The organism is Ruminiclostridium sufflavum DSM 19573 (genome assembly GCF_003208175.1).
GTDB classification, from domain to species: domain Bacteria; phylum Bacillota; class Clostridia; order Acetivibrionales; family DSM-1351; genus Ruminiclostridium; species Ruminiclostridium sufflavum.
This window is the reverse complement of the sequence record NZ_QKMR01000001.1, coordinates 40,502-98,172: the sequence shown is the minus strand read 5'-3', so window position 1 is coordinate 98,172 and position 57,671 is coordinate 40,502. Positions and strand designations below refer to the sequence as shown.

Sequence of the window (57,671 nt, the reverse complement as noted above, 5' to 3'; positions counted from 1 at the left end):
TAGGAAGACGATATTCAGGAATACCGTATCTCATCATACCGCCGGCGTGAGGCTGACGCTCAAATACAGTAACATCATGTCCGTTTATGGCACTGTAATATGCGGCTGAAAGACCTGACGGGCCTGCGCCTACTATTGCGATTCTCTTGCCTGTGCCGGATTTCTTCTCAGGCAGCCAGGGGTTATCCTCCTTCATATCCAAATCAGCGACAAAACGCTTTACGTAATTGATTGCAACAGGAGAATCAACAAGATTGCGTCTGCATTGCGCTTCGCAGGGATGAGGACATACACGTCCGCATACTACAGGGAACGGATTCCTGTTTTTTATAACCTTCAGAGCTTCTTCAAAGTTGCCTATTCTTGCATGACGAAGATACGCTTGAATGTCTATATTTGCAGGACATGTCATTACACAGGGCGCGACACAGTCTGCATTGTGGTCTGACAGCATCTGCTCCAGGCGTATCTTTCTGTAGTTCTGAAGCTTTGCAGTGTTTGTGTATATAACCATGCCTTCCTTAACAGGTGTCTGGCATGATTTTACCTCTCTTCTGCCATCCTTGTCGTCAATCTCGACCACACATAGACCGCAGTTGCCGTTTGATCTTTCAACACGTATATCGTAGCAGAGATGCGGAATGTGAATGTCTTCCTGAAGCAGTGCCTGCAATATGGTGAGATTGTCATATACTTCTACTTCACGGTCATTCACGGTAACTTTAATTCGTTTGTGATTTGCAAGTGATTTCATTTTTCCTCCATATAGTTTATTTTAGTTTAGATATTATAAGATAAGGTATTTTAAGTACCTTCGTTTAATATTTATCAATGTTCTAAGTATATCAAAAAAATTAAGACTAATAAACTATTTTATATAGTTAAGTATAATTTGGTAAGATAATGGGAGAAGTTTTAAAAAAATCAACCAATATCAATAATTTTCAACAATAATTACGGATAAAATATTACTAAAGCCAATTACAGTTGAAAGCCTCTGGAACAGAATATTTTTTTAAGCCGGAATATATCCTCCATAAATAAAATATATAGAATATGTGTTTAATAAAATGAAATTTGTGGTAAGACTATATATAAATCAGCAACTCAACTTTTTCGGTTGAAATTTTAGGTTTAAAATTTAATTTAAATAGAGAAATAGAAAGTTGAGAAATTAAAATTATAGAAGGAGCGGTTAAAAATGGAAAAAAATTTTTTAGATGCGGTAAAAGAAAGAAGAACTTTTTATGGAATAAGTAAGGAAGCAACAGTATCTGATGAAAGAATCAAGGAGATTATAGAACATGCTGTGCTGCACTCGCCAACAGCCTTTAATTCTCAAAGCTCAAGAGTTGTTTTGCTGCTGAAGAGCCATCATGACAGATTATGGGATATTACAAAAGAAGCTCTGAGAAAGATAGTACCTGCTGATAGCTTCAGTGCCACAGAGGAGAAAATAAATTCATTTCGCAACGGGTACGGAACAGTTTTATTTTTTGAGGACCAAAGTATAATTGAATCCCTGCAAAATCAATTCAGTACCTATAAGGATAATTTCCCTGTATGGTCCCAGCAGGCAAGCGGCATAAACCAATTCGTTATTTGGACTGCCCTTGAAATTGAAGGCTTTGGCGCATCCTTGCAGCATTACGGCGAGCTTATTGAAGAAGCTACAAAAAAGGAATGGGGAATACCGGCTAATTGGAAGCTGATTGCGCAGATGCCTTTTGGAAAACCATCTGTACAGCCTGATGAAAAACAATTTTTACCGGTAGAAGGACGTATTAAAATCTTTGATTAATAAATAATAATTTACTGCTTTCGGTTATCTGTCACAGATATTATTCGCAATTATCACAAAATTTGAAATTTGACATAAAAACGATAATTGATTACGATATATTAAACAGTAATTACAGAAGGTAGTGGTAACAGGTGGACGTAATAAAATCAAAGATAAAATCTGCGCTGAATTATATTATAACTTTTTTCAGGTGGGTTGCCCTCGCAGGAATTACAGGCTGTGTCGGAGGATTTATAGGAGCGGTTTTTCATAAAAGTGTTGAATTTGCTACGGAAATAAGAGCTTTAGATGATTTTATGATTTTTTTGCTGCCTTTAGGCGGACTTTTTATAGCAATGCTTTATAAAAGATATAATATGAGCGAAAATACAGGAACAAATCATATTATTGATTCTATGAGAACGGAAGACAAAGTGCCTGCGGTAATAGCACCTTTAATATTTGTCAGCACCGTAATAACTCATTTGTTCGGCGGCTCGGCAGGAAGGGAAGGTGCGGCACTGCAGCTTGGCGGGGGTATTGGCTCTCAAATCGGACGGATTTTTCATCTGGATGACAAGGATACAAATGTAATTGTAATGTGCGGAATGAGCGGTGTGTTTTCGGCACTGTTCGGCACTCCTTTGACAGCCACAATGTTTGCCATGGGAGTTATAAGTATTGGTATAACGTATTATTCAACATTTGTACCTTGCTTGGTTTCGTCAATTGCGGCATATGTTATTTCGCTGCATTTTGGTATAAAACCTTTCAGGTATGTATTGAGTTCAGTCCCTGAGCTTTCTCTGAATTCAATATTTTACACAGTTTTGCTTTCAGCCCTTTGTGCTCTGCTCAGTATAGTATTCTGTGTGACAATGCGAAGAACCGAAGCCTTATATGAAAAAATTAAAAATCAATATGTTCGGATTCTTACCGGCGGAATAATCGTAGTCGTGCTTACGCTTATTGTGGGTACAAGAGATTATAACGGTATAGGCATGGATGTAATAGAGAAGGCCATGAACGGAGACACAAAGCCGGCGGCCTTCTTATTGAAAATAATATTTACGGCACTTACTATCGGTGCAGGCTATAAGGGCGGAGAAATTGTACCTACATTCTTTATAGGTTCAACCTTCGGATGCCTGTTCGGAGCTGCTGTTGGAATTAATCCGGGCTTTTGTGCCGCCATAGGTCTTGTCTCGCTTTTCTGCGGTGTTGTAAATGCTCCTATAGCTGCTATTATTTTAAGCATAGAGGTATTCGGGTCAGACGGACTGTTGCTGTTTGCCATTGCATCAAGTGTAAGCTATATGCTGTCCGGATATTATGGCTTGTATCGAAGTCAGAAAATAGTATATTCTAAATTAAAAACTGAATTTATTAATATAAATGCAAAATAACTTAAAAAGCTATACCAGCAATAGGAGACTTGCAAAAAATTGCTTCATAAGCTGCCGCAGCTCCAGGAGGTATGTAACAGGTCAGACCTGAGCTGTATACAATTCCTAATAAAGAGGGCGGCCTTTTGCTTTGCAATATAAAAATGAAAAATTTTAGAATTTACCATAAAATAATGAAACAATTGACAGATAATGAAAAAATATGGTATATTATGCATGAACATATAAATTAAAAAGATTTACATTGAGAGGACAGCTTAAATTGGCAATACTTAAAACTTCAGTATATAGTATTTTGCAGCACAGATAAAAGCATTGGTAAAGGTATTTTATATTTTTACCGATGCTTTTATTCTATGTTTAGATAAATGCTGCTTTAAAAGCATGGTTAGACTAAAAAATAGCAGGCTATAATTTAAAATATAGAACTAAATATAGATTAAAAATTTTACTGCTTGAAAAGAACTATGCCGCAAAAGCTGCTCGCAGCTTTTTGATATGCGAAGAGAAAGATGAATGCACGAAATGTAAACTTCGCATTTTTCAAGCTGACCGCCAGATTTGTTAGAATATGATACAATATGCAATGTTTATTGATATTAAGCGAAGTATGTGATATAATTCATACCTAATCGAGAAGATGATTTTGATTTGGAGGAGCATTATGTATACTATTACAAGTGATGAAATCAGAACAATATTTTTGGAGTATTTCCAAAAACATAATCATAAAAAAATAGCAGAGTCTTCTGTAATTCCTGAGAATGATCCCACCTTATTATTCATAAATTCCGGAATGGCTCCGTTGAAAAATTATTTTACCGGGGAAGAGGTTCCTCCTGCAAGCAATCTCTGTAATATTCAGCCATGTATAAGAACAATTGATATTGATGAAATCGGAGACAGGCACCATCTGACAAGCTTCGAAATGCTGGGAAGCTGGTCGTTTAACAACTATTTCAAGGAAGATGCCATTAAGCTTGCGTTTGAATTGCTTACAGAAGGCTTAAAAATACCAAAGGAAAAATTATATGCCACTGTATTTATGGGCTCAAAGGAACTGAATCTTGAGCCTGATACGGAATCAATAGAGATATGGCAAAAGGCAGGAATGGACAGAAGTCATATTGTTCCTCAGCCGTTTGAGGATAATTTTTGGGGGCCTACTGCTGAAACCGGGCCATGCGGGCCATGCACCGAAGTGTTTTATGATACCGGTGAGGAGTACGGTGAAGCGTATACAGAGGGCGGAGAGTTTGACACCAGAAAGCGTTATATAGAAATTTGGAATGCCGGTGTTTTCATGCAGCTGAATAAAATGAGCGACGGAACTTATGAGCCTTTGAAGTTCAAAAGTGTTGATACGGGCGCAGGCTTGGAAAGACTTACCATGACGCTCAATAAGCTTAATTCGGTTTACGAGATTGATTCATTGAGGCCAATTGTAGATATTATCAAAAATCAGTGTACAAGCCTGAGTCCGGAATCGGATATTCCTGAAAGCAAAATAAACATACTGTCCGATCACTTGAGAACGGTTACCATATTGCTGGCTGCAGGAGCAGTTCCGGGCAATGCCGGAAGGGGATATATCCCTCGCAAGCTGATTCGTAAATGCTGTACCATTCTTGCTAAATATAAGGTGGATAACTTTAATTATAAAGAGGTTATAAATAAAATAATCGAGCACTACAATAAATACTACGGACACTTTGAAAAAAACAGGAATCAGATTTTTTCCGTTTTTAATAAAGAGGTTGAGGGTTATTCCGCTGTTTTAGAGGAAGGCACTGCCCGTATAGAAAAAATGTGCGGAGGGTTGACTGCTATTTCGGGAAAGGATGCTTTTGTTTTAGTTACCTCGTACGGCTTGCCCTTTGATTTTATTCAGGAGTATGCAGCCGAGCACGGCATGACTATTGATAAAGAGGAATATGATAATGAAATAAAGCATCATAAGGAAATATCAAAAATAGGTCTGAATGAAGAGGGCGGAAACGGAAGCAGTCTGCCGGCACTTAAAGGTCTGGCTGAAAATTTTGCTAAAACCGGTTTCACCGGATATGAGGAGCTGTCCTGTAAGGCTCATATAATAGGAATTATAAAGGATAATGCCGAGGCAGAGCTTGCCGCGGCAAATGAGCAGGCAATAATAATAACCGACAAGAGCTGTTTTTATGCTGAAAGCGGAGGACAGATTGCTGATACAGGTACGATAAGCGCCGGAAATATGCAGCTTGAAGTAACCGATGTCAAAAAAGCAGAGGAGGTATTCTTCCATTTTGCAAAGGTTATAAGCGGAGAAGTCAGAGTTGACCAAGCTGTTGATATGATAGTCGATTCAGAACGCAGAACAAAAATAGAGGCTAACCACTCAGCGGTACATTTGCTGCAGAAGGCCTTGAGAATATATTTAGGTGAAAGCGTGAAGCAGGCCGGTTCCCTTGTAACGGACGACAGGCTGAGGTTTGACTTCCAGTGTGATAAAAAGCTTGAGGCTGATGTTCTGGACTTAATTGAAGCAACTGTAAATGAATATATCAGAAGGGATTATGTCAGAGAGGTTCAGGAAACATCGTATGAGCAGGCTGTAAAGGAAGGAGCACTGGCCTTTTTCAGCAATAAGTATTCAGATGTGGTCAGAATGGTTTCTTTCGGAGAGGTATCAAAGGAATTATGCGGCGGTACACATATTGCATCAACAGGTAAAATCGGGTTTTGCAAAATTATTTCCGAGGAAAGTGCAGGACGCGGAATCAGAAGAATAGTTGCATTGACAGGAAGTGAAGCTGTGCGGTATGTTCAGGAGGAAATAAAGCTTTTGAATGAAATAGCAGCTAAGCTGAAAACAGGTAAAAAGCAAATTCTTTCCAAGCTGGATACCTTGGGCACAAAAAAGGAACAGCCGGAGGAAGCTGCATTTACCGTTATGACAAAAGAGCAGACAGCCAAAAGTACATTGCAAAGCTCAAAAGGGACAGCATATATCACAAGAGAGTATCCTGCAATGACCGATGAGGTTCGTGATGAGGCAATAAGGGTCGCTGAGCTCATAAGGGGTGTTGTTTGCTTCTACAGTATTGTTGATGATAAGGTGCAAATAACAATTGCAATTGACAAGGAATTATCCAAAAGCTGCAATGCAAACGGAGTGATAAAGAGCGCATTGGCTTATTTGGACGGAAAGGGCGGAGGCTCCGCATATCTGGCACGAGGCAGCGGAAATAACGCCGGCGGTTTGAAGGATATGCTTGAAGGCTTTAAAACATTATTCTGATTTATATATTGATGGTACTGAAATTTTTATATAAAATAGCAATGCCGGCATGCTGCAGAAGGGTAACAGACGGTATGCCTGCTTTTGCTGCGGGGATAGCCAACATGACAAATTGCTCTGGGATATTAAGTCCTAATTTAGTAGGAAAGGAAAAGAAAAAATGTATATCAATGAATTATATAAGGAACAAAAGGCATACATTGACAAGGAAGTAACGCTTAACGGATGGATCAGAAATCATAGAAAGCAGAAAAAGATGGGATTTATCGATTTCTTTGACGGTTCATGCTTTAAATCAATTCAGATTGTTTACGAAGATACTCTTGCTAATTTTGATGATATAAGAGGTATCCACATAGGTGCGGCTGTCACAATAGAAGGGACTGTGGTGACAAGTGCTGTGAATGCTGAGAATATTGAGATTAATGCAAAAAATATTCTTTTATTGGGTGATGCACCTGAGGATTATCCTTTGCAGCCTAAAAAACATACAATTGAGTTCTTGCGTGAAATAGCTTATTTGCGTCCGAGAACCAGAGTTTTTCAAGCGGTATTCAGAATTAGAAGTCTTGCGGCAATGGCTATACATGAATATTTTCAGAATAAAGGCTATGTTTATGTCCACACTCCTATTATTTCCGGCAATGATGCGGAAGGCGCAGGCAATACCTTTACCGTAACATGTCTGGACAACAATAAATACGAGGAGGATTTCTTTGGCAGGAAAACCTCACTGGCAGTTACCGGGCAGTTGGAGGCAGAAACCTTTGCGATGGCGTTTGGCAAGGTATATACATTTGGACCTACCTTCAGAGCGGAGAATTCAAATACAAAAACACATGCGGCTGAATTTTGGATGATTGAGCCTGAAATTGCTTTTTGTGATTTGAACCAATTGATGGATACCGAAGAGGATTTTTTGAAAAGTATAGTTTCATATATACTGGAAAAGGCAAAAGACGAGCTGGAATTCCTTGAAGGATACACAAAGATAAAGCTGTCTGACAGACTTACAAAATTAAAGGACTCCGAGATTGCCAGAGTAACTCATAAAAAGGCAATAGAAATATTAAAGCAGGCTCCGAACCAGTTTGTATTTGAACCTGAGTTTGGTAAGGATTTGGCTCGTGAGCATGAAAAGTATCTTACAGAGGAGTATTTTAACGGTCCTGTATTTGTTTATGATTGGCCAAAAGATATCAAGGCCTTTTATATGTATCAGAATGATGATAATGAAACAGTAGCGGCTGTGGATTTATTGGTGCCCGATGCAGGCGAGCTGATGGGCGGAAGCCAGAGAGAGGTAAGATATGATTTACTCTTTAATAAGATGAATCAATTGGGCGTTTCAACCGAGGAAATGTATTGGTATTTGAATCTGCGCAAATTTGGTTCGTGCAACCATGCCGGATTTGGTATGGGATTTGAAAGGTTCTTGATTTATGTAACAGGAGTAGATAATATACGTGATGTAATTCCTTATCCCAGAACGCCGGGCTATTGTGAGTTCTAGGGTTTTTGCAGAAAATATAATCAAAAAAATTTTACGATAGAGCCAATAAACACAGTTAAATGCGGTTGTTGGCTATTGTTTTCCATTTACTTAGAAAACTGGCAGGGTGTTTTTTGCATCGATGCTTTTATATAGCTTAATGGGAGAGAATTAAAGATGAAATATAATAATGTACAAAAGGCAAAATTTATAGAACGTCCGAATCGGTTTATTGCATATGCAGAGATAAACGGTGCCGTTGAGATATGCCATGTTAAGAACACCGGCCGGTGCAGAGAATTATTGCAGCGGGGTTGTACCGTATATCTGGAAGAAAGCAGTAATCTCAGCAGAAAAACGAGATATGATATCATTGCGGCGGAGAAGGGGAAGCTGCTTATAAACATGGATTCTCAGGCTCCCAATAAGGCAGTAAGGGAATGGCTTGAAGCAGGAGGGCTGTATGATGCTCCTGCCTTGATAAAGCCGGAGATGATGCATGGAGATTCCAGAGTTGATTTTTATATTGAGGACAAGAGCCGTAAAGCTTTTATAGAGGTAAAAGGAGTAACACTGGAAAAAGACGGGGTGGCGGCTTTCCCAGATGCACCTACGGAACGGGGTGTGAAGCATATCCGCCACTTGATTGACGCCATGAAGGAGGGCTATGAGGCTTATCTGCTGTTTGTTATACAGTTTAAGCCTGCTAAATACATCATTCCTAATGATGTGACACATCCGGAATTCGGAAGTGTATTGCGGGAGGCTGCCACAGCAGGAGTCAAGGTTCTGGCCTATGATTGTAAGGTGACACCGGACTCTATGCAGCTTGACAGTGAAGTACCGGTCAAGCTCCAGTAAAATATCCGGTTGACGGCATACTGCTTACATTTCCAGACAGATAAGCCTTAGCAATACGGAATCAATGGCGTCTACAGTATTATCCGCATTTTATGTTGGTTATTAAAGTCATGAAGGGATCGGTTATCTAATGTTAGAACAGATTAACAGCTTTATTGCATGGTTTGACGGAGTTGTATGGGGTCTTCCGCTTATAATCCTTGTTTTGCTTGTGGGGATTCAGTTTACATTGCGAATGGGATTTTTGCAGGTCAGGCATTTGCCAAGAGCGCTTAACTACATGGTAAGAAATGAAGAAGGCGGCAAAGGCGAGGTTTCAAGCTTCGGTGCGCTATGTACCGCACTTTCGGCTACTATCGGTACGGGAAATATTGTGGGTGTTGCAACGGCAATTGTGGCAGGAGGTCCGGGTGCGCTTTTCTGGATGTGGATTGCCGCCTTTTTTGGCATGGCTACAAAATATGCCGAAGGGCTGCTGGCAATAAAATATCGCAATATTAGCGAGGATGGTCATGTCTTGGGAGGACCGTTCTATTATATAGAAAATGGTATGGGCAGGAACTGGAAATGGCTGGCGAAGGCATTTGCGTTTTTTGGAGCATGTGCCGGACTTTTAGGTATAGGAACGATGACTCAGATAAACGGAATATCCGATTCGGTCCGGAATTTCTTTGACACAAATAACGAGTGGACTGTATCCCTGATGGGTAAAAGCTATTCGTGGACTGTTGTAATAACTGCGGTTGTTGTAACTTTATGTGCCGGGCTTGTCATTATCGGCGGCTTGAAAAGAATTGCATCGGTATCTGAAATTGTTGTGCCGTTTATGGCGATATTCTATGTTGTTGCAGCAATTATTGTTGTATGTGTAAATTATAAGGCTATTCCGGATGCCATCGTACAGGTTTTTGAAGGCGCATTTGGGCTGAGAGCAATAGGCGGCGGTGCTTTGGGAGCTATGCTGGTTGCAATGCAAAAAGGTATAGCCAGGGGTATTTTCTCAAATGAATCAGGCCTTGGCAGTGCTCCGATTGCAGCTGCGGCGGCAAAAACGCATGAGCCTGCACGTCAGGGTTTGGTATCAATGACAGGTACTTTTATAGACACAATCATAATATGCACTATGACAGGTCTTTGCATTATTACAACCGGCGCTTGGAATATCGGGCTGGAGGGTGCGGCTGTGACACAGTATGCTTTTAAATCGGGCTTTCCATTTGCTCCGTCACTGGGTGCATTTATTCTGATGCTCAGCCTTGTTTTCTTCGCCTTTACTACTATTATCGGCTGGAATTACTACAGCGAACGCTGTATGGAGTATTTGACCAACGGGAATATGAAGGCTGTTATTGTTTACCGCTGGCTGTATATAATAGCAGTGTTTATGGGACCGTTCTTAACAATAAAAGCTGTTTGGAATATCGCGGATATTTTCAACGGCTTAATGGCATTTCCGAACCTTATAGCTCTGCTGGCCCTTAGTGGAGTAGTGGCGGCAGAAACAAGAAAATATTTTTTAAAGATAAAAGGGAGTTAGGAAACATCGGCAGCACTTCTTAATATATAAATAAAAAAGTCAGGCTTATTTGTTTTCTAAGCCTGACTAAAGTTTTAGCGGCAATATATTGACGATATTTTATCAACAAACTGTAATCGTTGACTATTACAGTTTGTTTAGCTGATAGCAGTTGTTTTTTTTTATTCCTTAGGGAATCAATGACGGGGCAGTGTAAACTCTTGCGCCCAGTTCCTGATTTAGCATGTACAGACCTTTTGAATCGTTTCCGAATAAATCGAATTTACTGATAAGATCCGAAGAATTTTTTTCTTCCTCACCTTGTTCCTTAACAAACCAATCCAGAAACTGCATTGTACGGAAGTCCTTTTCTTTATAGGCTACGGCATAGATATTATTTATTGATGCAGTTACTGTTTTTTCATGCTCCAGAGTTGCCAGCAGGGGCTCTTTAAAATCCGCGTAATCGCTGCTGGGAGCTGCTACTGCTGTTAATACGACCTTTTCGTCATTGTTCAGCAGATAAGTTCTGAACAGCATTGCATGATCTCTTTCCTCCTGAGCCTGTATATAGAACCAATTTTCAAAGCCCTCAAGGCTTTTGTCAGAATAATAGCCTGCCATATCGAGGTAAAGATATGAAGAATAAAGTTCCTTGTTTATTTGTTCATTAATGAGCTTTGTTATTTCCGAATTTAACATATAAAGTCCTCCTTTAATTTATCTTAATTATATTATGGAAGTGTTTAAATATATATACCCTGAATTGCATCAGGTAATCAGCCGATGCCTGAATTTTTAAAATTCAGCCTCAAGCTCAAGCTATCGCCGGATATCAGCTATTCTTTGGCAGATAGTAATTGCCTTTTGAAAAAGACAAGACTGTTATATAGAATTGTACTGATGTATAATATAGAGATTAAGAAAAAAGCTTGAAAAGCTCAAAAACAGAGTTTGTACAAACATGCGCGGGAGGTTAATATGGGTGAATTGGCAAAGCTGCCGAATATCGGGAAGGCTGTGGAAGAGCAGCTGAACGAGGTCGGCATAAATACGGCTGAACAGCTAAGGGAGACAGGAAGCAGGCAGGCCTGGCTGAAAATAAGGGCGATTGACAAATCTGCCTGCATAAACAGGCTTTATGCCTTGGAAGGTGCAATACAGGGAATCAGGTGGCACTATCTTTCAGATGAAATAAAAGCTGAGCTGAAGGGATTTTACAGCTCTAAAAAATGAAGCTGACTAATGTCAAAGGCTTCAAGCCTTTAAGCTGATTTTAATGCAGCTTGGGTTTGAGGCTGATACCAGCTGTTCTTTAGCTGGTTGACTTTTTGAGAAGGGGCGCATAAAAAATGAAAGTAAAAAATCTTATAGGTGAAAGATTCAAGGAACGTCCGGCAGACTGTGTTACAGACAGTCATGCTTTTATGGTTAGGGGCGGATATATAAAAAATGTTTCAAATGGAGTATATTCCTTGTATACTCCTGCAAACAGAATAAAAAGAAAAATAGAAAACATTATACGGGAGGAAATGGAGAATATAGGTGCACAGGAGGTTTTGCTGCCGGAGGTGTCAACAGGGAGCTGTGACAATGCCGATAAACCTTTATCAGAGAATGCAGATTGCAGTGTCAGCCCGGTGACACCGGGCCTGACCAAGGAAGGGACGGCTGTCCATTTGGTGCGTGAATACGGGCAAAGCTACGCAAAATATCCTTTTGTGATATATCAGTTTAAAACAGAATTTTGTGATAAAGCAAGACCGGGAGCAGGACTTCTGGGGGCTCATCAATTTACTTCAAATAATGCCTATTCATTTCATGCATCGCAGCAGGAGCTGGAAGAACATTACGAAAAATGCAGGGAAGCATATGACAGGATTTTTTCAAGATGCGGCATACCTGAGGCGGTTACGGTGGAGTCTTATATAAGGGCAGAGGAGGAGTGTATTTCACATAAATATATGCTGCTGACTCCGGCAGGTGAGGCATCTGTGGCAGTGTGCGGGGAGTGTGGCTATAGAGCGGATATGGATTCTGCGGAAAGTGTGACAGCTAATGCCATCGGTATTCCAATTGGAGACTTGGAGGAAATCTATACACCTGATTTGTCTACAATAGAAGATATTATTAATTTTGTTAAGGTGCCTGCCGAAAATACATGCAAAGCTGTAGTATATCAAAAAAACAGGGATGACAAGTATATAATAGCTTTTTTGAGGGGTGATCTGGAGGTGAATGAATATAAATTGACAAAAGCTGTCGGGGAAGGCATACGTCCTGCGCTGATTACAGAGGAAAGCGGGATTTCTCCGGGATTTATAGGGCCTATAGGCCTGCCGCCAAATACAGAGGTTATATTTGACAGGTCATTAAGAGAAACAGAATATCTTGTGGCAGGAGCCAATAAAGCGGACATGCATATTAAGGGCCTGAATATCCGGCGTGATTATGGCGAAGCAGTTTTCTGCGATATTGCGAAAATTATTGACGGGGGAATTTGTCCGAGGTGCGGTAAAAAAGCAATTTCTGTTTGCAGGGGAATTGAATTGGGAAGGATATCGCAGGCAGGAACAAGTTTTACAAAGGCATTGGAAATGCAATATACAGATGTAAACGGAGAAAGCAGGTATCCTGTTATGGGCTGTTACGGGATAGGTATTGAAAAGCTGGCTGCTTCTGCTTGTGAAGTCTGTCATGATGAATACGGGCCTGTGTGGCCGGCAGCAATTGCTCCTTGGGAGGTACAGCTTTGCTGTATTAGGGCGGATGATGAGGAAACAGGAACATATGGTGAAGCCCTGTACAGGCGGCTTCTTAGGGAAGGAATAGAGGTTTTGTATGATGACAGGAATATCCGTGCGGGTGCTATGTTTGCAGATGCAGATTTGCTGGGGGTTCCCATTAGAATTATTGTAAGCCCGAGAAATATAAAGGAAAATCTTTTTGAAATAAACAGCAGAGATAAAAAAATATCCTTGAAGGTCGGAGAGGAAAAGATAATTGATGAAGTAAAAAGAATAATAAAGGCAATTCCTATCAATTAAAAAACGATAGGAATTGCCTTTATTATTAATTAGCTATATCCCCATATTTTTTTAAATATATAATTTGAATTTTATAACAAAACAACATATAATATGAATAGGATAGAAATAATGGGATAATTGTTTCCGTATTAGTTTTGCTGGAAATTATACCTATATTTAAAGCAGACTTTATGCGTATACGGAAATAAGTAACCGCAAATGAGATAACAGTAAGTTTGGCATGTGCCGGAGGTATGTGAATTAAAAGGAGGTGACATTTAAAAGCCCGGTAAAATTTTATTTATAAAAACGGGAATGCAGTTAAAATTTGATGATATTAATATAATTTGCCTGAAAAACAATAGAAGGATTTCCTGATTATTTTATTGTTCTAAGGCTTGTAACCTTGATTGCCTGCTAAAAATAAAAATGAACTTTTCTTGGCAGGAGTTTTGTTTCTTCGATTGAACGTTTGCCGCATGCTTAAATTCGGGGCGCGGTACGCGAAGCTTATATTTTTTCACTTCAACTTGGTACCAAGCCATATTGTTATCAGAATTTGATATTATTTTAAATTACAAAGGATAAATCATACTAAAAAATTTACACAGAGATAAAGGTATTAATTAATATTAATACACTTAGAGTAACATAGCTAAGCTATGAAAATATCGGGGAGGTAATCTAATGAAAAAAATTACAGTTTTTTTATTATGCTTTTTAATGCTTTTTACAGTAATACAGCCGGTGCAAAATGTAAGTGCGGCTGATTCTTCACTGATTCCGGATATTCAGATACAGCAGATGAATATTCCTGATAATGCTGCAATGAAATTTGTCAACAATTTAAAACTTGGATGGAATCTGGGTAATACTTTTGATGCTTTTAACTGCTACTGGCTCACAAATGAGCTGGATTATGAATCCTCATGGGTTGGTATAAAAACTACAAAAGCAATGATAGATGCAATCAAGCAGAAGGGCTTCAATGCTGTTCGTATTCCGGTTTCATGGCATGACCATGTAAGCGGTGCGGATTACAAAATAAGTGATGCATGGATGAACCGTGTAAAGGAAGTAGTTGATTATTGTATTGATAATAAGATGTACGTGATTATCAATATCCATCATGATAATGACAATACATATCCTGCATATTTTTATCCTAATTCGGCAAATTTGGATACATCCAAAAAGTATATTTCTTCTATCTGGAAGCAGATAGCTACAAAATTTGCCGATTATGATGAGCATCTTATAATGGAGGCTATGAATGAGCCGCGTATGGTAGGCCATACAAATGAATGGTGGATTGATCCGAATAATGCGGACTGTATTGATTCCATAAAGAGTATCAATCAACTGAATCAAGTATTTGTAGACACTGTACGTGCAACGGGCGGCAACAATGCAAGCAGATATCTGATGTGCCCGGGCTATTGCGCGTCTGCCGAGGGAGCAACAAATTCAAACTTTAAGCTGCCGACAGATAAGGACGGTGTTGTAAATAAAATAATTGTTTCAGTACATGCATATACACCGTGGAATTTTGCATTGCAGGCAAATTCAGAGGGCGGTATCAGCACCTGGAGCATAGATGATTCAAACAGTGTTAATCAGACAAAGGGCTTTATGGACACCTTATACAGCAAGTATACAAGTCAGGGGATTCCGGTTGTTATAGGAGAATTCGGAGCAAGAGACAAGAGCAACCTGAAGGCTAGAGTTGAGTTCGCTTCATACTATGTTGCAGCGGCCAGAGCACGCGGAATTAGCTGCTTCTGGTGGGATAACAACGCATTTACAGGTACAGGGGAATTGTTTGGCTTGCTTGACAGAGCTACCTGCCAGTTTAAATACGTTGAGATTGCAGACGGTATGGTAAAATATGTAGGCGACGGCGGACAGACAGGAAATGAAATTGTATACGGTGACTATAATAAAGACGGGAATGTCGATGCGATAGATTTTGCAGGGTTCAAGATGTATCTGCTGGATTCTCAGCATACATACAATGAAGTCTTGGATCTCAACGTTGACAATACGGTGGACGCTGTTGACTTCGCAATTATGAAGCAATACCTGCTTGGAGTCGTAACAGAGCTTCCTCGTAAATAATTAATAAGATGTGACAGCTTAAACAAATAGACGTTGTTTTTAATATAATAAGCCAATTAAGGAGTTTTCCTTAATTGGCTTATCAAATTTTGTGCTTATTCAGGGTTGTTATATTTAATGACAACAGCTGTTCTCCGGTCTGCTACAACGCCGTCTGAACGCAGAAGTCCTTCGTTAAGGGCTTCATCCACAAAACCTCCAAAGCATTTCCATGCACTGTGGAATACAATCTCAAACTGTGAGGTATCCTCCAGCTTATGGATAAAGCTGCTCTGAGAGTGAAAATTGAATATAAAGGTATAATCACCCTTGGTAAATGCCAGAATCTTGCCGGATTCATTAACATATAGCAGCTGAACCGGTTTGTCGTATATGAGATTATCCGCTAAAAAGCCAAGCATTGCAGCATCAAAATTATTGAGATACTCATATTTCAGAAAGGTGTTATCTACAAGGCTCCACTGACGTCTTGCGTATTTATAACTCCACCCGTTGCCCTCACGGGGAAAGTCAATCCATTCAGGATGGCCGAATTCATTGCCCATAAAGTTCAGATAACCATCGCCGCCTATAGTGCAGGTAACAAAGCGCAGCATTTTGTGTAAGGCAATAGCCCTGTTTATTTCTTCGCTATTTGATGCTTTATCCATATGAAAGTACATTTCCTTGTCCGCCAGCCAGAAAATAAGGGTTTTGTCACCTACCAGAGCCTGATCGTGCGACTCTGTATAGGCAATTACTTTTTCCTTTGGACGTCTTGTTGTCAGCTCATACCATAAAGTCCCCATGTTCCAGCAGTCATCACGCATTTTCATCATTTTTATCAATAAATCAGGCAGCCCCATGCCAAGTCTGTAATCAAAGCCTATGCCTCCATCAGCTACAGGAAGGCACATTCCGGGCATTCCGCTCATATCCTCCGCAATAAGTATACAATCGGGATTAACCTCTTTTGCTGTTTCTGCTGCCAGCTGAAGATATGTGATTGCTTCAAGGTCGGTGTCCATAGAAAAGTATTTTTCATATTTGTCAAAAGCTGTTCCTCTGCCATGATGGTGATAAAGCATTGAGGTTACGCCGTCAAAGCGGAAGCCGTCTAAATGATATTCTTCCAGCCAATATTTAATATTTGACAGTAAAAAATGCTGAACCTCAAATTTTCCGTAATTAAACAGACGGGTATTCCAATCGGGGTGATCGCCCTTACCTCCATGATGGCAAAATTGATAATCGGTTCCGTCAAACTCAGATAACCCTTCAACAGTATTTCTTACAGTGTGGGAATGTACTAAATCCATAATAACAGCTATTCCCATACTGTGAGCCGTATCCACAAGAGACTTGAAAGCCTCGGGTGTTCCGAAGCGTGAGGAAACTGCAAAAAAGTTTGAAACCTGATATCCAAAAGAGCCGTAATAGGGGTGCTCCATAATTGCCATAACCTGTATTGCGGTATAGCCCAGTTTTTTTATACGTGGCAATACGTTTTCGGCAAATTCTGAAAACGTAGACACACCTTCTTTTTCGCCGGACATACCTATATGGCATTCGTATATGTACAGAGGCTTGTGAGGCCTGAAGCCTGCATCATGCCATTCGAAGCTTACTGACGGATACCATATCATTCCGTCAAAGTTTTTAGAATGGGTGTCTTGTACTATTCGTCTGCAATAAAGAGGTATGCGATCAAATGCTGTGTTATTGGCTTTCAGTTTCACTCGTACTCTTGAACCGTGAGGAAGCTCTCCCTTTACAAACAGCTCCCAGTTGCCGTCAGGCAGTTTTTTCATCCTGTGTCTGGTTTCGTCCCAATCGTTAAAATCTCCAACCAGAGAGATATTCTGTGCATTTGGAGCCCATTCTCTATATACCCAGCCATCTTCGGCAGGGTGAAAACCATAATAAAGATGCCCGTTAGCAAAGGACGAGAGAGAATTTCTGTCTCCGGCCAGCATATATCTGACTTCCTTGTAGCGATTCATACGCAGTTCAATGTCGTTGGCAAAAGGCCGTAAATATGGGTCGATTTGCATAATTCTGTATTCTTTATTCATCGTGTGCTATCATCCTTACTTATCATATTAACCTCCACGCCGGGTTTTCGGCACAAAAATATTGTAAAGTAACTGTGAAGAACCTTTGCTTTGCAAAGGTATGATGTTTTTCTTTTTATATTACTAATAATATATCAAAAGGAATAAAAATGAAAGTATAGATATATTTAACCGGTTTGAAGGGCTTAAAATGGCTAAGTGCATGTGGTGACAGACTATATTTTTAACACATATTGACTGTAAAAACTATGTATGATATTGTATTTTTTGAATATAAATTAAAAGAAAATATGTATAAAGCTGTAATTTTATTGGTTAAAATAGGTTATCAAAAAATGTTGGCATCACGTCTTTAAAAACTATTTTTCGATTTGTTGGCTGCAAATACAAATTATAACAGGAGGGAATAGGTTATGAAAAGAGAACTGTTTATCAACAGAAGTCCGCTGCTGAGTGGATATTCTTTTTACGGAGGTATTTTTTCAATTTTACCTGACAGTGAAAAGATAATGCCTTGGGTCTACAATAATTTTATTCAGTTAAAGTTTATATTGGAGAATGACCTGGTTTTTTTTGACAGATACAGAAGTCTATTAGACGGATGCCCTTTTTTTAATCATTATGTGTTGATGAAATCAGAGCTGGAGGAGAGGGGGAAGCAGTTTTTGGCAGACATTATCAAGGATAAAATAGATAACGGTGCTTACTGCTTTATATATATAGACAGATATTATATACCCTTCCATAAGATGTGGTTTGAAAGAGGGCATCTTACCCACGAAATGCTGGTATACGGATATGACGATGAGAAAGAGGAATTTCTTTGCGCGGATAACGGAGATAACGGAAATTATGAATATTTTACATGCTCTTACTCACAGTTGCTTGACGGCTACTGGAAAAATGAAAATGATGATCCGTACTATTTCAGCATGCACTATGTTCAGGACATAATTATTCCAGAGGAGCAGTATATGCTTAACTATGGACAGGTAAAAAGAAGCCTGAAAAATTATCTGAATTCCATATCTATGTTAAATGAAAGTGAAGAGGTTATATTCAGTAAGTTTGGATTTAGTGTCCACAATATGGTATTGGAAAATCAAAAGATTCTGATTCAAAAGTATGAGGACAAGTTCTATTTTAATCTGAGACAAATATACATACTGATAGACCATAAGGAATTAATGAGAAGAAGGCTGAATTTCTTGTTTGACAAGGGATATCTGACTGATGACAGCTTTGAGAAAAAATATGAGTATCTGGCTTTCAAGTATAAGATATTATTATCCCTATGTATTAAGTACAATATCAAAAATAAAAAGGAGCTTTTGAATAAGTATTTTGATCTTTTCAGTACATTAATCGAATATGAAAAGAATGCTTTGGAGGATTTGGTAAGTTGCCTGTATCGCTGAATATTAAGCCTTACAGCCGAGGTAGGCTTGTATTAGACAGCTGTATAATAAAATGCAAAAGAAGGGAAACACCCGTCAAATAGACGGGCGTTTCCCTTCTTTTTACATGCCCAATAATTGCTTTTTCAGCAGGGCGAAATCTATTGCATCCACAGAATTGTCACCGTTCATATCGGCAGCTTTAAAGGCATCACCGGTGAGAAGCTTGGAACCCAAAAGGTGCATTTTCAGAGCTGCATAATCCAAGGCATTTACTTCCTTGTCATCGTTCAAATCACCTTTTATTATTTCAGGGACAGTTACAGTTTCAGGCTTGGTTCCATCAGGCTCTATACCGCCTATGAGAACTCCGTCATTATAAACGCAGATATTATCTGCTCTCATAGGAACTCCCGTCCAGTTGTCGTCAGTGGTGTTAAGACCCTGGTGACTCCAGTCGTCATCAGGATTCCAGGAGTTTTGCCAAGCATAGGTACCGAGTGCAACCTGATATTTCTTGTTGGAACCTGCTATAGGGTATCCATTCCAGGTTACTTCGATGTAATAAATTTTATTGTCGCCAAGCTTTGAGCTGCTGTACTTGACAGGGCCGGTAAGAACTCCGTCAACACCTTCTCCGCCCTCCACATATGCCTGGTCATACAGCTCTCTTAACTCAATATTATTAGGATCGAGAGAGGACATTCCGGTGGCATCGAAATAATATCTTACAGAGACCTTTTCGGCAGGCTCGCTTACATTCTTGGATTTTACATAAATAGTTATTTCGGTAGCTTTTGGTCCGTCATCCTGTACAATATCCTTACAGAAGCCTTCAACCCAGTATTCAGGAGTAAGAGGCTGGTCAGGATTGTCTCCTCCTCCCGGAAGTGGCGGGAAGTCAGGTGTGATTTGCATTGAAGGATCGGCAAAGTAGCGGTAAAGGCCGGCGCATGCTCCTACAAATGCAGCGTTGTAGTCTATGGTTACCTCGTTGTATATGTAATCGGAGGTGACATCTACATGATAATCTTTTGCATCAGGCCCTCCTACTAAAGCACCGTACAAAACGTATCTCTGAGGATCGGTATCCTCGCATTTTGAAAGGCCGGAGGAAGCTCTGTGATGAGGATATTTAGCTGAAATATCACTGTATCCGACGATATAACAACGATTCATAGGGTTGTCACCCATCAGGTATTCCATCTGGGACCTTGCCCACTCACCGTATTTTGAAGCCGTATCTCCATGATGCTTGTCATAAACCAGAGCCAGCAGCTGAGTAGCAGTATTATATCTTGCGGAGCCCCATTGGTTGAGGAAGGAATACCCCGCTGGTGTTATTTGAGGGGTTTTGCCGGTCATCCAATTGTCGATAGTTTTTGCAATCTGGCTCCAGAAATCTATCTCTTCATAAGGGCTCTTGTTGGTAGCTTTTCTGTATCTGTCCTCAAATGCCTGACTGTCTTTATCATACAAATCATTTATTTCACCCAGAATACAAGCTGTACCTGCCCAGACATCGTTCCAGCAGTGTGTCCAGCAGGAAGGTGCATAATAATCGTAGTACTTGAAGGCTTCGTCTATATAATGATCCTCCTGTGTAGCTAAATAAAGCCATGATGCAGCCCAGCAGTAATCATCCTGCCATTTGGAGGAGGTATAGTAGCCCTTTGGGCCGTCTGCATTGCATTCCTTGGTCGGGCATCTTTCTGCAAATTCGAATAAGGCCTTTGCATATTTTAGATTTTGTGCGGCATACTCAGGGTCCTCATCCTTGAAGTTCATATAATTAACTGCAAGTGAAGCTGCCGCTGCCGCTACACAGTCGGTTGAAGGCATTGCATCTGTTGCAAACCAGCCTCTTCTGAACATCTTGTCAATTTCAGGAGCCTGCCAGTAAGCATGGTCAACATCACCGTCGCCTACCTGATAGCAGAAAGCGATAGCCTTGCCGGATTCATCCAGATAAGTGCACTTCATAAAATAATCATTAAAATATCTTAAAATTGTTTTTGCATGGGCATCCTGCCGGGTAGCTTCATATTGCTCTCTGAATTCATAGAAGCCCCATCCCAGTGTAGAACCGGAATATGCTTCAGGCATACCGAACTTTACGTGGTCACCGGCATCATGGAATCCGCCTGAAACGTCTATTGTGCCGTCTCCGTCAGGATCAAGAACAGCCTTATTTGCTGTAATGAAGCTCGCTGTCATATTTGTATTAGTACTGTCCAGCTTTAGCTTTGCATCGTAGGTATGGCAATCCTTTCTCCAAACGTACTGATTGTTCTCATTAACACCTGTACCGCACATATTTGCATCATAGAAATACTGTGAGTACTGTAATGCTTTTGCATAGTTAAATTCCAGGTCTGCGGCACTGACCTCGATAGCACCGGCAGGGGCAGCCAGCATACTGAGAATAACAGCACTCATGATCGAAGCTTTTGTAATCTTCGATAAGATTTTTCTCATTTTCATAGCCTTCCATCCTTTCTTAAAATATAATAAATACTTATTTATACATTGTCCGGTGCCGCCATAGGTTCTTGTCAGAGCTTAAAGCCCTGAACGGCAAATAAGCTCCGGCAAGAGCCGGGACAAGCGGCACCGCGACCGGGAAGCATTTTTATGCTGTTTCTTTAGTGCTGCGGATAAATGTGCATGTTATTTTGATAACATATACATTTTCAGCTTTGCGAAATCTATTGCATCCACAGAGCCGTCGGAATTCATGTCGGCAGCTTTATATGCATCGCCCGTAAGAATTTTAGAACCCAGCAGATGCATTTTCATAAGTGCCAGATCCAAGGCATCTATACTTCCGTCGGCATTTAAGTCGCCTGTTTGCACTTGCGGGGTGGTTTCATAATAGCTGGCCTTTACAGGAAGGTTTGTCACAACCTTCATTGAAGAATCACCGAAGTATCTGTAGATGCCTGCGCATGCTCCTACAAATGCGGCATTATAATCAATGGTTACCTCGTTATAGACATAGTCTGCTGTACTGTCTATATGCTGGTCACTTCCGTCAGGACCGCCTACAAGTGCGCCATAGAGGACATATTTCTGAGGGCCTGTTTCTTCGCATCTTGAGAAACCGGAGGCTGCCCTGTGATGAGGATATTTTGCGGAGACTGAATTGTATCCTACGATATAGCAGCGATTTAAAGGATTATTGCCTAAAAGATAATTCATTTGGGATTTTGCCCACTCACTGTATTTGGAAGCCTTATCTCCATGATGCTTGTCATAGACACAAGCTACAAGCTGAGTAGCGGTATTGTATCTTGCAGAACCCCACTTGTTAAGGAATGCATAGCCGCCGGCTGTTTTTGTAACCGTTGAGCTGTTCATCCAGTTATCAACCAGCTTTGCTGCCTGACTCCAGAAATCTATTGTTTCATACTGGCTCTTTCCGGAAGCCTTTTTATATTGATCTTCAAAGGCCTGAGAGTCTTTATCATATAAATCATCTATTTCACCTAAAATGCAGGCAGTACCTGCCCAGACATCATTCCAGCAATGTGTCCAGCAGGAGGGTGCATAATAATCAAAATACTTAAATACCTCTGATAAATAATGCTCATCCTCTGTGGATAAATAAAGCCAGCATGCAGCCCAGCAGTAGTCGTCCTGCCATTTTGAAGAACCGTAATAGCCTTTAGGACCATCATTATTAACAGCCTTGTTTGAGCATCTTTCTGCAAATTCAAATAGAGCTTTTGCATATTTAAGGTTCTTAGCCGCATATGCCGGATCTTCATCCTTGAAGTTCATGTAGTTAACTGCCAGTGAGGCTGCGGCAGCTGATACGCAGTCGGTTGAAGGCAGGGCATCGGTAGCGAACCAGCCTCTTCTGAACATGGTATCAACTTCAGGAGCCTGCCAGTAAGCATGGTCAATATCTCCGTCGCCTACCTGATAGCAGAAGGCTATTGCCTTGCCTGAGCTGTCAAGATATGTACACTTCATAAAGTAATCATTAAAGTATTTTAAAATAGTTTTTGCATGCTTATCCTGACCTGTAGCAACGTACTGGTCTTTAAATTCATAAAAGCCCCATCCTAATGTAGAGCCGGAATATGCTTCAGGCATTCCGAATTTTACATGGTCACCTGCATCATGGAAACCGCCTGAAACATCTACAGTACCATCTCCATCTGGATCAAGCACACTTTTGTTAGAGCTGATAAAGCTGGCTGACATATTTGTGTTTGTACTGTCCAGCTTCAGCTTGGCATCATATGTGTGACAATCTGTTCTCCATTCATAAAGGTTGCTTTCATCGACACCGGTACCGCACATGTTGGCGTCATAGAAAAACTGAGAAAGCTGCAATGCTTTGGCATAGTTATATTCCAGAGTTGCGGCATTAACGTTTATACTGCTTACAGGACTAACTAACATTCCGAGGGTGACAGCGCTTATAATCGAAGCCTTAGTTATCTTCGAAAGGATTTTTCCTGTTTTCATTTTTTTTCTCCTTCTTCATAGTTATAATTAGATATGCCTCTTTAGCCGATTGCATTTGTCGGCAAGCAGTTTTCAGCCCGCAGGGAATTTGGATATATCACCAAGCAAATATCTCTTAAGATATGAGAAGTCCAGAGAATCTATTGAGTCATCGGCATTTAAGTCTGCTGCCTTGCTTGAAACGCTGAATTCTTTTATACTTCCGAGAAGATAGCTTTTCATTAATGCAAAGTCTATGGAATCAATACTTTTATCACCATTCAAGTCACCATACATAATAGTTGATTCAGCATATGGATAGGACTTGAGATCCGGAAGCTCATCAAGAGTTATGCAATAATCGCTTTTGTATATTTCGGTAAGCCAGTCAACAGGATTGTTCTGCTCTCCTGTCAGGTACCAGCCGTACCATGGACAGAAATAAAGCCAGCCGGCTAGTTCATTTGTAAGATTTGAGACTTGGGGAATTGAATCATTTTCACTCATTGTAACAAGCTTATTACCGTCCGTAAGCTTGACAAGACTGTAGAAGGTGGAAGCTATCGCACTTCCGTTAGGCTTGCCGTCCATAGCATTGTATTTATCATAGCCTACAATGTCAACAACATCATCACCGGGATACCATTTTGAAGAGGTATCGTATGCATAGGAAGTCCATACCCAGATGATATTATTCAGCTTGTATTCATTCGTGAACTTTTCATATAGAAGTCTATAAAGCTTTACGCAAGGCTCGGGGCCTTCGGCACCCCACCAGAACCAAGCACCCTCCGCCTCATGAAGAGGCCTGAACAGTACAGGAACTCCTGCATTCTGAAGCTGCTTGAATTTCCCTGCCATGAACTCTATATCATTAAGCAATGCGGTATTTTCCGCAGTACCCGGAGTTAAAGCTTTTGATATGCTGAAGGTAGTGCTTTCAGTATAAAAACTGTTGTCGGCCTTTTTGCCGATATTTGCAGGTGAAAACCAGTGCCAGCAAACTGTCGGGATTCCGTTTTTCTCTTTATACCATTCTATAACACGTTCAGCACAGTAATCATCCCAGAGCAATCCGTTTCCTCTGTAATTCATAAAGTCGAAACCTCTTAATGCAGGCATTTTGCCGGTTTTTTCCTTTATGTAAGTAAATTCGGCTTCAGAGCCTTCATAATTGTGAGAGCCGCAAAGCTCCTGCTGGCCTGAAATTATGTGCTTCCCGTAAACATCAACGAGATAGCTCATTAGCGATTTTGCCTCTTTTGTAGCATTCGGATTGACCAGAGTCTTATCAACCTTAAGGTTTGTAAGACTTTCATCGGCAGGCTTGACAATTAAATAATCGAAGAAGGTATATCCCCAATAGCTGTCAAATTCGATATTGTTTGTACCCTTGTCAAGCTTAACGATGCCGGCTGAAATTTCTTTCCAGCCAAGAGAGTATGCAAAGCTCACTTCTCCCTGGTTTACAGCATTTACATTGAGATACTGCACCTTTTTATTCGGGTCGAATGGCTCGGCATAGCGGACAACCAGCTCATAAAGACCTGCCTTGTCAATTTGAACATTAACAGATGTACTTGTACCCTTTTGCCCAATAAAGCTGCAGGTAGCACCGCTAAGGTCGAAGGCCGTGCCGTCGTCGGTTTCTCCCTTATAGTCTGTGTAGATTTTGGCGCCGTCCTGAATACCATCTTCAAATTCGTACTTGACGCCGTCCTCCGTCTGAGTGACTGCTGCATTAGTGGATGACATTAGGGGCAGTAATGCTGCCAATAATCCTAATGTCAATGTTAAGAAAACTTTTTTAGCTGTTTTCTTGTACAAAAAATCTCCCCCCTTTTCGAAAAATGTGGTATCTATTTTATCATACTCCCCAAAAATGTAATAAAATAGATATACCTATTTATATTTTATGACATTTTGCCACAGGATACAATCGATATATTTGTCATTTGTTGCTATCATTTGAATAAATTTTATGAATAAAGTCAATTGCTATCAGCAGCTAGGCTGATTTATTGGAGAAAAGTGCTTAAAAAGTATAATTAAGTTGCCTGACCCATGGAAAAGCATTGCTTTTATCGTTCAGGAAACTGACACAAGGGTACAGTCAAGCTTTGAATTAAAAAACAGGCTGTCAGCCCGAAAGGGCCAAAGGCAGGATTGCCTGAAAGCAAATTGAATAAATTTTGTTGGTATATAGAATTTAAAAAATAAGTACAAAGCTTTTTTGCAGCTAAAGTCAATTACTATCGGCTTTGGCCGATAGTAATTGACTTTGTCCTTATGTGCTGTGCCGGATACTGCTACTTTACCGGAAGGGTTGATATGGAACCCAGAAGGTATTTCTTCAGATTTGCAAAATCCAATGCATCTATTGAGTTATCTATGTTCAAATCAGCTGCTTTTGTATCAATATTTTGGCTGACACCCAATAAAAACATTTTCAGAGCTGCGATATCCAATGCGTTTATATCTCCGTCACTGTTTACATCGCCGTATTTGACATCATCAATTGAGTTTCCGCCCAATACTACTCCGTTTTTACCCAAGGGTATTTTATGATCCAGGCCTTGGAACTTGCCGTCGGCATTCTTCCAAAGAACCGGCAATAAATAATTGTCATACTTATTGTCATTCCATTTCAGGTCTCTTCCGCCCTCAAAAGGTGTTCCTTCGCCGCGTGTGAACAATCCGCCGGTATCTGCGGAATCAATATTTATACACCATAAGGTGTGATGAAGCTTGTATTTGTTCTCTGAAATATAATTTCTCATAGCTCTCAGATATTTAAGGTTAACATCCAGAAGCTTGTCTCCGCCTTCTGTCAGCCCGCCCCATTCACCGACCAGCAAGGGAGATATTCCGTCTTCCATGATATATGCCCAGTTGTCTCGCCAGCATTGAGTATATAAAATATTTTTGGCTGTTTTATCATCTGCCGTAACGAAGTCTCCTCTGAACCAGGATTGTTCAAATACCAACGGACCATAGTCATGCGGTGAATAAACCAGCTGGCTCTGATATTTTCCTAAATTGATGGGATGATCCTTTACACCTCTGAGATTTCCGCCCCACCAGTTGCCGTAGTACTCGTCATTTCCTGTCCATGCGCTGGTGTTCGTAGTTTCGTCATTCCATAAGCCGTCTTTTGGGTATATTTCAACACCTTCGACAAAAATCAGTGCATTGGGATGTACGGCCATTATTGCAAGCGCAGTCTCCTGAGCCACTCTTTTCCAGTTGGTCGCCTTGTCGGAGTCATCCCAGATAGCACTTTCAGACATTATTTTGACATCTCCCGTATTTGTATGAGGCTCATTTTTAAGGTCAAAGCCTATAATTGTATCATCATTTTTGTAATAGTTGGCTGCCCAAACCCAGGCATCCTTGAATACCTTTTCTGTGACGGCGCCTTTGAACCAGAGAGGGTATGAATGTCCCTGATTATCTGTTTCGGCGCTGTGTACATCCAGTATGACCTTGATTCCTACTTTTTTAAAGTTTTCCAGCATGAAATTGAACAGCTCAAAGCTGTTTAATCCGGCTAAGTCTGCATTATTGTAGCTTGTATCTGTCGATTCGGGATACTGTCCCTTGCTCCATGAGTATAATAGGTCTGTGGCAATAGGCATTCTGACTACGTTTATACCCTTATCCGCCACTATCTGTATATCTGCTACTATATTACTGTGATAGGAATCCAGCAGCATTCTCTCCCGGCAGTTAAAACCGAACCAGTTGGCTCCTGTCAGCCAAACCTTGTTTCCGTATTTATCAACGATGTTTGTACCCTCCACATGCAGCCAGTCATCGTTAGGGTCAGCCTGAACAGCAGAAGTTTCGGCATATATAGCCGTACTTGATGTAAGCGGCATAGAAAAAGCTGTTACAACTGCAAGAGATAAGCCAATAAACTTTTTCATTTTCTTTTTCATTCTCTTCTCCTCCAAAAAATTAAAATATAAAAATGGCATTTGTTTTTTGTGAAATTCATATGAGACTGATTGGTATATTTAAATAAAGTCAATTACGGTTCAAGCCTTCGTGACGATATTTATATCGTCTTTTTAGGTGAATTAAGCTCTTAGGCTAATTTTGAACGCAGTTTGGGTTCGAATTTGTTTTGACCTTAGGGGGCTTCAGCCTCAAAACCAAACTATCGGCCGGTGTAATCGGGTTTTTAGCTGATAGTAATTGACCTTGGTAAGAAAATAAGTCAATGACATTTTTATTTGAGACACATTAATAATTCTATTGCAAGCCAGCTAAATTATATGTAGATTACAGTCACCTCCATAAATTATTATTTTGCCAAAAACAAGCTAATAAAAATTAAGTTAGAAATGAGAGGTACTTGTTTTCAAATATTTTCTAATAATATAATATAACATAATTTGCATAAATACAATAAATTAACAACTAAAATCCCAAATTTTGAAGATTTCTGACTATTTCAAAATAATTTTCTATTATATCATGGCGTGTATCTGAGTTATGAACATCAATAAGATCTCTGTGTGAAAGGCCTTTTGATTTTATGGATTGAAAGGTTCCCTTATAATTTCCCCATACGGCGGAGCTGACAGGAACAAGTCCGTCATTGCAGCCGTCATAATAATTAATAATCTTATAGGATACACTTAAAAAGGGATCATGCAGTACAGATTTCATGTCCGCTCCGTAGCTTTGATAATAGACGGCAGGGATATCAGCGATTTCCTTATTAAATGAGCGGCAGGAGGAACATTTTAAATTGAGGCTCATTTTAAGAAAATTCTCATATGAACCAAAATATCTTGTTGCCAGAATTTCTATGATTTTTTTATATAATATAGTATCATGAAGGGCTTCAATAGTTTTAAGACCGTGATGGGGTGTTGATATTGTTGTGAGAGAAGCCACATAATCTGACATACCCAGCTTGCTTATCATATATCTGCTTTCAAGGCCGCCCATGGAATGGGCTATAATGTTGATTTTGTCGAAAATAAAATTTTCTCTGTAAAAAATGATGTTATTTTTTAAAATTTGAGCATTTTCTTCTATTGGAGCCCATGCCTTTGTATTTCCGAAAAAAACTCTGATTCCCTTGCTTTTCAGATGCCTTGGTATGCTTCCCCAGCTGGCTGGCTTGTCCTCCTTGCAGTAAGTATCCTCAAAGCCCGCCCCATGTACAAGTAAAACAGGATAACGCAAGCTAATGCTGTCCGTTACATATAAAAGGCCGGTTTGAAGGCAGGAGGAAGTGCTGTAAGCCATACCTTCCGGCATATTTGAGGCTTTCCATGGCTTTTTTACGGGGTTTTTGTGCCTGAAGCCGGCGTGGAGGTTTGATTGATGATTTATGTCGCTCTTTTGTTTGAAAATATATGTATCCAAAATTATTACAACCTCCGGCAAAAGAAATTAGGCTGCTGTGCATTTAATACATAAAAAGATATGCTCAATACTCAAATTTATTATAATGCTTAGCAAAAGCTGTCAAGTATTGTTATAATAATATTATTATAGTATAATATTACAGAAATTACAATAAAAATATACAAAATATGGCAAAAAATTATAATTGAAATGAGGAAAAGATTCAAAATGTATATAATATTATTTATTTTAATGCTTATTTCAACAAATGTTTTGATTATTGTAAACGGGATTGGGATTATGCCGGCAACTATCATTTTTAAGTGCTTGTCAAGTATTCTGTTTATAGCTGTTGCAAGGTGCAGCTATAAAAGAAATCCATCAAATACCAAATTCTTTGCATTAATGCTTGCCGGGCTGATATTCTCTTCAGGAGGGGATATGTTTTTGGCTTTTGACAAAAATAACGGAATCTTCTTTGTCGCCGGTGTGGCCAGCTTCAGTATAGCTCATATCATGTACAGCCTTGGATACTGCAGTATGACAGGCTTTTCCCTAAAGGATATATTAATTTTTTCAGGCTTTTTTATTCCCACATGTTTTATTGTTGTATTCGGTAATTTTGAGTTTAACGGCTTAAAGCTGCTGGTTGTCTTTTATTCCGCTATTATAAGCTTTATGGTAAGCAAAGCCGTGTCAATGCTGAAATATTATTCTGACAGCAAGAAGGCTGTTTCATTAATGGTAAGCGGAAGTGTACTGTTTTTTATTTCTGATTGGGTTCTGCTGTTCTTATTTTTTTATCCCAATGCGGCATCAAGCCTGCAAGCGGTAAATTGGATGCTGTATTATACCGGACAGGGACTTTTGGGACTGAGCTTTTCATGTACGTTAGAAAAGGATATGCAGGTTATATTGCCTGAAAAGGATAATAATGGTAAAATTTTCATATAGCTTATTTCAATAATAATTATTCTGTTCTGGGTATAAGCTTTCAAAGGGTTTATATAAAATAAAACAGCAGGTACAAAAAAACAGGAGGGAACGGGATATGATTAAAGGCAGCAGGGCAGAATTTTTAAAGGCATTGAGGACATTAGTTCTGGTTTTAATTTTTTCCTCGGCAGTATTATTACCAAAAGCAGTATTGGCTTCTTCACCGGATTGGAACAGTGTATTTAAAAATTCCGATGACTGGTTTGGAGGTGCGGACGGGATTGCACTTGCAGACAGCATTATCCGGTACCAGCTTTCTGACGGAGGCTGGAGGAAGGACATGACTGAAGCTACAAGCGGGTCATGGGGAAAATCGACAATTGATAATGATTCGACCACATCTCAGCTTGTGGTTCTGGCCAAGACTTACAGAAGGACCGGCGATTTAAAATATCTGACTGCATGTCAGAGGGGCATAGACCTCCTTTTAAACGGTCAGTACGCAAACGGAGGCTGGCCGCAGGTATTCGGAGAACCGGGGACTTATCATGCGCATATAACCTATAATGACAATGCCATGGTTCATGTCATGAATATATTGACAAGTGTTTCAAATAAAACCGGGGATTTCAGCTTTATTGATTCGGCGAGAGCCTCAAAGGCCGCTGCTGCTGTTCAGAAAGGAATTCAATGCTTCCTTGACACCCAGATTGTCGTAAACGGTGCTGAAACAGCATGGTGCCAGCAGCACGATGAATACACCCTGCAGCCTGCAGGTGCAAGAGCCTATGAATTACCGTCAGTATGTTCAAGTGAGAGTGTTGGGATAGTTAATTACCTGAAAGCAATAAAAAATCCAAGTGCCGAGATAGCATATGCGATTGATTCGGCTGTTGCATGGATGGCAAAGGTGCAGCTTAAGGGTATAAAGGTTGTTGATACGGGAGACGACAGAGTTGTGGTCAGTGATCCGGCTGCTGCTCCTGTTTGGGCACGTTTCTATGAAATTGGTACAAACAGGCCGATGTTTGTTGACAGAGACGGCTCTGTCCATTATCAGATGTCAGAAATCAGTCAGGAGAGGAGAACTGGGTACGCATGGTACGGCAGCTGGCCTGCAAAGCTTGTATCTGAGGCTCCGATACAGCTTCCGGTTCAGACAGACTATGACATGGTTGTTGCAAGGGATGGAAGCGGTGATTTTACTACTGTTCAGGCAGCTATAAATAAGGTGCCTTCAAACAGCGGAACTATAACTTCAATATATATAAAAGACGGTACATACAAGGAAAAAATAAATATAGCTTCCTCCAAGAAGAATATTTCCCTTGTCGGTCAAAGCAGAACAGGTACAATTTTAACCTACGGTGATTCCGCAGGTACTGTAACATCTGCGGGTGCTGCCTTGGGTACATCGGGAAGCGCCAGCGTCACAATATCCGGTGACGGCTTCCGCGCAGAGAACATTACCTTCGAAAATTCCTATGATGAGGCGGTAAATGGCAGCAGCCAAGCAGTTGCAGTTCTTGCCAAGGCTGATAAGGCGGTGTTTGAAAATTGTTCCTTCAAGGGAAATCAGGATACGCTGTATGCGGGAGGAAACGGCGGCAGACAGTATTACTGCGATTGCTATATTGAAGGTGATGTGGATTTTATATTTGGCGGAGCAACTGCCGTATTTAATAACTGTGAAATCTTTTCCTTGAACAGAAGCGGCGGCTGTGTTACAGCTCCGAGCACTCCTGCAAATCAAAAAGGATATTTGTTCTATAAATGCAGGCTTACCAGCAGCTGTACTTCAAAGACTATTTCCTTGGGAAGACCGTGGATACCAAGCTCAAGTACAGACAGCATAACGCCGAAGGTTTTATTTCGAGAGTGTGAATTAGGAAATCATATAGCTGCGGCGGGATGGACAAGCATGTCGGGCAATAATCCTGAAAATTATGAAATGTGGGAATACCTCGACACAGGTGCGGGTTCAAATGCATCAAGAAAACAGCTGCCTTCCTCTAAAGCATCAGAATATACAATGGAAAAATTCCTTGCAGGGGCGGATGGCTGGAATCCTGTTGAAACAGGCATAATAGAGCAGCCGGCGGCTGACGGGCTATATATTGGGGCATTATCCGTAAAGGATTCGGCAAACGCTTCTGATTGGTCAATTCAATCAAATTTACAGGCTGGAGATTTTGTATTTGGAGACAGGACGGTTAAGTTCGGCAGGATTCCGGACAGCCTCATCGGAGCCGAATGGATAAAAACCGCATGCGATTCAAAGACCTATGCAGCCGAGCAGGCAGCTTTTACCGCCAAAGCAGCTATAACAGTTTATATAGCTGCTGATACAAGGCTTACAGAAATACCTGCATGGCTGAGCAGCTGGTCGAAAACAGGGGAAACACTGACAAATGATGCTTCGATTATCTTTAATATTTATAAAAAGGATTTTACGGCAAATTCTGTTGTAAGCCTTGGAACAAACGGAGCTTCAAGCGGTGTTGTAAACTATATTGTCATTATCAAGCCGTATTCGGCTGCAGCTGTCAAATATGGCGATGTAAACAATGACGGCAGCATTGATGCTCTGGACTTTGCTTTAATGAAAAAGCATCTGCTGGGAGCGGGACTTTTGACCGGAGATGCACTAAAGGCGGCAGATGCAGACAAAAACGGTTCTGTGGATGCGCTTGATTTTGCGCTTTTAAAAAAATATTTGCTCGGGGCGGTCAGCGGCTTCTGACAGCAGCAGCCTGACAGGCATGTATCAAAACTCTTCAGCGATAATAATTCGTCTGGAGAGTTTTTTATATAAAAAACTCTTGACAAATTAAAATAATAGTATTAAAGTAATATTATCAAAATGATAATAACAATTAAACAATAACGCTGGCAGAACAAAGCAATATCCTTCAAAAATATGCATTAAAGCCCGCTGCCGGTGGATAAGCCTGAAGGAAGGGAAGGCATTATCCGGATAATAATACAATACAGGAGGATGGTATAGTGAACGAAGGAAAGATAACAAATAAAAATGGACTTACGGAAGAACAGTTTTTAGCGGCATATAATGCGGATAAATATGAAAAGCCATCCGTAACGGCGGATATTATTATTTTTACTGTTTCGGATGAAGAGAAGGAAAGCTACAGAAAGCTGCCTCAGAAGGTTTTAAAGGTCTTATTGATTAAAAGAGGAGACCATCCTTATATGGGACAGTGGGCTCTTCCGGGCGGCTTCGCACAAATTGATGAAAGTCTGGAGGAAGCGGCGGCACGAGAGCTGAAGGAGGAGACAAGTATTGATGATCTGTATATGGAGCAGCTTTATACATGGGGAGATGTGGCAAGAGATCCTCGTATGCGTGTAATAAGCGCATCATATTTATCGCTGGCTGACAGTAAGACACTTGATATAAAAGCAAATGATGATGCCGATGATGCAAAATGGTTTACGGTTTCATACAAATTGTTTCAGGAACAGAAAACCGTAACGGAAAAGGGATACATTCTTACGAGGCTGTTTAAATTAGAATTGCAGAATGAGGATGACAGGCTTTCCGCAATAATAAAGACTGTGAAGGCTGTTGAAGGCAAGGTGTCAAAAACGGAAAGGGAAATTTTGGAATCAAAAGGGATTGCCTTTGACCATGCAAAAATCATTGAGTATGGAATTGAAAGGCTCAGGAGCAAGATAGAATACACTGACACAGCCTTCAACCTGATGCCTGAATTATTTACCCTGACCGAGCTTCAGCAGGTTTATGAGGTTATACTGGATACAGAGCTGCTTAAAGCAAATTTCAGAAGAAAGATTGCGGATATGGTAACAGAAACGAATGAGTATACAAAGGATGCGGGCCACAGGCCGTCAAAGCTGTTTAAATTCAATGCAAATTGGAATGATACAAAGTGATTGGAGGGGTTGGAGTGAAAACAATTGATAAAAAGGATTTCCTCAGCAGAAGTACAGGGGCTCTTGATAAAATATTTGATATGCTTGCAGAGCTTCCGGAGCTGAAATTGGAAGAGCTGAAAGGCAATAATACGGCTTTAGTGATTGTAGATATGATAAACGGTTTTGCAAAAGAGGGAGCTTTGAGCAGCGTCAGGGTTTATGAGCTGATTCCCGGGATAGCAGGGCTGTCGGTGCTTTGTGACAGGCTGGAAATCAAGAAGCTGGCATTTGCCGATTGCCACACGGAGGAGTCGCCGGAATTCGGTGCATATCCTAAGCATTGTATTGCAGGCAGCAGCGAAGGTGAAATTGTAGACGAAATTAAGAAAACAGGCGGTTATATTCTTATTTTAAAGAACTCAACCAATGGCTTTCTTGAAGAAAGCTTTCAGAAATGGCTAAAGGAAAATCAGGATACAGATACCTTTATCATTACAGGCGACTGCACAGATATATGCGTTCAGCAGCTTGCAGTTACCTTGAAAGCCTGGTTCAATATGAGAAATAAGGCTTCCAGAATCATAGTTCCCATAGACATGGTCGATACCTATGATTTTGGCCTGCATGACGGTGAGCTTATGAATGCAACGGCACTGTACAATATGATAATTAACGGAATTGAGGTAGTTCGCGGGGTTAAGGGCTAGAGGCTGATTATAAATGGAGGATTTGGATATGGAGAATATAAACTTAACAATGCTGACGGATTTTTATGAGGTAACTATGGCAAACGGGTATTTACAGGAGGGACTGCAAAATAAGGTCGCTTACTTTGATATGTTTTTCAGAAAGGTGCCCGATGACGGAGGCTTTGCAATAATGGCAGGGGTTGAGCAATTAATACTTTACTTGAAGAATATCAGCTTCAATGAGGAGGACATTGAATATTTACGAAGTAAAAATATGTTCTGCGAGGAATTCATGGAATACTTAAAAAGCTTCAGGTTCAGCTGTGATGTCTGGGCTGTGCCCGAAGGAACACCTATATTTCCCAATGAACCGGTTATTACGGTAAGAGGGCCTGTCATTGAAGCGCAGTTTGTTGAAACCATGGTGCTGCTTACAATAAATCATCAGAGTCTCATTGCCACTAAGGCAAACCGTATAGTAAGGGCGGCAGACGGAAGGGCCGTAATGGAGTTCGGCTCAAGGAGGGCTCAGGGCTATGACGGAGCCATATACGGGGCAAGAGCCGCATATATCGGAGGCTGTGTGGGAACTGCCTGTACTATTTCAGATAAGAAATTCGGGGTTCCGGTTATGGGGACAATGGCTCACAGCTGGGTGCAGATGTTCCAAAGCGAGCTGGAGGCTTTTAAGGCATATGCCAGAACATATCCTGACGGCTGCACCTTGCTGGTTGATACTTATAATGTACTTAAATCCGGTGTTCCGAATGCAATTAGGGCCTTCAGGGAGGAGCTGCTTCCGAGAGGCTTCAGGCCAAAGGGCATAAGAATTGACTCGGGAGATATCGCATATCTTTCAAAGGAAGCCAGAAGAATGCTTGATGAAGCCGGTTTTGAGGATTGCAGAATAGTTGCGTCAAATGCCCTTGATGAGTTCATTATAAGAGATATTCTTATTCAGGGTGCAAAGGTGGATATTTTCGGTGTGGGCGAGAGGCTGATAACCTCCAAATCAGAGCCTGTATTCGGAGGGGTGTACAAGCTGGCAGCCGTTGAAGAAAACGGCGAAGTTACTCCTAAGATAAAGCTCAGTGAAAATGTGGGAAAAATTACAAATCCGGGCTTCAAGGCTGTATGGAGATTTTTTGACAAGGTTACGGGGAAAGCCATAGCCGATGTCCTTACAAGGAACGAGGAAATTATTGATGAGAATAAGCCTTATGAGCTGTTTGATCCTGAATATACCTGGAAGAGAAAAACAATAACCGGTTTTCGCGTGCAAAGGCTTTTGATGCAAATATTTGACAAAGGCTGCTGTGTATATGAAAGCCCTGATTTAAACTATATCCGGGAATATTGCAGAGAACAGATTGATACCTTGTGGGATGAGGTTAAAAGGTTCGAAAATCCGCACAACTACTACGTTGATATGTCAAAGCCGCTATGGGATATGAAGGCAGGACTTTTGCAGGAATATAAATAAGCAGGATATTTGAAGCTTAAAAAAGTAGTTGATTAGTGGTATAATTATGATTATTATTAATTCTTCAAGGAGCTTAAATGAAGGAAATTTTAAAAATATCACAGCAGTTCTGGCATCTGTTCTATTCTAAAAACAGGTATATCTATATGGAAGCTTTGATGGCAATATACGACGAATATTTGTACAATGATTACTTTTTGACAAGAGAAACCTGTATACAGCTTATTGCAGAGCGTTTTTCCGACAGGATTATAGATATTACCGCAGATGATGAGGAACAGGAGGCAGATAATCTGGAGCCTATGTCTGCTAAAATTTTAAACAGGCTGCTGCGCTTTGCATGGCTGAAAAAGATAGAGGATTACAGCTCCTTTAAAACAAATATAGTGATACCTGACTATGCATCTGCTTTTATTGAGGTTTTCAGAAGGCTGAGCAATCCTGATTCAGAGGAAACAGATATTTATATCCAGAATATCTATACCAATATTTATTCCTTTTACTATGATAATAAAGCCGGAATTGAGCTGCTGAAAACAGCAAGGATAAATACAAATAGGCTGAACAGGGCTTTACAGGACATGCTTCACAATATGGACGGCTTTTTTGAATCTCTTCTGCAAAAAAATAATTATGAGGAGCTTTTGCAGGAGCATTTGGATGTTTATGTTGAAGCCATAGTTAACAAGAAATACAGTCTTTTAAAAACCAGTGACAATTTTTATATATACAAAAACGATATAAAGAGGCTTCTTCGTTCTATTCAGGAGGATGAGGGAAGACTGTATGCGCTCAAGCATAGAATGATGGCTGAAGGCATAAAGGAAGAGGAGATTGAGAGTGAATTCATGGATATAATCTATGAGATTGAACGGGGAATTATCAACATGGAGAATAGAATTTCCCATATTGATACTGAACACAGCAGGTATGTGAGGGCTACAGTAAGCAGGCTTGAGTATTTGCTGAGCAATGATGACAGTATGCGGGGGAATGTCATAGCGCTGCTCAATCTTATGTCAGGGGACAAAAACAATGAGCTTTTAAATAAGGCTGCGGCTTCTGTCAGAATAAACGACCATACAATTATTTCACCGGATTCTTTATACAAAAAGCGGGGAAAGCACAAGGTGTTTGAAGAAACGGTGGAAGCGGAGGAGAAAACGGAAGGGGAGCTTTCAAAGGAGGAAATTCTCCGTATCAACAGGAATAAAAACCGTTACAGCAAGACACAGATTGAGCAGTTTATACTGGGACGTATGACAGATGGGGTATATTCATCTAAGGAGCAGCCGGTTAAGAATGATGAGGAATTTGAACTGCTTATTCTCGCATATGATTACAGCATACGAAAGAGCAGCCCTTTTCGCACTGTCCCGGGGGCGAAAGGCAATATTGCAAATGGCAGGTATACATATCCCGATATAGTATTTGAGAAAAATTATAATGCCGGTTCAGACTAATGAGATTGAGCCGAGAGGCGGGGTTTAATTTTCAAAAAGAGAGGATGTAAAATGTTTCCATATTACAGAGAGCTTTTAGACGAGGATAGGAATGAGCTTACAGAGGCTGTGAAGGCTCTGCAAAGTCAGACCTATATATTGGAGAGAAAATATGACAAAAGGACGGAACGGTATATCCCCAATAAGTTGTACCGTACCTGTGAAAGGCATCTGGATTTTCTCAAGGAATATTTCAAGATAGCGGATACCGAAATAATAGAAAACAGGCAGTTCAGCATTATGTTTATACGTACACATAGCTTGCAGGGTGACAAGCTGAGCAGGCTGACGACAATATTTATTTTGCTTCTGAAGCTTATCTTTGATGAGCAGATGGCTGCGGTTTCAAATTCAATATATGTATATACCACACTGAATGAGGTTTATGGCAAGATACAGCTTTTTCGCCTGTGGAACGGCAGGTCTATTTCGCCTACCGAGGTGAGAAAAACAATAGCGGCTCTTAAAAGATATCAGGTTATTGAGATGCTTGAAGATATAGGAGAACCGGACGGAGATACAAGGTTTATAATATATCCTACTGTCAATCTGCTGTTTGACGGGCAGTCAATGGAAAGCATCATACAGGAGTATCAGGAGGATGAGGAGGATTCGGATAATGAGCCGGTTTCAAGTACTGACGAAGATGTGTCTGAACAATTGGCACTACATTAATGAAAAGCTGCTGACCTTTAACAAAGAAATAAACTTTTTCACGGGACATTCAGGCAGCGGAAAATCCACTGTTTTAGATGCACTCCAAATAATTCTGTATGCAGACAGCAATGGACGTTCATTTTTCAATAAGGCGGCAAAGGAAGATTCTGACCGTACCCTGATAGAATATCTCAGGGGCATGAAGGTGGTTCAGGAAAATAATAATATAAGCTATCTCAGAAATAAAAACTTTTCCTCTTCGGTGGTTCTGGAATTTCAGGACTCTGAAACCTTGAAATATCAAAGCATAGGAGTTGCCTTTGATGTTGATGTATCGGTAAACAGTGTAAATCATATGTTCTTCCGTCATTTGGGAGAGCTTCTGCCTGATTTATACCGTGACGGGGGCAGGGCTGTTTCAATAAATGAACTTAGGGAAGGCATAAAAGCTGATTTTTCAAAAGAGGATTATTATTTCAGCAGGACAAATGAAAAATTCCGCAGTGAGCTGTACAGCAATTATTTTGGAGGACTGCACCAGAAGCATTTTCCGGCGTTGTTCAAAAAAGCGATTCCCTTCAGAATGGATATGAAGCTGGAGGATTTTGTGAAGAACTATATCTGCACCGAAAATGATATTCATATTGAGGATATGCAGGATAGTGTGGCTCAATATATCAGGCTGAGAAGAAAGCTTGAGGACACCAGAAATGAAATTGAGGCTCTAACGGGTATTCATAATCAGTTCAAAGTATATGACAAGCATTGCAGGGAAAGCATCCAGTATCAATATAACATTGACAAGCTTGATATGCATTCAATCGAAGCAAGGCTTGACAGAATCCAGCTGCAGCGGAAAAGGTATGAGGAGGACATTCTGGACTTAGGCAAAACGGCAGGAGCTCTGGAACAAATGCTGAAGGAGCTGCAAAACAGGAGAGACGAGGTTGTCAGCTCAATAAGGAACAGCGGTTATGAGCATCTGGAAGCGGAACTTGATTCTCTGAACCAAATGCTTGAGCTTCTAAAAAGAAACAAGGCTGAATATGATAAGGCTGCCGAGGGATTAACTGTATGGCTTGCGGCTGGGCTTCTGGAGCCGGAGGTGCATGACGGTATAGAGAGCTTTAAGGAATATCAGGCAGACTGTGGCCGTATTGAAAAAATAAAAGCAGCCATAGCAGGAGTAAGATCCGAGCTGGAAAAGGATAAGGAAGAGCTGGCTTCAAGAATAAATGAGCTGAAAAAAGCCGCTTCCGGGCTTACAAAGCAGACAGCCGCCTTGAAAAATGGCCAGAAGGCGTATCCCTCATATCTGCTGGAAGCCCGGGATTATATAGCAAGAGAGCTTGAGAAGTATTATGAACGCCCTGTACGGGTGGATATTCTGGCGGATATCATAGAGGTAAGGGATGAAGTCTGGCTGGATGCGGCAGAAGGCTATATGGGCAATAATAAGCTTGCTTTGATAGTTCATCCGGATTATGCGAAGCAGGCGATGGAGATATATAAGGGGCTGAGTCCCAAGAAATACTGCAAGGCGGCGGTTATTGACACCGAAGGAGTATTAAGGGATATCAAGCCTGTACTGAAAAATTCTCTTGCCGGGGAAGTGGAAACAGCAGAAGAATATACAAGAGCATATATTGATTTTCTCATGGGTACGGTGATTAAGTGCGGCACTGTTGAAGAGCTCAGGGAGAATAAAAGCGGAATTACTCCTGATTGTGTACTTTATCAGGGATATAAGCTTCAGCATATAAATCCCCGTAATTACACGGAATATGCATACATAGGGCGCAGTGCAATTGAAAGGAGACTTAGACAGCTGGAACAGGATTTATCGGAGGTGCAGGCTGAAAAAGGGCCTTTGGATATCCAGCTGGAAAAGGTTTCGGAAATATTGGGCTATGAGTCTCTTTCAAAGGATGCTGATTTTTATTATAAGCAGGTGCAGGAAATCAGGGAGATTTATGCGAAGGAGGAGCAAAAGCAGGAGTATATACGGAAAATAAATGAATTAAAAGAGAAAAATATTGATGAATGGAAGGCAAAAAAGCTCGAGCTGGAGCAGGAAATTAATGAAAAAGGCAAGCTGAAGGAATCAGTAAATTTGGATTTGAGAACCAAAAGCAGAGAAGTGGAGGATTTCAAAAATACCATTATTTCATTAAACGGAGAGTTGGCAGAGAAGAAAAAGGTATTTATTTTTAACGGCAGCAAGGAAGAGCTGTTCGGCAGCTTTATGAGAGAGCATACATCGGCAAGAGCAGAAAGCATCAGGAATTTGTTATTGATTATAAAGAATGAAAGTGATAAAAAATCCGGTGAGGAATATGAGAAATTGGTGCAAAAAAGGGAGGGGTACAGAAATCAATATGCATACCGAGGTTTTTCCCTTACCTGCAAGGATAATGAAGAATACGACCAATTGCTTGATAATCTCAGCAGCGAAAAGCTGAGTGAATTTACGGAAAAGGCAAATGAGCAGGCGAAGCTGGCTGTTTATCATTTTAAAACGGATTTTGTATATAAGATACGGGATGCAATAAAGGAAGTGCTGCAGCAGAAGGAGGATCTGAACAGGGTTTTGGCTCAGCTGGATTTCGGGAAGGATAGGTATAAATTTATCATAACCAGAAATCAGGGAGAGGATGGAAGGTTTTATGATATGTTTATGGATGAAAATCTGGAAATCAATCCTCATCAGCTGACAGGCAAAATCGATAACCAGTTGGACTTGTTCAGCATGAAGCATGAGAAGGACTACAAGGATTTGATAAATGAGCTGATTGAATTGTTTATGCCTCCTGAGAACAGTGATTCAAGGACTATGGAGGAAGCAAGGTCCAGTATGGAAAGGTATGCCGACTACAGAACGTATCTGTCCTTTGACATGGAGCAGCTGGTAGAGGGAATGCCTCCGATGCGCCTAAGTAAAATGCTGTCAAAGAACTCAGGAGGCGAAGGACAGAATCCTCTGTATGTCGCTTTGCTGGCAAGCTTTGCACAGGTTTACAGAATCAATCTGAAAGCAAATATAAGGAGAAGACCCACACCAAGAATAGTTGTTCTGGATGAAGCCTTTTCAAAAATGGATGCGGAAAAGGTGGGAAGCTGTATAGGACTTATCAGAAAGCTTGGCTTTCAGGCAATAATAAGCTCAACCAATGACAAAATTCAAAACTATGTTGAAAATGTAGACAAGACCTTTGTGTTTGCAAATCCCAATAAGAGCAGAATATCCATACAGGAGTTTGAAAGGAAGGATTTCAGAGAGCTGCTGGCTATAGATGGGGAGGGGGATATAAATACTCTTTAGAAATTAAATTGGCGGTATGTGAGGCAAAAAAGAGAAGTACAGATGTAAACTAAAGGAGGGTGCTTTTGTGAAATATTTATGGCTTGATGAATATCTTTTGTCAATGAAGGGCGCGCTAAAGGACTTTAAGGCTGAATGGGGCTGGACAAGATATCTTATAGGAAATAAAATGTTTGCGGCTGTATGCAAGGATGCCGCAGGCGAAAGAGATATTATTACAATAAAACTTAATCCTCTTGAGGGTGATTTTTTGAGAGGCCAGCATAAAGATATTATTCCGGGACACTACATGAATAAGGAGCACTGGAGCTCAATTTATCTGGACGGAGCTATTGACGATGAAATGATGAAGGAGCTGACGAAAAAGTCCTATCGTTTAGTGCTGGGCGGACTCAGCAAAAAGCTGCAGAAGGAAATTTCAGAAGAAGGATAGAGAAAAAGGTTATTTGCATTTGAAATTCAAGCTATCGGCTGATAATATCAGTTTCTCAGCCGATAGCAGCTGGCTATTGCATTAATTTTTCTATGTAATCAGTTGCTTCTTTTAAACCGGCACCGGTAAGCTCACGGTATCTTTTAACAGCTTCAATCTTCCTGCCGTCTGCAAGAAGGGCTTTTATCCTGTCATCGTCTGCCGGATCAGATACTCCTATTTTTGGGGCAATTTTATCTAAAGTCATATTAGTGCGTTTAAGGCTTTTTCTCAACTGATCTATAACAATAAATATCAATAGCAAAAGTGCTGCACTTATTGAAGAAATGATTTCAATGAACATTTTTAAATCCCTTTCTTTCAAATGAATCTCAATTATTCAGAGCTATAATTATATATGTGTAATAATGCTGAAGCGTTGCAGGCTGCAAATATTTAATCCTCTGAAAAGAATATATCCTTACAGTGCTTTCACTTATAAGGATATATATTAAGTCAATTCAATATATTCTATAGTTTGAACCGTAATTGGCTTTAGTTAAATTTTACCATAATTTTAAATGAGAAGCAATAAAAATTTATAATGTATGACTAGATACAGTAACCTTAAAAAGGTATGAAGCCGGGAATTCCGCTTACATACCTTTTTCTAAAGTTAAGACTGTCTATAATAACAGCATATGCCATTTGATTTTATTTACCGAATAAACGCTGCAAAATACGATTGAGCAACGGTTTTTTGGCTGTATCGTAGGTATTGCGGGCTTTGGCTGAGCGGACTTGTGATGTCTGAACAGCTGCTTCCTTATGTCCTTTTGTGCTGACCGTCCTGCTGCGGATTACCTTGCCGGAAGCTGCCCTGCTGTCAATGCCGGACTGAGCCGGTAAAGCTGTATATGCATTTTTCCCGGTATTTGAGGGACGTGAGCCTTCAGCCTTGGCAGTACTGATTTTGCCGGCAGGCTGTTTGTGCTTTTCGTAAGAAGGCTTGCTCTTTACTCCCTCGGTATTTGAGGCGGAGGCTGGCCGGGAGGTCTTTCTGTGATTCTTTTTCATGCTTTTTTCACTATATGAGTGAGTAACTGCACCGGTCCTTTGTGATACAGACTTAAACCATTCTTCGGATTGAGCCTTTTGTTCATTTAATACGGCATCCGATGGAAGGTCCTCTTCTGCAATCATAACGCCGATATGCTCTTCAATTTCATAAAGGCTCATAATATCCTCGCTTGTAACAAGACTGACTGCACGTCCTTCGTTGCCGGCCCTGCCTGTACGCCCGATCCTATGTACGTAATTGTCCCTGTCCATAGGAACATCATAGTTTACAACCAAAGACAGACTGTCCACATGTATGCCGCGAGCAGCAACATCTGTGGCCACCAGCAAAGGGAAACCGCCCTGCTTGAACTGCTGTATGGTTTTAAGACGTTTTGCCTGAGGGATGTCACCATGCAAGGACTGGCAGGAATAGCCTTTACGGGACAAAAAGATTTGAACCCTGTCAACAGCGGAACGGGTGTTGCAGAAAACTATACAGCTTGCCGGCCTCTCCAGCAGCAGCAAACGATTCAGCTGTGTATTCTTTTCATTGAAATTCACGCGATAATATACCTGACGTATGGTATCCACAGTCATGGTCGGTGATTCTATTTCGATGGTCACTGGGTTTTTCATATAGCTTCTGCAAATTCTATGCATCTCAGGAGGCATTGTAGCAGAAAACAACAAGGTTACTCTTTCCTTCGGAATGTATTTTATAATTTTTACAACCTGATCAAGAAACCCCATATCCAGCATTCTGTCAGCTTCATCCAGAACTAAAAAGCGGATGCCTTTAGTTTTGAGAGTACCCTGCTGTATGTGATCGTATACTCTTCCGGGTGTGCCCGTAACTATGGAAGTACCCTTGACAAGATTCTGAACTTCAAGAGACATGCTGTGCTGTCCATATACGGCTGTAGTTTTGTGCCTTAGATGCTTTGAATATTTTTTAATATCATTGTCTATCTGTACAGCCAATTCTCTTGTGGGTGTAAGGATTAATCCCTGTGGTTCCGAAGCGGCGCAATCAGTAAGCTGCAGCATGGGAACACCAAATACGGCAGTTTTTCCGCTGCCTGTTTTAGACATTACAATCAGGTCTTCACCATTTAAAATATGAGGTATCGCTCTGCTCTGTACCTCAGTGGGTTCTTCAAATCCCATTTCTTCTAAGGCCTTTAAAATTAAGGGCGAAATGCCCAGATCAATAAAACTATTATCCATTGAATATCTTCTTTCGTTTATAGAGTTGCATTAATTATACCATTTACTTGAGATTTGTTCTACATATGTTGAGGTCTGAATTGTGTAAAAAAGATAAAAAAGTCAATTTCTTAGCAAATTATTGATGCTTGGTGTCAAATTTTTTAATTATTGCTTTTAAAGTTAAAGCTCTCAATCGGTTCAGGGCCTCTCATTACATGCCTCTCTATCTGAAGATTTCCTTCCTTGTCCGCTAAAATTCTCCAATCAACCATTAATATTTTGCCATCAAGTATTTCTATTCCGGTTATCCCTCTTGTGTGAATACCGCAACCGGTATTGAAATAAGGAAGCTCCTCGCTTTTGGGGAATTTTGGACGGTGGGTGTGACCGCAAATCAGCATGATTCTGTGGGCTTCAATCCATTTTTTGTAGTTTCTCTCAATTTTGTGCCTTTTGTACATGTTTCTGGCAGGACTTGACGGATTCTGAAAGCCTACCACATGCATGAATCTCCAGAAGTATCTTAAAAAAAACATAGCCACCATCCAAAACTGGTCATTCATAAAATCACCCTGATGACCGTGGACAGTAAAGATTTCCTGCCCTGTATTCGAATTTTTTAGTACTAATGCCTCGCAGGGCTTGATTCCTTTAAGGAAGTCGTGATAGTCCTGATTGTATTCATCATAGTAAGTATAATAATTCTTTCTGACAAAAGCTTCGTTTCTTAAATAAATATTATGGTTGCCGTAAAGTAAAATAAGCCTGTTGTCATCAAAAAATTTTTTGATGACAAGAAAAACATCACTGTGAGCCAGCCTTATATGCTTGAATTTTGAATATTCCCAGAGTTCATCACCGTCACCTGCTTCCACATAAACATAGCCCTTGTTGAAGTAATAATCAAGAGCATGCAGAAAGAGGCTCTGATTTCTGCAAAATTCATCGGAAACACTGTCGTCACCTCTGTGCAAATCACTGAAAAAAATATACCTTGAATTACTATCAAAGCTTTCTATCCTTGCGTTTTTATATGCTTCGGTAAGCCTTCTGTCTGTGAACATCGTGAATCACTCCGCAATTTTTGATAATCCTGCATATTTATTATTAGGATACTTATCCGTGATATTCAGGTAAAATATTCTTGATTGTGTTAAGCTTTATTTTTAAAAAATTTATAAAAAATAATGTAAGTTATAGAAAACAAGCGTAAAATTATTTAAAGAATAAAACTTAAACATACTTTAAGAACTTCTCAATACAGTATTCCGGTTTTAAACAGAGGCTAATCAGATAACAGCAGCATTATGTACCGCACTTATCCTTTGCAGGTAAGGTGTCTCCTGCAATAATTCTGATTAAATACTCTATAATTCTTCAAAAATTATAAAAATAAAAATAAATTCATGGTATTAGTTGCCGATAAATGAAATAATATGGTAAAATGTAGTGTAGGTATTACAATTATAGAATATAGTAATATATATTACATAAAATGTAATATATATAATTTATAAGCTGTAAAGTGCGGTTTAAGTATATATAAATTTTCTGACAGTATTGTGGAGGTATGCATTTTTTACAGCTGTATATTGTTTTTTTAGGCTAAAGTCTCCTAAAGTAAAAAACAGGTTTATAATTCAAACTGCTTTCAAAACCAGCCTAAAAGCATGATTCGCCTGTCAAGACGATATTATATTGTCGTGAAGGCTTAACATAATTGGCTTTAGTAATAAGCGGTATTGACAAGGATGCTTGCTTGTGATGATACGGTATGCAGTTTGATGTGCCAAATAATAATGTATTACAGGAATAAGGTTATAATTGTTACAACTATAAAAACTTTAGGGGGAATGGGATATGAAATTTTGCTGGTGTACATTGACGGTCAACAAATTTGAAGAATCTATTAGCTTTTATCAGGATATAATAGGTCTTCCGATTGTCAGGCGATTGGAACCTCAGGCCGGAGTGAAAATTGTTTTTTTGGGCGACGGCGAGACCAATATTGAGCTTATTTATAATGAAACCGTCAAGGAAGTCAATATTGGGCAAAATATTTCACTTGGCTTTGAGGTGGAATCTGTCAGTGATAAAATCCTGTTTCTGGAGAGAAAAGGTGTAGAGGTGGAAAGCGGACCATACAGGCCAAATCCCCATGTCAAATTCATTAACATCATGGATCCGAACGGCTTAAAAATTCAATTGATAGAAAAGTTTACCGGGTCTGCCGGGGAAGATATGAGGGAAGCCTTCTGATGCTCCTTTAAAAACCCGAGACTATATTTAAATCGAAACTTGACTAAAGTCAATTACGGTTCAAGCCTTCGCGACGATATATCGTCTTTTTAGGCGTTAAGCTTTTAAGCTAATTTTGAACGAAGTTTGGGTTGACTTTAGGAGGCTTCAGCCTCAAGCCCAAACTATCGACCGATGGAATCGGTTTTTTAGCCGATAGTAATTGACTTTGTTTATAATAAAATTATTGACAAGGTTTAAGTATTTTGTTATGATTATGCTCAATAACAGTTAAATGCATTGATAGGGATAACACACTATTTCCCTGTGCTCAAGAGAGCTGTCGTTTGCTGAAAGACAGTGCACAGAGTAGGTTGTGGACTCACCCTTGAGCTTTCATCTGAAAGCGGTCAGCCCTTAAAATCCGGCTGCGGCAAGTAGGAATGAACGGGGTTCTTGCCGTTACAACGAGAGGTCATTTTTTCAGCTTGAATTGATGACACAGAGTGGGTATGTAAATACCAATAGGAGTGGTACCACGGAAGCTATGGCTTTCGTCTCTAGCAGAAATGTTGAGGGACGAAGGCCTTTTTGTTGCTATTTCTTGCAAACAAAATCAATAAATAAAAAGTTTTGAAATCCAAAATATAGAAATTCACATAACATCTTTTTATTTGTAGATTAAACGAATTTTAGGAGGAAATTATTATGAAAATTGCATTTTCAACACTTGGATGTCCGGACTTTAGTTGGGCAGATATTTATTCAATGGCCAAGGATCTTGGATTTGACGGTATTGAAATCCGCGGACTGGGCGATGAAATTTTTGCTTTTAATGCGCAGCCTTTTACTGAAGGCCAGCTGCCGCAAACAATCGATAAGCTTTCAAAGCTGCATCTGGAAATACCCTGCTTGTCTTCCGGCAATTGTTTGAAGTTTGCGGAGAAGGAAGAGGAAAATTATAAAGAGATTGTTCAATATATAACGTTGGCATCAAAGCTTGGAACACCATATGTACGTATTCTTGCCGATCTTGAGCCGCAGAGCAGCGGAGAGGTGGATGACAAGACTGTTCTTGCTGCGCTTGGCCGCCTGATTCCTGTTGCGGAAGAGAAGGGTGTGACAATGCTTATAGAAACAAATGGTGTTTATGCTGACACAGAACGTTTGTGCAAGCTGCTTGACAGTGTCGCAAGTGATTCGGTGGCGGCGTTATGGGATGTTCATCATCCTTATAGATTTGCAGGAGAAAAGCCGGGCAAAACAGTACAGAATCTGGGGGCATATATCAAGTATGTTCATATTAAGGATTCTGCTGTTGAGGACGGTATAATAAAATACCGCTTGACAGGAGAGGGAGATTTGCCTATAGCTGATATTATGTTTGCACTGCGTTCAATTAACTATGAGGGCTATATTTCTCTTGAATGGGTTAAACGCTGGGCCGCCGAGCTTAGCGATGCAGGTATTGTATTCCCGCACTTTATTAACTATATGAGCCAATTTACAGAAAAGAATATAGCCAAAAGCCATCTTTATGATAATAATGCAGGCACAGGAAAATATATATGGGAAAAGGATACCCTGATTGATTTGACCTTCCCGCAGGTGCTTGACCGCATGGCAGATGAGTTTCCTGACCAGTATTGCTTCCGGTATACTGAAATGGACTATACCAGAACCTATTCGGAATTCCGGGAGGATGTTGATACCTTTGCGCGTGCATTGATTGCACTGGGGGTAAAGCCGGGCGATCATGTGGCAATATGGGCGACTAATGTTCCTCAGTGGTTTATTACCTTCTGGGCGGCGACAAAGATTGGGGCTGTTCTTGTAACGGTAAACTCCGCCTACAAGATTTATGAGGCTGAATACCTGCTTCGCCAGTCGGATACTCATACTTTGGTTATGATTGACGGCTACAGGGATTCGGATTATGTGGGTATTATAAAGGAGCTTTGCCCGGAGCTTGAAGCTGCCGAGGCAGGGAAACCGTTACACATGAAAAGGCTTCCTTTCCTGCGCAATATTATTACGGTTGATTCAAGGCAGAAGGGGTGTCTGACATGGGATGACGCCATTGCTTCTGCAAAAAAGGTACCTGTCGAGGAGGTATACAGACGTGCTTTTGCCATCAACAAGCATGATGTCTGCAACATGCAGTATACTTCGGGGACAACGGGCTTTCCCAAGGGTGTTATGCTGACCCACTATAATGTTGTAAACAACGGCAAAAATATAGGCGACTGCATGGACCTTTCCACTGCAGACCGGTTTATGATTCAGGTTCCAATGTTCCACTGCTTTGGAATGGTGCTTTCCATGACTGCAAGTATGACACACGGCGCAACTATGTCACCTATTACGGCGTTTTCTCCCAAAAAGGGCCTTGATTGTATTAACAGAGAGAAAATAACCGCTTTTAACGGTGTTCCCACAATGTTTATTGCCATGCTTGAGCATGAGGATTTTCCAAAGACAGATTTCTCACATATGAGAACAGGTATTATGGCAGGAAGTCCTTGTCCTGTAAAGGTTATGCAGGATGTAGTCGATAAAATGAACATGAGTCAGATTACTATTGTATTCGGGCAGACCGAGTCTTCTCCGGGATGCACTCAGAGCCGTGTAGATGATTCTATTGAGCTGAGAGTAAATACTGTGGGAAGAGCGCTGCCGGGAGTAGAATGTAAGATAGTAGATACCGAGACGGGTAAGGATTTGCCTGACAATATGGACGGTGAGTTTGTTGCCAGAGGCTATAATATCATGAAGGGCTACTACAAGATGCCGGAGGCAACAGCGGCTGCAATAGACGAGGATGGCTGGCTGCATACCGGAGATATTGCAAGGCGTGACGAAAACGGCTGCTACAAAATTACCGGACGTATGAAGGACATGATAATCCGCGGAGGAGAGAATATATATCCCAAAGAAATAGAGGACTTCATATATACCCATCCTAAGGTAAAGGATGTTCAGGTTATAGGTGTTCCCGACCAGCAGTATGGTGAGGAAATAATGGCGTGTGTAATTATGAAGGAAGGTGCCGGGCTGACCGAGGATGAGCTCAAGGACTACATCCGCTCACATATGGCTAAGCACAAGACTCCCCGCTATATTGATTTTGTGGCAGAATTTCCTATGAATGCAGCCGGTAAGATATTGAAGTATAAGATGCGTGAAAATGCAGTTGAGAAGTTCAGCTTGCAGGCGGCGAAGGATATAGTTACCGCATAAGGTATAATTGTCTCAATATAATAATATACACGAGGCTACAAGAGGCTACAAGGTGAAATTTAAAAGCATACTTAGATTATTGTATATATTTATGTCAATAATTTAAGTATGCTTTATCAAAATATGTCGAAATTTTGATAAATAGGAAAGAGAGGTATTGATTGAATCTTTAATTCCATTGTAGTAAAATAATAATTAATGTAAAAATAATGGGTAAAAGTGGTGCTAAATTGAACATATCAGGAGGGGGAAAGCTTGTCTGCGGAAAAAGTAAAAAATGATAAGTACACAAGGATATTATCTTGCTGCAGGATTGGATTCCTATTTTTGACCCTGCTGTTTATCGGCATTGGAATGAAATATTCTTTATTCAGTATAGTCCAGCTTGGGATTTTTCAGATAGCTGTTGTTGTTTTTGTTTCACTGGCAATACAATACAGAAAATATGAGCTGCGGCTTGAAAAGGATACCGCCGGCACAAATAAGAATGATAATAATCAAGAAGCGCACCAATCAGATCAGTTGACAAATGCTGTAGCAGACAATAAACAGCCTGCTGCAAAAAAGCTTTTCTTCTTAAAAGGAAATAAGTCTAAGAAAAAGAACCCAAAACAAAAATTGAAAAAATTCAGTGAATTTACATATCCTCTGTGTATGCTGTTTACAGCACTTATATTAATTTATAAGGAGCTGAATATATTTATGGATTTAAAGGATGCAGAATACATAGGCAAGCCTCCTGTGCTGATTGGCATATTTGTTCTTTCGATGTCTTTTGTGTTTTTAGTCAGTTCAAATTTATTCAGGCAATTTGAAGAGGACGGTTATGGGTACAAAATGTTAAGACTCTTTATCAGCGCTTCTCAGAGGCTATCTCTTATATGCGGACTGGCTGTGCTTGCCGGGTGCTTTGAATTTGGACAAATTGAGCATTGGCTTAGCTATTTTATCTGTGTGCTGCTTATTATTATATTTACTGAGGTTGGGTTTCAGGCAGGCAGGTATTTTGCCGACGAAAGGGACAAACAGAGCATAGAGCTGAATTTTTATATACTTCAGGCATTACTAAGCGGAGGAAATCCTGTGAGTAGGCTCATGTCAGATATGGAGAACAATACGGGCATTTCCTTCAGGTCAACATGGACAATAAGGTTTATCAGACGTAATATACTGACAATAACTCTTATAGCGGGAATATTATTTTGGATGATGACTTCATTTGTACAAATTAATCCTGAACAGCAGGGAGTTTTATTCAGCTTTGGCAGGCTTGACAAAACCCAGCCCTTGCTTCCCGGAATTCATCTTAAACTGCCTTGGCCTGTTCAGACTGTAAAAACATATCCGGTTTATAAAGTAAAAAGCTTTACCGTAGGCTATGAAACAAGCAAACGCGGAGATTATTTATGGACGGCTAACCATAACGGGGAGGAATACAAGCTGCTTCTCGGAGGGGGTAAGGAGCTTGTATCAATCAATATGCAGGTATATTTCAAAATAGGGAACCTGTATGACTATATTCTTCAATATGATGCTCCGGAGGAAAGGCTTAAGGCGGAAGCTTACCGTATACTGCTTAATGAAACGGTGGTTACAGATCTGGATAAGCTTTTGAGCCTGAACCGTTCATCATTTTCTGAAATGGTGAAGCAAAAGCTGCAGGAAACAAGCAAAAAACAGAGGATAGGTATTGATGTAACTAACGTTGCATTAATCAGTATACATCCTCCGATTGAAATTGCGGAGCAATATCAGGAAATCGTAAGTGCTGATATTCAAAAACAAACAATTGTTACAAATGCCGAAGCGTATGCCGGTTCTGCAATTCCAAAGGCTGAAAAGGCAAAGGAGGAAATGGTTAAGACTTCCCGGGTCGAGTCCTTAATGCGTAAGAGTCAGGCAACCGGTGATGTTTTGAAATATTCCTATGCTCAAAAGGCTTACCATATTAACAAGAGTGCATATCTGGAATGGAAGTGGCTTGAAACCTTGGAAAGGATTTTGCCGGACAAGAAAATATATTTGCTGGATAAAAATTTAAATCTTCAAAAAGGCAGCTTATGGTTTGACATGAGAAAAACAGAAGCCACAGCTTCGAGCTGTAATCCGGCCGATGAGCATAAGGCTGATTTGCAGGAGGGAGAGAAAACCAATGGAGAAGAAGCATATTAAAATTGACAGAGCATGGGCGCGCTGGACTATCGGAGGAATGATAGTTTTTTGCATAATGGTATACGCGTTTTCCTTTATTGTGTATGAAGGAAATACAGTAGTTGTTACAAGGTTTGGAGCACCGAAGGAGGTTGTACGTGAGGCGGGGCTTCATCTTAAGCTTCCATGGCCCTTTGAAAAGGCATATACCTTTGACAGGAGGCAGCATTATTATGATACCAGCTTTATTGAAACTCTTACAAATGACAAGAAAAATGTTATATTACAGACTTATGTTGTCTGGAATATAGAGGATGCGCTTAAATTCCTCCAGAGCACAGCCAGCAGAGAAGCGGCTGAAGCGAATCTGGACAGCCTTGTGACTAATTCAAAAAACGGTGTGCTGGGAAAGTATAATTTATCAGCACTGGTGTCGACAAATAAGAACGAATTAAAGCTTGATGAAATTGAGAGCGAGATTTTATCTGATGTATCTGAGCAGGCATTAAACAGATACGGAATAAAGGTTACCCAGATAGGAATGAAGAAGCTGGGGCTGCCGGAGGCAAATATGCAGTATGTATTTGAACAGATGCGCTCTGAAAGACTCAAATATGTTGAACAGATAAAGGCCGAGGGAGAAAGGGATGCCAGCATAATCAGAAACGAGGCTGATGTTCAGGCCGCAAAGCTTAAGTCAGAGGGAGTGAATGAGGCGGCTAAAATAAAAGGAGAGGCTGAGCTTGAAGCTGCAAAGGTCTATGCGGATGCTCAAAAAGAAGAACCTGATTTTTATTCCTTCCTTCGAAAGCTTGATTCTGCGGAAAAGCTTTTAGGTGACAAAGCCACTGTTATTTTCAGAAATGACAGTGCTCCTTTTGATGTATTAAATGACAAAAAGTGAATGCGGCTTAAAAAAGCTTTCATACCTTTGTCTTGCATAGGTTTGCCACGTTGCTTCATAATATTTTGAACCAAAAATTTGGAGTGGGGGTTAATATGAATGAAACAAATAATTCCTTAATTGAACAAAGCTTGAAAGCCTCATCGATTTATATAAAGCTGATATCTGTTATTGTGATAATCGGTGTGCTTTTGTCAGGAGTGACATTTGTTCAATCGGGCGAGGTGGCGGTTGTCCTGCGTTTTGGAAAGCTGGCAGGAGATATGCCTTCGGAACAGGTATTACAGCCGGGGATTCATTTCTGCCTGCCGTTTTTAATTGACAAGGTAATCCGTATACCGGTGCAAAAGGTTCAGGAGGTAAAAATAGATGACCTTTATACCTACGGCAGCATAAGAAATATTACACAAACAGGATATGCCCTGACAGGTGACAATAACATAGTAGTTTTGGAGGCTGTTTTAAAATATAGAATTACAGATCCCGTAAAATACACTCTTGAGGTTGAAGATCCTGCAGTAAATCTCAAAGAGCTTGCAACCTGTTCATTGACACGTGAAATCTCATCAATGAGTGTTGACAGGATTCTCACTGATCAAAAGAAAGAGCTTGCGGCATCTGTTCTGGAAGAAACCCAAAATAGAGCAGACCTCATTGGAATAGGAGTTCAGCTTGTCGCGCTTGAGATTACAAGCCTGCAGCCTCCGGGAGAAGTCAAGGAGGCCTTTGATTTGGTAACCAGCACAAATGTAAAGAATGAAACTCTTATACAGGAAGCAAAAAAGTACAAGGAAAAGCTTATACCTGAAGCTACGGCTGAGCGAGATACAATGATACAGGGGGCAAACTCCTACAAGCTTGAGAGAGTTGCTCAGGCGAATTCGGATGTCGCTCAGTTCTATGGGGTGTTAGAGGAATACAGAAAAAATCCTTTGATTGTGCATGAGCGTTTATACCGTGAGAGAGTAGAGAATATTATGAAAAAGGTTGCAGACACAGTTTTGGTGCCGAAGGAAGAGAGCGGAGGGAATATTATTCTGCCGTAGAGTAGTAACGTTTTCTTATAAGGAGAAGGGCTGTACAATGAAAAATACAATGAAAACAACAGCACAGCAGGTTGAGCGGTTCACCGAATCCGCACTTACGGATAAAGAGCAAAAAAGAATGTCACTGCGTATGGGAACCATGATATTCGCGGGAATGATATGGCTTTCGGGAATTATTTATCGTTGGTGTTTCCCTGAATTTGAAAGTGTCACCGGAATAATCATGCTTATAGGTGCTGTTATAGCCAGCTTTAATATTTTCCTGAATGCTTTGAAGGGTTTTATAAGCAAAAGTCCGTATAATATGATGGAACAATTGGTTAGCCTTGCACTGCTGGCCTCGATTGCAAAAGGAGATTATCAGATTGCAATTTTAATTCCGCTGATAATGTCAGTTGTACATTTTCTTGAAGAAAGAAGTATTCTCGGTGCGAAATCTGCAATAGAGGGATTAAAAACCTTGCAGGCAGAGGAGGCATGTCTGATAACGCAGGAAGGAGAGCATACCGTAAAAGCTGAAGTGCTTCTGCCGGGTGATATAATACTGATAAGACCCGGAGATATGATACCTGCAGACGGGGAAGTGGCGGAAGGCAATTCGTCAATAGATCAAAGCTCTCTGACAGGTGAGACAGTGCCTGAGGATGTATGCGCGGGTGCCAAGGTGTATGCAGGTACGGTAAATATTCAGGGCACCTTGAAGGTATTGGTTACAAAAAAGGTTGACGAAACTTCGCTGAGCAAGGTTGTTGAATTGCTGAAAAAGACTGAACAGTCAAAAACCTCTGCTATGAGAATTATTGAACGGTACTCGGAATATTATCTGCCTCTTATTATAATTATTGCCATAGGAGTTTTATTTTTAACACAGGATATGAACAGGGTAATAGCCATATTTGTTGTAGCATGTCCATGCGCTCAGATATTGGTAAGCTCTACGGCAATGATAGCATCCCTTGCAGTGGCCTCCAGAAATGGAATTTTAATTAAAAATTCAAAGTTTTTAGAGGTTCTTGGTGATGTAAAAACAGTTATTTTTGACAAAACAGGGACTCTTACAGCAGGCAGGCTTGATTTAAAGGAGGTTATCCCCGTAGGAGATACCGCAAGGGAGGCGGTTTTGTGTTCGGCTGCATCAGTGGCATGGGCGTCTAATCATCCCGTTTCAAGAGCTATAATAAGGGCTGCACAGGATTTGAATTTTGAAAAGGCAGACGATATCAAGGAAAATGCAGGCCTTGGAGTTACAGCTATGGGCTGCAAGGGTATGCTTTATCTGGGCAATAGAAACTGGCTTAAAAGCTGCGGCTTAGAGCTTCCGAAAGAGCCGGTTCACTATGGGCCGGTAGTCTGGGTTGCAGAAAGAAATAAAGTCTTAGGGTGTATTTTGCTGGCGGATTATATACGTACAGGTGCTAAGGAAGCGGTGGATTTAATACGCGGCAAGGGTATTGGCAGGATTGTTCTGGTTACCGGGGATCGTAAAGAAGCCGCAGAGGCAATAAAGGATGAAATTGGCTTGGATGATGTGTTTTCTGATTGCCTTCCGGCAGATAAGCTTGAAATTGTAAAAAAGGAAAAGGCAGGCAAGAATATAATCCTGGCTGTCGGTGACGGGATTAATGACGCACTCGCTTTATCGGAGTCTGATGTGGGAGTGGCAATGGGTGCGATGGGCTCTGATATAGCTGTTCAGAGCGCGGATATAGCACTGATGGGAAATGAGCTTGAGAAAATATCTTTTGTAATCGGCTTGTCGAGAAAAACTAAAAGCATAATTTATCAGAATATGGTTATTGCATCATCAATCAGTGCTATAATGCTCATTTTTGCGGGAACAGGAATAGTAACACCGCTGTTGGGTGCCTTCCTTCATAATATCGGCGCATTTTCGGTACTGCTGAACAGCTCAAGGCTGTTAAAGTTTAGCGAGATATCTTGATACTGCCGGCTGCTTCTTCAGAGAGCATTCTTTATAATATTTGTCTGTAAAAAAGAAGGAGCATACCACAGCAGTAATCGGTATTGTGAGCAAAAGGCTGAGGCTGCCTATTAAGGACTGCAAAAATTCAAATATCAGCTCCTCCTTGTTTAAAAGATTCATCAAGGAATAATCAGAATTGGCATAAATCAGGACAACTATGAGAGAACTGCCGATATAGGCAAGTATCAGCGTATTTGTCATTGTTCCCATCATGTCCCTGCCAATTGAAAAGCCGGATTTTAAAAGAGCCCATGGGGAACTGCCGGCGGTATTCAGCTTAATTTCATACAAGGCTGAGGCTATTGACATTGATACATCCATGATTGCACCCATCGCACCTATGGTAATCATAGAAAACATAATGGCCTTTACATCCAGATTATCAATACCAAGAATAGTTCCAAGCATATATGCATCATCATTGATATATCCTGTAAGCAGCATCCATTTGTCTGTGATATAGGTGATAATTACTGAGAAGGCAGCCCCGATAAGGCAGCTGAAAGCTGCAGTAGCGCTTTTCTTGTTATAGCCGTATATAATGGTGAAGGTAGTGACAATAATGTACAGGCAAATTATACAGGATGAAAGATAAATATTAAAGCCCCTTCCGATAGAGGGTATAAAAACAAAAAATATAGATAAGCAGGTCAAAGCCAAAGAAATAATTGTTTTGACTCCTTTTATCCCGCCCAATAATATGATGAATGCAGCAAATATGCCTCCTAACACGGATATCTTATCAAAGCGGTAATAATACTGAAACAGAAATTCATCATCCATAGGGAAGAGTACTACCTTGTCACCGGGAGAAACCTGTATGGAATTTTTAACGGAATTATCAATTACTTGTGTTCCGGTTATCAATTTGTCATTGCTTTCTTTATCTCCGAAAACTCTGGCTTTGAAATATATAACGGTGTTTGAGCTATCGGAAGCATCCTCTGCGGTTTTATCAATTGAAATAACCTTTGCGAAGATCAGTTGATTCAGCTCTTCCTCCCTTTCATACACAACTCCCTTATAATGCTGGCTGTTATGTACATATCTGTTTCCGAAAAATATAAATAAAAAAGCCAGAAATATAAAAATAAAATATAAGAACCCTTTAAAAAAGCTTTTCACAAGCGGCCTCCTCAGTATTTCAGTATGCTTTATAAAAGTGTAATATTATTTAATATATGAAAGCACTTTGCTGAGCAGAACATCAATTTATTGGTCATATCAGAAGAATCTGCATAAAGCTAAACCAAGCCTAAAAGACGTACCGTATTTGCAACAATAAAGCATATAATAATACCTGCGGCTGTCGGAATGGCAAAGGAAGCAAGGGCCCAGCCGAGACTTCCTGTTTCCTTGCGTATTGTCCACAGGGTTGTACCGCAAGGGAAGTGCATAAGAGAAAACAGCATTACGCAAACACCTGTAAGCCAAGTCCAGCCATTCGATACAAAGAGCTGCTTCAAGTCGGATAGCTGCTCAAGCTCGAGAAGAGAGCCGGATGACATATAGCTCATTATAAGTATTGGAATAACGATTTCATTTGCCGGCAAACCAAGGATAAATGCCATAAGTATATAACCGTCAAGTCCCAGAAGTTTTGCAAACGGGTCAAGAAAGCTTGCCGCATATGCAAGGAGACTGACATTTTCCACGGTTATATTAGCCATTATCCATATAACCAGACCTGCGGGCGCTGCGATAACAACAGCACGGCCCAAAACAAATAATGTTCTGTCAAGTATGGAGCGGACGATGATCCGGCAAATTTGAGGCTTTCTGTAGGGAGGAAGCTCCAGCGTAAAGGAAGACGGAATACCCTTTAGTATGGTTTTCGATAATATCCTTGATACAAGAAGAGTCATGAGGATTCCGATTATTACTATCCCGGTAAGAGCCAGTGTGGATGCGGCAGTATCAAAGGCCCCTCCCGCCGCTCCTCCGATAAAAATAGTGCTCACTGCGATAAGAGTGGGAAAACGTCCGTTACAGGGAACGAACACATTAGTAAGAATTGCTATTAATCTTTCTCTGGGAGAATCAATAATTCTGCAGCCTATTACTCCGGCAGCATTGCAGCCGAAGCCCATACACATAGTAAAACTAATTCTGTAATGAGAGTATCAAAAAGAAAAGTGGATATCCAGAAACTCTCCGTCAACTTCGATATAATCAACTAAA

37 protein-coding genes, 1 pseudogene and 1 other annotated feature (1 of these 39 cut by a window edge) are annotated in these 57,671 nt (G+C 40.5%); of the genes and pseudogenes, 25 read left to right on the top strand and 13 right to left on the bottom strand.

The window, feature by feature from the left end:
* Positions 1–754: the beginning of a [FeFe] hydrogenase, group A gene (locus LY28_RS00415; protein ID WP_110460188.1), read on the bottom strand. It extends 2,687 nt beyond the left edge of the window; only the first 754 of its 3,441 coding nucleotides appear in the window; its start codon is at positions 752–754; its stop codon lies off the left edge, out of view.
* A 447-nt stretch (positions 755–1,201) separates the two neighbouring features.
* Between LY28_RS00415 and LY28_RS00410 the strand changes: the two genes are divergently transcribed.
* The 6 genes from LY28_RS00410 to LY28_RS00380 all read left to right on the top strand — a co-directional run bounded on the left by LY28_RS00410 (position 1,202) and on the right by LY28_RS00380 (position 10,356).
* Positions 1,202–1,801: a nitroreductase family protein gene (locus LY28_RS00410; RefSeq protein ID WP_110460187.1), complete on the top strand. Its 600-nt coding sequence runs from the start codon at positions 1,202–1,204 to the stop codon at positions 1,799–1,801.
* 134 nt (positions 1,802–1,935) lie between these two features.
* Positions 1,936–3,189, top strand: coding sequence for a chloride channel protein (locus tag LY28_RS00405; RefSeq protein WP_110460186.1), 1,254 nt, complete (start codon positions 1,936–1,938; stop codon positions 3,187–3,189).
* A gap of 664 nt (positions 3,190–3,853) precedes the next feature.
* A complete protein-coding gene (gene alaS, locus LY28_RS00400) occupies positions 3,854–6,466 on the top strand; it encodes an alanine--tRNA ligase (RefSeq protein WP_165835447.1) in 2,613 nt (870 codons plus the stop codon).
* A gap of 160 nt (positions 6,467–6,626) precedes the next feature.
* Entirely contained in the window at positions 6,627–7,979 is a 1,353-nt protein-coding gene (asnS, locus tag LY28_RS00390) for an asparagine--tRNA ligase (RefSeq protein ID WP_110460183.1), read from the top strand.
* Between the two features lie 156 nt (positions 7,980–8,135).
* Positions 8,136–8,819, top strand: coding sequence for a DNA/RNA nuclease SfsA (gene sfsA, locus LY28_RS00385; protein ID WP_110460182.1), 684 nt, complete (start codon positions 8,136–8,138; stop codon positions 8,817–8,819).
* A 130-nt stretch (positions 8,820–8,949) separates the two neighbouring features.
* The gene (locus LY28_RS00380) at positions 8,950–10,356 is read left to right on the top strand and encodes an alanine/glycine:cation symporter family protein (protein ID WP_110460181.1); all 1,407 of its coding nucleotides are present in this window, start codon (positions 8,950–8,952) and stop codon (positions 10,354–10,356) included.
* Between the two features lie 168 nt (positions 10,357–10,524).
* On the opposite strand, the gene LY28_RS00375 is transcribed toward LY28_RS00380, so the two are convergent.
* The gene (locus LY28_RS00375; protein WP_110460180.1) at positions 10,525–11,037 is read right to left on the bottom strand and encodes a ferritin; all 513 of its coding nucleotides are present in this window, start codon (positions 11,035–11,037) and stop codon (positions 10,525–10,527) included.
* Positions 11,038–11,316: 279 nt separating this feature from the next.
* Between LY28_RS00375 and LY28_RS00370 the strand changes: the two genes are divergently transcribed.
* The 3 genes from LY28_RS00370 to LY28_RS00360 all read left to right on the top strand — a co-directional run bounded on the left by LY28_RS00370 (position 11,317) and on the right by LY28_RS00360 (position 15,482).
* Entirely contained in the window at positions 11,317–11,571 is a 255-nt protein-coding gene (locus LY28_RS00370; RefSeq protein WP_110460179.1) for a TfoX/Sxy family protein, read from the top strand.
* 116 nt (positions 11,572–11,687) lie between these two features.
* Positions 11,688–13,382, top strand: coding sequence for a proline--tRNA ligase (proS, locus tag LY28_RS00365; RefSeq protein ID WP_110460178.1), 1,695 nt, complete (start codon positions 11,688–11,690; stop codon positions 13,380–13,382).
* A gap of 669 nt (positions 13,383–14,051) precedes the next feature.
* Positions 14,052–15,482, top strand: a complete 1,431-nt coding sequence (locus tag LY28_RS00360; RefSeq protein WP_110460177.1) for a cellulase family glycosylhydrolase — start codon at positions 14,052–14,054, stop codon at positions 15,480–15,482.
* Positions 15,483–15,577: 95 nt separating this feature from the next.
* Here LY28_RS00360 and LY28_RS00355 read toward each other — a convergent pair whose 3' ends face one another.
* Complete coding sequence (locus LY28_RS00355) at positions 15,578–17,536, bottom strand: alpha-amylase family glycosyl hydrolase (protein ID WP_110460176.1); 1,959 nt, start codon at positions 17,534–17,536, stop codon at positions 15,578–15,580.
* A gap of 413 nt (positions 17,537–17,949) precedes the next feature.
* On the opposite strand from LY28_RS00355, the gene LY28_RS00350 reads away from it, so the two are divergent.
* Complete coding sequence (locus tag LY28_RS00350; protein WP_110460175.1) at positions 17,950–18,954, top strand: cysteine peptidase family C39 domain-containing protein; 1,005 nt, start codon at positions 17,950–17,952, stop codon at positions 18,952–18,954.
* 102 nt (positions 18,955–19,056) lie between these two features.
* Here LY28_RS00350 and LY28_RS00345 read toward each other — a convergent pair whose 3' ends face one another.
* The 5 genes from LY28_RS00345 to LY28_RS00325 all read right to left on the bottom strand — a co-directional run bounded on the left by LY28_RS00345 (position 19,057) and on the right by LY28_RS00325 (position 28,776).
* Positions 19,057–21,417, bottom strand: coding sequence for a glycoside hydrolase family 9 protein (locus tag LY28_RS00345; protein WP_110460174.1), 2,361 nt, complete (start codon positions 21,415–21,417; stop codon positions 19,057–19,059).
* Between the two features lie 186 nt (positions 21,418–21,603).
* Complete coding sequence (locus tag LY28_RS00340; protein ID WP_110460173.1) at positions 21,604–23,412, bottom strand: glycoside hydrolase family 9 protein; 1,809 nt, start codon at positions 23,410–23,412, stop codon at positions 21,604–21,606.
* 72 nt (positions 23,413–23,484) lie between these two features.
* Complete coding sequence (locus tag LY28_RS00335) at positions 23,485–25,218, bottom strand: glycosyl hydrolase (RefSeq protein ID WP_110460172.1); 1,734 nt, start codon at positions 25,216–25,218, stop codon at positions 23,485–23,487.
* Between the two features lie 482 nt (positions 25,219–25,700).
* Complete coding sequence (locus tag LY28_RS00330) at positions 25,701–27,332, bottom strand: cellulase family glycosylhydrolase (protein ID WP_479692064.1); 1,632 nt, start codon at positions 27,330–27,332, stop codon at positions 25,701–25,703.
* Positions 27,333–27,816: 484 nt separating this feature from the next.
* Complete coding sequence (locus LY28_RS00325; RefSeq protein WP_110460171.1) at positions 27,817–28,776, bottom strand: alpha/beta fold hydrolase; 960 nt, start codon at positions 28,774–28,776, stop codon at positions 27,817–27,819.
* 210 nt (positions 28,777–28,986) lie between these two features.
* On the opposite strand from LY28_RS00325, the gene LY28_RS00320 reads away from it, so the two are divergent.
* The 9 genes from LY28_RS00320 (at position 28,987) to LY28_RS00280 (ending at position 41,677) form a co-directional block, all read left to right on the top strand.
* The gene (locus LY28_RS00320) at positions 28,987–29,712 is read left to right on the top strand and encodes a lysoplasmalogenase (protein WP_165835446.1); all 726 of its coding nucleotides are present in this window, start codon (positions 28,987–28,989) and stop codon (positions 29,710–29,712) included.
* 97 nt (positions 29,713–29,809) lie between these two features.
* Complete coding sequence (gene pelA / locus LY28_RS19435) at positions 29,810–32,437, top strand: pectate lyase (RefSeq protein WP_242981104.1); 2,628 nt, start codon at positions 29,810–29,812, stop codon at positions 32,435–32,437.
* Positions 32,438–32,700: 263 nt separating this feature from the next.
* Positions 32,701–33,609 carry an NUDIX hydrolase gene (locus LY28_RS00310; protein ID WP_110460169.1) on the top strand — a complete coding sequence of 303 codons (909 nt, stop codon included), beginning with the start codon at positions 32,701–32,703 and terminating at the stop codon, positions 33,607–33,609.
* 14 nt (positions 33,610–33,623) lie between these two features.
* Complete coding sequence (locus tag LY28_RS00305; RefSeq protein ID WP_110460168.1) at positions 33,624–34,298, top strand: cysteine hydrolase family protein; 675 nt, start codon at positions 33,624–33,626, stop codon at positions 34,296–34,298.
* A 28-nt stretch (positions 34,299–34,326) separates the two neighbouring features.
* Positions 34,327–35,763, top strand: a complete 1,437-nt coding sequence (locus tag LY28_RS00300) for a nicotinate phosphoribosyltransferase (protein WP_110460382.1) — start codon at positions 34,327–34,329, stop codon at positions 35,761–35,763.
* A 77-nt stretch (positions 35,764–35,840) separates the two neighbouring features.
* Complete coding sequence (locus LY28_RS00295; RefSeq protein ID WP_110460167.1) at positions 35,841–37,226, top strand: Wadjet anti-phage system protein JetA family protein; 1,386 nt, start codon at positions 35,841–35,843, stop codon at positions 37,224–37,226.
* Positions 37,227–37,277: 51 nt separating this feature from the next.
* Positions 37,278–37,940 (top strand): DUF4194 domain-containing protein, encoded by a 663-nt coding sequence (locus LY28_RS00290; RefSeq protein ID WP_110460166.1) that lies wholly within the window; start codon positions 37,278–37,280, stop codon positions 37,938–37,940.
* A complete protein-coding gene (locus tag LY28_RS00285; RefSeq protein ID WP_165835445.1) occupies positions 37,885–41,244 on the top strand; it encodes an ATP-binding protein in 3,360 nt (1,119 codons plus the stop codon). Before LY28_RS00290 ends, LY28_RS00285 begins: the two co-directional genes overlap by 56 nt.
* Before the next feature lie 67 nt (positions 41,245–41,311).
* On the top strand, positions 41,312–41,677 hold the full coding sequence (locus LY28_RS00280; protein WP_207658040.1) for an MmcQ/YjbR family DNA-binding protein: 366 nt from the start codon (positions 41,312–41,314) through the stop codon (positions 41,675–41,677).
* A 73-nt stretch (positions 41,678–41,750) separates the two neighbouring features.
* Here LY28_RS00280 and LY28_RS00275 read toward each other — a convergent pair whose 3' ends face one another.
* From LY28_RS00275 to LY28_RS00265, 3 genes are all read right to left on the bottom strand, one after another.
* Positions 41,751–42,020, bottom strand: coding sequence for a 50S ribosomal protein L7/L12 (locus LY28_RS00275; protein ID WP_110460380.1), 270 nt, complete (start codon positions 42,018–42,020; stop codon positions 41,751–41,753).
* Between the two features lie 350 nt (positions 42,021–42,370).
* Positions 42,371–43,945, bottom strand: a complete 1,575-nt coding sequence (locus LY28_RS00270) for a DEAD/DEAH box helicase (RefSeq protein WP_110460164.1) — start codon at positions 43,943–43,945, stop codon at positions 42,371–42,373.
* Positions 43,946–44,088: 143 nt separating this feature from the next.
* The gene (locus LY28_RS00265) at positions 44,089–44,991 is read right to left on the bottom strand and encodes a metallophosphoesterase family protein (RefSeq protein WP_110460163.1); all 903 of its coding nucleotides are present in this window, start codon (positions 44,989–44,991) and stop codon (positions 44,089–44,091) included.
* Between the two features lie 796 nt (positions 44,992–45,787).
* Between LY28_RS00265 and LY28_RS00260 the strand changes: the two genes are divergently transcribed.
* From LY28_RS00260 to LY28_RS00235, 6 genes are all read left to right on the top strand, one after another.
* The gene (locus LY28_RS00260) at positions 45,788–46,186 is read left to right on the top strand and encodes a VOC family protein (protein WP_110460162.1); all 399 of its coding nucleotides are present in this window, start codon (positions 45,788–45,790) and stop codon (positions 46,184–46,186) included.
* Between the two features lie 270 nt (positions 46,187–46,456).
* Positions 46,457–46,730 (top strand) — a binding site (T-box leader).
* Between the two features lie 143 nt (positions 46,731–46,873).
* A complete protein-coding gene (locus LY28_RS00255) occupies positions 46,874–49,405 on the top strand; it encodes an AMP-binding protein (RefSeq protein WP_110460161.1) in 2,532 nt (843 codons plus the stop codon).
* A gap of 255 nt (positions 49,406–49,660) precedes the next feature.
* Positions 49,661–51,577: a protease modulator HflK gene (hflK, locus tag LY28_RS00250; RefSeq protein ID WP_110460160.1), complete on the top strand. Its 1,917-nt coding sequence runs from the start codon at positions 49,661–49,663 to the stop codon at positions 51,575–51,577.
* Positions 51,558–52,460 (top strand): protease modulator HflC, encoded by a 903-nt coding sequence (gene hflC, locus LY28_RS00245; protein WP_165835444.1) that lies wholly within the window; start codon positions 51,558–51,560, stop codon positions 52,458–52,460. The genes hflK (LY28_RS00250) and hflC overlap by 20 nt, the downstream gene beginning before the upstream one ends.
* Before the next feature lie 95 nt (positions 52,461–52,555).
* On the top strand, positions 52,556–53,506 hold the full coding sequence (hflK, locus tag LY28_RS00240) for an FtsH protease activity modulator HflK (RefSeq protein ID WP_110460158.1): 951 nt from the start codon (positions 52,556–52,558) through the stop codon (positions 53,504–53,506).
* 37 nt (positions 53,507–53,543) lie between these two features.
* Positions 53,544–55,448, top strand: coding sequence for a heavy metal translocating P-type ATPase (locus LY28_RS00235; RefSeq protein ID WP_110460157.1), 1,905 nt, complete (start codon positions 53,544–53,546; stop codon positions 55,446–55,448).
* On the opposite strand, the gene LY28_RS00230 is transcribed toward LY28_RS00235, so the two are convergent.
* Together LY28_RS00230 and LY28_RS00225 are read right to left on the bottom strand one after the other, a co-directional pair.
* Positions 55,425–56,615 carry a YibE/F family protein gene (locus tag LY28_RS00230; RefSeq protein WP_110460156.1) on the bottom strand — a complete coding sequence of 397 codons (1,191 nt, stop codon included), beginning with the start codon at positions 56,613–56,615 and terminating at the stop codon, positions 55,425–55,427. The two genes, LY28_RS00235 and LY28_RS00230, sit on opposite strands and share 24 nt — an antisense overlap.
* Before the next feature lie 119 nt (positions 56,616–56,734).
* A pseudogene (locus LY28_RS00225) lies at positions 56,735–57,595 on the bottom strand (nucleoside recognition domain-containing protein); the annotation flags it as partial.
* Positions 57,596–57,671 lie beyond the last annotated feature (76 nt).

Excerpts from the sequence above, each read along its gene's own strand:
- LY28_RS00375 (WP_110460180.1), bottom strand. The coding sequence starts at position 11,037 with ATGTTAAATTCGGAAATAACAAAGCTCATTAATGAACAAATAAACAAG.
- LY28_RS00235 (WP_110460157.1), top strand. The coding sequence starts at position 53,544 with ATGAAAAATACAATGAAAACAACAGCACAGCAGGTTGAGCGGTTCACC.
- LY28_RS00255 (WP_110460161.1), top strand. The coding sequence starts at position 46,874 with ATGAAAATTGCATTTTCAACACTTGGATGTCCGGACTTTAGTTGGGCA.
- hflK (WP_110460158.1), top strand. The coding sequence starts at position 52,556 with ATGAATGAAACAAATAATTCCTTAATTGAACAAAGCTTGAAAGCCTCA.
- LY28_RS00295 (WP_110460167.1), top strand. The coding sequence starts at position 35,841 with ATGAAGGAAATTTTAAAAATATCACAGCAGTTCTGGCATCTGTTCTAT.
- hflC (WP_165835444.1), top strand. The coding sequence starts at position 51,558 with ATGGAGAAGAAGCATATTAAAATTGACAGAGCATGGGCGCGCTGGACT.
- alaS (WP_165835447.1), top strand. The coding sequence starts at position 3,854 with ATGTATACTATTACAAGTGATGAAATCAGAACAATATTTTTGGAGTAT.
- LY28_RS00265 (WP_110460163.1), bottom strand. The coding sequence starts at position 44,991 with ATGTTCACAGACAGAAGGCTTACCGAAGCATATAAAAACGCAAGGATA.
- LY28_RS00380 (WP_110460181.1), top strand. The coding sequence starts at position 8,950 with ATGTTAGAACAGATTAACAGCTTTATTGCATGGTTTGACGGAGTTGTA.
- asnS (WP_110460183.1), top strand. The coding sequence starts at position 6,627 with ATGTATATCAATGAATTATATAAGGAACAAAAGGCATACATTGACAAG.
- LY28_RS00285 (WP_165835445.1), top strand. The coding sequence starts at position 37,885 with ATGAGCCGGTTTCAAGTACTGACGAAGATGTGTCTGAACAATTGGCAC.
- LY28_RS00360 (WP_110460177.1), top strand. The coding sequence starts at position 14,052 with ATGAAAAAAATTACAGTTTTTTTATTATGCTTTTTAATGCTTTTTACA.
- LY28_RS00320 (WP_165835446.1), top strand. The coding sequence starts at position 28,987 with ATGTATATAATATTATTTATTTTAATGCTTATTTCAACAAATGTTTTG.
- LY28_RS00270 (WP_110460164.1), bottom strand. The coding sequence starts at position 43,945 with ATGGATAATAGTTTTATTGATCTGGGCATTTCGCCCTTAATTTTAAAG.
- LY28_RS00275 (WP_110460380.1), bottom strand. The coding sequence starts at position 42,020 with ATGTTCATTGAAATCATTTCTTCAATAAGTGCAGCACTTTTGCTATTG.
- LY28_RS00355 (WP_110460176.1), bottom strand. The coding sequence starts at position 17,536 with ATGAATAAAGAATACAGAATTATGCAAATCGACCCATATTTACGGCCT.
- LY28_RS00410 (WP_110460187.1), top strand. The coding sequence starts at position 1,202 with ATGGAAAAAAATTTTTTAGATGCGGTAAAAGAAAGAAGAACTTTTTAT.
- pelA (WP_242981104.1), top strand. The coding sequence starts at position 29,810 with ATGATTAAAGGCAGCAGGGCAGAATTTTTAAAGGCATTGAGGACATTA.
- LY28_RS00290 (WP_110460166.1), top strand. The coding sequence starts at position 37,278 with ATGTTTCCATATTACAGAGAGCTTTTAGACGAGGATAGGAATGAGCTT.
- LY28_RS00340 (WP_110460173.1), bottom strand. The coding sequence starts at position 23,412 with ATGAAAACAGGAAAAATCCTTTCGAAGATAACTAAGGCTTCGATTATA.
- LY28_RS00370 (WP_110460179.1), top strand. The coding sequence starts at position 11,317 with ATGGGTGAATTGGCAAAGCTGCCGAATATCGGGAAGGCTGTGGAAGAG.
- LY28_RS00330 (WP_479692064.1), bottom strand. The coding sequence starts at position 27,332 with ATGAAAAAGAAAATGAAAAAGTTTATTGGCTTATCTCTTGCAGTTGTA.
- proS (WP_110460178.1), top strand. The coding sequence starts at position 11,688 with ATGAAAGTAAAAAATCTTATAGGTGAAAGATTCAAGGAACGTCCGGCA.
- LY28_RS00350 (WP_110460175.1), top strand. The coding sequence starts at position 17,950 with ATGAAAAGAGAACTGTTTATCAACAGAAGTCCGCTGCTGAGTGGATAT.
- LY28_RS00300 (WP_110460382.1), top strand. The coding sequence starts at position 34,327 with ATGGAGAATATAAACTTAACAATGCTGACGGATTTTTATGAGGTAACT.
- sfsA (WP_110460182.1), top strand. The coding sequence starts at position 8,136 with ATGAAATATAATAATGTACAAAAGGCAAAATTTATAGAACGTCCGAAT.
- LY28_RS00345 (WP_110460174.1), bottom strand. The coding sequence starts at position 21,417 with ATGAAAATGAGAAAAATCTTATCGAAGATTACAAAAGCTTCGATCATG.
- LY28_RS00260 (WP_110460162.1), top strand. The coding sequence starts at position 45,788 with ATGAAATTTTGCTGGTGTACATTGACGGTCAACAAATTTGAAGAATCT.